This window comes from Streptomyces sp. AA1529 (assembly GCF_000280905.1).
Classification (GTDB): Bacteria; Actinomycetota; Actinomycetes; order Streptomycetales; family Streptomycetaceae; genus Streptomyces.
This window is the reverse complement of sequence record NZ_ALAP01000018.1, coordinates 57,672-115,342: the sequence shown is the minus strand read 5'-3', so window position 1 is coordinate 115,342 and position 57,671 is coordinate 57,672. Positions and strand designations below refer to the sequence as shown.

General features: G+C 72.5%; 45 protein-coding genes and 3 pseudogenes (1 of these 48 only partly in view). 25 read left to right on the top strand and 23 right to left on the bottom strand.

All coding sequences use genetic code 11. From position 1 onward, the window contains the following. Window positions 1-43: 43 nt before the first annotated feature. Window positions 44-355: pseudogene (locus A949_RS32535) on the bottom strand (WhiB family transcriptional regulator); the annotation flags it as partial. Between the two features lie 366 nt (window positions 356-721). Here A949_RS32535 and A949_RS0104875 point away from each other — a divergent pair. The 4 genes from A949_RS0104875 (at window position 722) to A949_RS0104860 (ending at window position 5,148) form a co-directional block, all read left to right on the top strand. Further along, window positions 722-1,333 (top strand): response regulator transcription factor, encoded by a 612-nt coding sequence (locus tag A949_RS0104875; RefSeq protein WP_003948568.1) that lies wholly within the window; start codon window positions 722-724, stop codon window positions 1,331-1,333. 343 nt (window positions 1,334-1,676) lie between these two features. Further along, the gene (locus A949_RS0104870) at window positions 1,677-2,291 is read left to right on the top strand and encodes a sigma-70 family RNA polymerase sigma factor (protein WP_019354888.1); all 615 of its coding nucleotides are present in this window, start codon (window positions 1,677-1,679) and stop codon (window positions 2,289-2,291) included. Window positions 2,292-2,433: 142 nt separating this feature from the next. Further along, complete coding sequence (gene guaB / locus A949_RS0104865; protein WP_019354887.1) at window positions 2,434-3,939, top strand: IMP dehydrogenase; 1,506 nt, start codon at window positions 2,434-2,436, stop codon at window positions 3,937-3,939. A 93-nt stretch (window positions 3,940-4,032) separates the two neighbouring features. Continuing rightward, entirely contained in the window at window positions 4,033-5,148 is a 1,116-nt protein-coding gene (locus A949_RS0104860) for a GuaB3 family IMP dehydrogenase-related protein (RefSeq protein ID WP_019354886.1), read from the top strand. 387 nt (window positions 5,149-5,535) lie between these two features. Here A949_RS0104860 and A949_RS0104855 read toward each other — a convergent pair whose 3' ends face one another. From A949_RS0104855 to A949_RS0104845, 3 genes are all read right to left on the bottom strand, one after another. After that, window positions 5,536-5,787, bottom strand: coding sequence for a type II toxin-antitoxin system RelE family toxin (locus A949_RS0104855; RefSeq protein ID WP_019354885.1), 252 nt, complete (start codon window positions 5,785-5,787; stop codon window positions 5,536-5,538). Next, a complete protein-coding gene (locus tag A949_RS0104850) occupies window positions 5,784-6,038 on the bottom strand; it encodes a type II toxin-antitoxin system Phd/YefM family antitoxin (protein WP_026004349.1) in 255 nt (84 codons plus the stop codon). The genes A949_RS0104855 and A949_RS0104850 overlap by 4 nt, the downstream gene beginning before the upstream one ends. A gap of 295 nt (window positions 6,039-6,333) precedes the next feature. Then, window positions 6,334-7,593, bottom strand: coding sequence for a nucleotide sugar dehydrogenase (locus A949_RS0104845; RefSeq protein WP_019354883.1), 1,260 nt, complete (start codon window positions 7,591-7,593; stop codon window positions 6,334-6,336). A gap of 232 nt (window positions 7,594-7,825) precedes the next feature. Between A949_RS0104845 and A949_RS0104840 the strand changes: the two genes are divergently transcribed. The 4 genes from A949_RS0104840 to A949_RS0104825 all read left to right on the top strand — a co-directional run bounded on the left by A949_RS0104840 (window position 7,826) and on the right by A949_RS0104825 (window position 17,691). Further along, complete coding sequence (locus A949_RS0104840; protein ID WP_026004348.1) at window positions 7,826-9,532, top strand: glycerol-3-phosphate dehydrogenase/oxidase; 1,707 nt, start codon at window positions 7,826-7,828, stop codon at window positions 9,530-9,532. 221 nt (window positions 9,533-9,753) lie between these two features. Beyond that, window positions 9,754-12,048 carry a serine/threonine-protein kinase gene (locus A949_RS0104835; protein WP_019354881.1) on the top strand — a complete coding sequence of 765 codons (2,295 nt, stop codon included), beginning with the start codon at window positions 9,754-9,756 and terminating at the stop codon, window positions 12,046-12,048. 364 nt (window positions 12,049-12,412) lie between these two features. Continuing rightward, complete coding sequence (locus A949_RS0104830) at window positions 12,413-15,835, top strand: protein kinase (protein WP_019354880.1); 3,423 nt, start codon at window positions 12,413-12,415, stop codon at window positions 15,833-15,835. Between the two features lie 95 nt (window positions 15,836-15,930). Then, entirely contained in the window at window positions 15,931-17,691 is a 1,761-nt protein-coding gene (locus tag A949_RS0104825; RefSeq protein WP_026004347.1) for a serine/threonine-protein kinase, read from the top strand. A gap of 33 nt (window positions 17,692-17,724) precedes the next feature. Here the strand turns inward: A949_RS0104825 and A949_RS0104820 are convergent, their stop codons facing one another. Next, window positions 17,725-18,714, bottom strand: a complete 990-nt coding sequence (locus A949_RS0104820; protein WP_019354878.1) for a BtrH N-terminal domain-containing protein — start codon at window positions 18,712-18,714, stop codon at window positions 17,725-17,727. A 414-nt stretch (window positions 18,715-19,128) separates the two neighbouring features. Between A949_RS0104820 and A949_RS0104815 the strand changes: the two genes are divergently transcribed. Both A949_RS0104815 and A949_RS0104810 read left to right on the top strand, forming a co-directional pair. Then, window positions 19,129-20,763 (top strand): succinic semialdehyde dehydrogenase, encoded by a 1,635-nt coding sequence (locus A949_RS0104815; protein ID WP_019354877.1) that lies wholly within the window; start codon window positions 19,129-19,131, stop codon window positions 20,761-20,763. Between the two features lie 173 nt (window positions 20,764-20,936). Continuing rightward, complete coding sequence (locus A949_RS0104810) at window positions 20,937-22,787, top strand: GMC oxidoreductase (protein ID WP_019354876.1); 1,851 nt, start codon at window positions 20,937-20,939, stop codon at window positions 22,785-22,787. Window positions 22,788-23,626: 839 nt separating this feature from the next. Here A949_RS0104810 and A949_RS0104805 read toward each other — a convergent pair. Continuing rightward, a complete protein-coding gene (locus A949_RS0104805; protein WP_019354875.1) occupies window positions 23,627-23,989 on the bottom strand; it encodes a chorismate mutase in 363 nt (120 codons plus the stop codon). A 297-nt stretch (window positions 23,990-24,286) separates the two neighbouring features. Here A949_RS0104805 and guaA point away from each other — a divergent pair, with 297 nt between their 5' ends. Beyond that, on the top strand, window positions 24,287-25,870 hold the full coding sequence (guaA, locus tag A949_RS0104800; RefSeq protein ID WP_019354874.1) for a glutamine-hydrolyzing GMP synthase: 1,584 nt from the start codon (window positions 24,287-24,289) through the stop codon (window positions 25,868-25,870). A 113-nt stretch (window positions 25,871-25,983) separates the two neighbouring features. Then, entirely contained in the window at window positions 25,984-27,378 is a 1,395-nt protein-coding gene (locus tag A949_RS0104795) for a hypothetical protein (protein ID WP_026004346.1), read from the top strand. A 22-nt stretch (window positions 27,379-27,400) separates the two neighbouring features. Here A949_RS0104795 and A949_RS0104790 read toward each other — a convergent pair whose 3' ends face one another. Beyond that, on the bottom strand, window positions 27,401-28,579 hold the full coding sequence (locus tag A949_RS0104790; protein ID WP_019354873.1) for a hypothetical protein: 1,179 nt from the start codon (window positions 28,577-28,579) through the stop codon (window positions 27,401-27,403). 130 nt (window positions 28,580-28,709) lie between these two features. Between A949_RS0104790 and A949_RS0104785 the strand changes: the two genes are divergently transcribed. The 3 genes from A949_RS0104785 (at window position 28,710) to A949_RS0104775 (ending at window position 30,736) form a co-directional block, all read left to right on the top strand. Continuing rightward, window positions 28,710-29,003, top strand: a complete 294-nt coding sequence (locus A949_RS0104785) for a helix-turn-helix transcriptional regulator (RefSeq protein ID WP_019354872.1) — start codon at window positions 28,710-28,712, stop codon at window positions 29,001-29,003. Beyond that, entirely contained in the window at window positions 29,000-29,551 is a 552-nt protein-coding gene (locus A949_RS0104780; protein ID WP_019354871.1) for a hypothetical protein, read from the top strand. The genes A949_RS0104785 and A949_RS0104780 overlap by 4 nt, the downstream gene beginning before the upstream one ends. Before the next feature lie 285 nt (window positions 29,552-29,836). Further along, complete coding sequence (locus A949_RS0104775; RefSeq protein WP_026004345.1) at window positions 29,837-30,736, top strand: polysaccharide deacetylase family protein; 900 nt, start codon at window positions 29,837-29,839, stop codon at window positions 30,734-30,736. 25 nt (window positions 30,737-30,761) lie between these two features. Here the strand turns inward: A949_RS0104775 and A949_RS32530 are convergent, their stop codons facing one another. From A949_RS32530 to A949_RS0104760, 3 genes are all read right to left on the bottom strand, one after another. Next, complete coding sequence (locus A949_RS32530; RefSeq protein ID WP_158687543.1) at window positions 30,762-31,766, bottom strand: hypothetical protein; 1,005 nt, start codon at window positions 31,764-31,766, stop codon at window positions 30,762-30,764. A gap of 197 nt (window positions 31,767-31,963) precedes the next feature. Then, window positions 31,964-32,215: a DUF7848 domain-containing protein gene (locus A949_RS0104765; RefSeq protein WP_019354868.1), complete on the bottom strand. Its 252-nt coding sequence runs from the start codon at window positions 32,213-32,215 to the stop codon at window positions 31,964-31,966. Next, window positions 32,212-32,430, bottom strand: a complete 219-nt coding sequence (locus A949_RS0104760) for a hypothetical protein (protein WP_019354867.1) — start codon at window positions 32,428-32,430, stop codon at window positions 32,212-32,214. Before A949_RS0104760 ends, A949_RS0104765 begins: the two co-directional genes overlap by 4 nt. A gap of 165 nt (window positions 32,431-32,595) precedes the next feature. Here A949_RS0104760 and A949_RS0104755 point away from each other — a divergent pair, with 165 nt between their 5' ends. The 4 genes from A949_RS0104755 to A949_RS35410 all read left to right on the top strand — a co-directional run bounded on the left by A949_RS0104755 (window position 32,596) and on the right by A949_RS35410 (window position 36,301). After that, a complete protein-coding gene (locus A949_RS0104755) occupies window positions 32,596-33,381 on the top strand; it encodes a helix-turn-helix domain-containing protein (RefSeq protein WP_019354866.1) in 786 nt (261 codons plus the stop codon). Further along, the gene (locus tag A949_RS0104750; RefSeq protein WP_020699823.1) at window positions 33,378-33,617 is read left to right on the top strand and encodes a DUF397 domain-containing protein; all 240 of its coding nucleotides are present in this window, start codon (window positions 33,378-33,380) and stop codon (window positions 33,615-33,617) included. The genes A949_RS0104755 and A949_RS0104750 overlap by 4 nt, the downstream gene beginning before the upstream one ends. Before the next feature lie 342 nt (window positions 33,618-33,959). Then, on the top strand, window positions 33,960-34,931 hold the full coding sequence (locus A949_RS0104745; protein ID WP_026004344.1) for a hypothetical protein: 972 nt from the start codon (window positions 33,960-33,962) through the stop codon (window positions 34,929-34,931). Further along, window positions 34,928-36,301: a tetratricopeptide repeat protein gene (locus A949_RS35410; protein ID WP_019354863.1), complete on the top strand. Its 1,374-nt coding sequence runs from the start codon at window positions 34,928-34,930 to the stop codon at window positions 36,299-36,301. The genes A949_RS0104745 and A949_RS35410 overlap by 4 nt, the downstream gene beginning before the upstream one ends. Here the strand turns inward: A949_RS35410 and A949_RS37965 are convergent. Beyond that, window positions 36,253-36,498, bottom strand: a complete 246-nt coding sequence (locus tag A949_RS37965) for a hypothetical protein (protein ID WP_037705878.1) — start codon at window positions 36,496-36,498, stop codon at window positions 36,253-36,255. The genes A949_RS35410 and A949_RS37965 overlap by 49 nt on opposite strands. A 92-nt stretch (window positions 36,499-36,590) precedes the next feature. Continuing rightward, window positions 36,591-36,746 carry a hypothetical protein gene (locus tag A949_RS37960; protein WP_158687542.1) on the bottom strand — a complete coding sequence of 52 codons (156 nt, stop codon included), beginning with the start codon at window positions 36,744-36,746 and terminating at the stop codon, window positions 36,591-36,593. Window positions 36,747-36,961: 215 nt separating this feature from the next. Between A949_RS37960 and A949_RS36130 the strand changes: the two are divergent. Beyond that, window positions 36,962-37,938, top strand: a pseudogene (locus tag A949_RS36130) (tyrosine-type recombinase/integrase). A gap of 173 nt (window positions 37,939-38,111) precedes the next feature. Here A949_RS36130 and A949_RS0104720 read toward each other — a convergent pair. The 5 genes and pseudogenes from A949_RS0104720 to A949_RS0104695 form a co-directional block, all read right to left on the bottom strand. Next, on the bottom strand, window positions 38,112-39,032 hold the full coding sequence (locus tag A949_RS0104720; RefSeq protein WP_019354860.1) for a GTP-binding protein: 921 nt from the start codon (window positions 39,030-39,032) through the stop codon (window positions 38,112-38,114). Between the two features lie 155 nt (window positions 39,033-39,187). Next, a pseudogene (locus tag A949_RS36125) lies at window positions 39,188-42,272 on the bottom strand (Tn3 family transposase). Between the two features lie 170 nt (window positions 42,273-42,442). Then, entirely contained in the window at window positions 42,443-42,829 is a 387-nt protein-coding gene (locus A949_RS0104705; protein WP_019354857.1) for an AAA family ATPase, read from the bottom strand. 278 nt (window positions 42,830-43,107) lie between these two features. After that, window positions 43,108-43,761: a LuxR C-terminal-related transcriptional regulator gene (locus tag A949_RS0104700; RefSeq protein WP_086022635.1), complete on the bottom strand. Its 654-nt coding sequence runs from the start codon at window positions 43,759-43,761 to the stop codon at window positions 43,108-43,110. A gap of 113 nt (window positions 43,762-43,874) precedes the next feature. Then, entirely contained in the window at window positions 43,875-45,224 is a 1,350-nt protein-coding gene (locus A949_RS0104695; RefSeq protein ID WP_019354855.1) for a PspC domain-containing protein, read from the bottom strand. Window positions 45,225-45,375: 151 nt separating this feature from the next. Between A949_RS0104695 and A949_RS0104690 the strand changes: the two genes are divergently transcribed. Together A949_RS0104690 and A949_RS0104685 are read left to right on the top strand one after the other, a co-directional pair. Beyond that, the gene (locus tag A949_RS0104690) at window positions 45,376-47,202 is read left to right on the top strand and encodes a PspC domain-containing protein (RefSeq protein WP_019354854.1); all 1,827 of its coding nucleotides are present in this window, start codon (window positions 45,376-45,378) and stop codon (window positions 47,200-47,202) included. Continuing rightward, window positions 47,199-47,441, top strand: coding sequence for a hypothetical protein (locus A949_RS0104685; RefSeq protein WP_019354853.1), 243 nt, complete (start codon window positions 47,199-47,201; stop codon window positions 47,439-47,441). Before A949_RS0104690 ends, A949_RS0104685 begins: the two co-directional genes overlap by 4 nt. Before the next feature lie 57 nt (window positions 47,442-47,498). On the opposite strand, the gene A949_RS0104680 is transcribed toward A949_RS0104685, so the two are convergent. From A949_RS0104680 to A949_RS38850, 4 genes are all read right to left on the bottom strand, one after another. Then, window positions 47,499-47,972: a hypothetical protein gene (locus A949_RS0104680; RefSeq protein WP_158687541.1), complete on the bottom strand. Its 474-nt coding sequence runs from the start codon at window positions 47,970-47,972 to the stop codon at window positions 47,499-47,501. A gap of 198 nt (window positions 47,973-48,170) precedes the next feature. Beyond that, window positions 48,171-48,653: a DoxX family protein gene (locus A949_RS32500; protein ID WP_019354851.1), complete on the bottom strand. Its 483-nt coding sequence runs from the start codon at window positions 48,651-48,653 to the stop codon at window positions 48,171-48,173. A 271-nt stretch (window positions 48,654-48,924) separates the two neighbouring features. Next, window positions 48,925-50,319 carry a hypothetical protein gene (locus tag A949_RS0104670; RefSeq protein ID WP_237735747.1) on the bottom strand — a complete coding sequence of 465 codons (1,395 nt, stop codon included), beginning with the start codon at window positions 50,317-50,319 and terminating at the stop codon, window positions 48,925-48,927. An 822-nt stretch (window positions 50,320-51,141) separates the two neighbouring features. Continuing rightward, a complete protein-coding gene (locus A949_RS38850; RefSeq protein WP_237735750.1) occupies window positions 51,142-51,375 on the bottom strand; it encodes a class II aldolase/adducin family protein in 234 nt (77 codons plus the stop codon). A 327-nt stretch (window positions 51,376-51,702) separates the two neighbouring features. On the opposite strand from A949_RS38850, the gene A949_RS0104660 reads away from it, so the two are divergent. After that, window positions 51,703-52,404, top strand: coding sequence for a hypothetical protein (locus A949_RS0104660; RefSeq protein WP_019354848.1), 702 nt, complete (start codon window positions 51,703-51,705; stop codon window positions 52,402-52,404). A gap of 200 nt (window positions 52,405-52,604) precedes the next feature. Here the strand turns inward: A949_RS0104660 and A949_RS0104655 are convergent, their stop codons facing one another. Next, window positions 52,605-53,723: a C40 family peptidase gene (locus A949_RS0104655; RefSeq protein ID WP_019354847.1), complete on the bottom strand. Its 1,119-nt coding sequence runs from the start codon at window positions 53,721-53,723 to the stop codon at window positions 52,605-52,607. Window positions 53,724-54,122: 399 nt separating this feature from the next. Here A949_RS0104655 and A949_RS0104650 point away from each other — a divergent pair, with 399 nt between their 5' ends. Together A949_RS0104650 and A949_RS0104645 are read left to right on the top strand one after the other, a co-directional pair. Then, complete coding sequence (locus tag A949_RS0104650) at window positions 54,123-54,476, top strand: hypothetical protein (RefSeq protein WP_019354846.1); 354 nt, start codon at window positions 54,123-54,125, stop codon at window positions 54,474-54,476. Between the two features lie 230 nt (window positions 54,477-54,706). Further along, window positions 54,707-57,286, top strand: a complete 2,580-nt coding sequence (locus A949_RS0104645; protein WP_019354845.1) for an ATP-dependent DNA helicase — start codon at window positions 54,707-54,709, stop codon at window positions 57,284-57,286. 116 nt (window positions 57,287-57,402) lie between these two features. Here A949_RS0104645 and A949_RS35875 read toward each other — a convergent pair whose 3' ends face one another. Continuing rightward, a protein-coding gene (locus A949_RS35875) for a peptidoglycan DD-metalloendopeptidase family protein (RefSeq protein WP_019354844.1) crosses the window boundary here: on the bottom strand, window positions 57,403-57,671 show its end. It continues 1,576 nt past the right edge of the window; only the last 269 of its 1,845 coding nucleotides appear in the window; its start codon lies off the right edge, out of view; its stop codon occupies window positions 57,403-57,405.

Below are 57,671 nucleotides of genomic sequence, written 5' to 3'. Positions count from 1 at the left end.
CCGCCCCGCCCGGAGCTGCTCCACCCGGCGCCGACGGCCGCTGGTCCTGCGCGGGGCCGTGGGTGGTCACCAGCCGGTTCCGGGCCCGGCCCAGCAGCTCCTCGCGCTCGTCCTCGGTGAGCCCGCCCCATACCCCGTAGGGCTCGCGCACCTGGAGAGCGTGCGCCGCGCACTCGGCGCGCACGGGGCAGCGCATGCACACCTCCTTGGCGGACGCCTCCCGCGCACTGCGGGCGGCGCCGCGCTCCCCCTCGGGGTGGAAGAACAGTGAACTGTCCACCCCCCGGCAGGCGGCCAGAAGCTGCCAGTCCCACAGATCCGCGTTGGGTCCAGGAAGGCGGGAGAAGTCTGCCATCGCGTCTCTCCTGAGTGCTGCTGGAGGTGATCTGACACTCGTGCGTAAATATGACTCTTTCGCGAATCTAGCGATCGAACTCGCAAAACGGAAGTAATGCATCTGAATAGGGCACTTCAGGATTAATGGTGCGTCGGTCACCGCAAAGCCGGGATGTTGCTGCTCTGTGTACGGACGCTCACGTAGAGTGCTCAGGACGGCGGCTGGAAGCCGTAACTCTTTCGGGTGACCGTCGTTGAGAGAGCGAAAGCGATTGGTTCGGAACCGGCCCGGGGCGCAGTCCTCCGCGGCCGTCAATCGCGCAGGTGACGATTCTCAAGCAGCCTGGAGGCTCAAGGTGATGCGCATCAGCAGCGGAGGGCGGCCATGACATCCGTCCTCGTATGCGACGACTCCCCGCTCGCCCGAGAGGCCCTGCGCCGCGCGGTCGCGACCGTGCCCGGCGTCGAGCGTGTGACGACGGCGGCCAACGGCGAGGAAGTCCTCCGCCGCTGGGGCGCCGACCGGTCCGACCTGATCCTGATGGACGTCCGGATGCCCGGCCTGGGCGGAGTGGAGACCGTGCGGCGGCTGCTCTCCGCCGACCCCGGCGCCCGCATCATCATGCTGACGGTGGCCGAGGACCTGGACGGCGTGGCGCTGGCCGTCGCGGCCGGCGCCCGCGGGTACCTGCACAAGGACGCCTCCCGCGCCGAGCTGCGCGCGACCGTCACCCAGGCACTGGCCGACCCCACCTGGCGGCTCGCCCCCCGGCGGCTGCGGTCGGCCGAGATGGGCGCGGCGCCGACCCTCACCGCGCGGGAGATCCAGGTGCTGGAGGGCATGAGTCACGGCCGCTCCAACGCGGAGATCGGGCGTGAGCTCTTCCTCTCGGAGGACACCGTCAAGACGCACGCCAGGCGGCTCTTCAAGAAGCTCGGCGCCTCGGACCGCGCGCACGCGGTGGCGCTCGGGTTCCGCTGGGGTCTCGTCCGCTGACCTGGTGCCGGGTGTCCGCCCGGGGCACCTCCCGGCCGCAGGCCGAGCACGTCCCGCCTCGTACGGCAACCGCCCGTCCGTCCGCTCGTCCGCGCCCGGAACCGGTCGCCGGCGGGTGGGACGGCGGCCCCGGCCGGGCCGGTGTTCCCGCGGATTTCCCCCGCGGCTGCCGAGAAATCTCGCGCGTGCCGCATGCTTGTTGTATGGAGTTCCTCGGGGACCTGTCGGTCAGGCGTGAGGGGAGGGCGTGGACATGAGGGCCAGTGCGCCTGCTCATAACGCTTCGGCTCACTTCTACGAGCGCGGTGCGGCGAACCGCGCGGCGTCGGTGCACCATGGACCGATGCGCGACGACGAGAGCGGGCCGCCGCCGGCCGGGGCCGCGGACGCGGCCGAGGTCGCCAAGGTCGGCAAGCTCGTCCAGCGCGCTGTCGAGGGCGACAGCCAGGCCACGCACGATCTGCTCGCCCATGTGCATCCGCTGGCCGTGCGGTACTGCCGCACGCGGTTGACCCGACTGCCCGGTGATGCGCGTCACTTCGTCGACGACCTCGCCCAGGAGGTCTGCATCGCGGTGCTCTGCGCGCTGCCGCGCTACCGGGACACCGGCAAGCCGTTCGAGGCATTCGTCGTGGCCATCGCCCAGCACAAGGTCGCCGATCTGCAGCGGGCCGCGATGCGCGGGCCCGGCTCCACCGCCGTGCCCTCGGACGAGATGCCCGAGCGGCCCGACGACTCCCTCGGCCCCGAGGAGCGGGCGCTGCTCAGCAGCGACGCGGAGTGGGCCAAGAAGCTGCTGGCGAACCTGCCCGAACACCAGCGTGAGCTGGTGCTGCTGCGGGTCGCCGTGGGTCTCACGGCCGAGGAGACCGGGCAACTGCTGGGAATGTCACCCGGAGCCGTCCGGGTCGCCCAGCACCGGGCCCTCAGCCGGCTGCGGGCGCTGGCCGAGCAGTAGTTCCGCCGCACGTGGGCGAGGTGCGCGGGGGCTCTCGCGCACCCGGGCACCCGAGGACCGGAGCTCGTCCACAGGCGGTCCGGTCACCCGTCCGGGCCCGTTAGCATGGACATCCGGCCGGGGCAAGCATGGGAAAGGTGTCATGACTGAGAACGTCGACGGAGTGCCCGCAAAATTCGCCACTCTGGGCCTGACATACGACGACGTACTGCTGCTGCCAGGCGAGTCGGACATGGCACCGCAGGACATCGACACCGCGTCGTACGTCTCGCGCAACGTGCGGGTCAACGTGCCGCTGCTGTCCGCGGCCATGGACAAGGTCACCGAGGGCCGGATGGCCATCGCGATGGCCCGGCAGGGCGGCGTGGGCGTGCTGCACCGCAACCTCTCGATCGAGGACCAGGCCAACCAGGTCGACCAGGTCAAGCGGTCCGAGTCCGGGATGGTCACCGACCCCATCACCATCCGCCCCGACGCCACCCTCCAGGAGGCCGACGCGCTCTGCGGCCGGTTCCGCATCAGCGGCGTCCCGGTCACCGACGCCGCGGGCAAGCTCCTGGGCATCGTCACCAACCGCGACATGGCCTTCGAGCTGGACCGCAGCCGCCAGGTCCGGGATGTCATGACGCCGATGCCGCTGGTCACCGGCGAGGTCGGGATCTCGCGGGACGCCGCGATGGAGCTGCTGCGCCGCCACAAGATCGAGAAGCTGCCACTGGTGGACGGCGGGGGCACGCTCAAGGGCCTGATCACCGTCAAGGACTTCGTCAAGGCCGAGCAGTACCCGAACGCCGCCAAGGACGCCGAGGGCCGGCTGGTCGTCGGCGCCGCCGTGGGTGTCGCGGGCGACGCCTACGACCGGGCCCAGGCGCTGATCGAGGCGGGTGTCGACTTCGTCGTCGTCGACACCGCGCACGGCCATTCGCGCCTCGTCGGCGACATGATCGCCAAGATCAAGTCGAACCATCCGCGGGTCGACGTCGTCGGGGGCAACATCGCCACCCGCGACGGCGCCAAGGCGCTGATCGACGCCGGTGCCGACGGTGTGAAGGTCGGCGTGGGCCCCGGCTCCATCTGCACCACCCGCGTCGTGGCCGGGATCGGCGTCCCGCAGGTCACCGCCATCCACGAGGCCTCGCTGGCCGCGCGCGAGGCCGGCGTCCCGGTGATCGGCGACGGCGGCCTGCAGTACAGCGGCGACATCGCCAAGGCCCTGGTCGCCGGTGCCGACACGGTGATGCTCGGCAGCCTGCTCGCGGGCTGCGAGGAGTCCCCCGGCGAGCTGCTGTTCATCAACGGCAAGCAGTTCAAGTCCTACCGCGGCATGGGCTCGCTCGGCGCGATGCAGACCCGCGGCGACAGCAAGTCCTACTCCAAGGACCGCTACTTCCAGGAGGGCGTCAGCGGCGACGACAAGCTGATCCCCGAGGGCGTCGAGGGCCAGGTCTCCTACCGCGGTCCGCTCGGCGCCGTGGTGCACCAGCTGGTCGGCGGTCTGAAGCAGTCCATGTTCTACGTCGGCGGCCGCACCGTCCCCGAGTTGCAGGACCACGGGCGCTTCGTGCGCATCACCGCGGCCGGACTCAAGGAGAGCCACCCGCACGACGTGCAGATGACGACCGAGGCTCCGAACTACTCCCGGAGCTGACCCCGTCCCCGAGCCCGCGGCCCTCCCGGAGCCGCGGGCTCCGGCGTGTCGGCGATACTGGACCGCGGCACACCAGAGTGAGAGGCAGCAGACGTGACTGAGATCGAGATCGGGCGCGGCAAGCGCGGGCGGCAGGCGTACGCCTTCGACGACATCGCGGTGGTGCCCAGCAGGCGCACCCGCGACCCGAAGGAGGTCTCCATCGCCTGGCAGATCGACGCCTACCGCTTCGAGCTGCCGTTCCTCGCCGCGCCCATGGACTCGGTCGTCTCCCCGCGTACCGCCATCCGCATCGGAGAACTCGGCGGGCTCGGGGTGCTCAACCTCGAGGGCCTGTGGACCCGGTACGAGGACCCCGAGCCGCTGTTGCAGGAGATCGGGGAACTCGACGAGGCGACAGCCAACCGGCGGATGCAGGAGATCTACGCCGAGCCGATCAAGGAGGAGCTGATCGGGCAGCGGATCAAGGAGGTCCGCGACTCGGGCGTGGTGACCGCCGCCGCGCTGTCGCCGCAGCGCACGGCGCAGTTCTCCAAGGCCGTGGTGGACGCGGGCGTGGACCTGTTCGTCATCCGCGGTACCACGGTCTCCGCCGAGCACGTCTCCGGCGCCGCCGAGCCGCTGAACCTCAAGCAGTTCATCTACGAGCTGGACGTGCCGGTCATCGTCGGCGGCTGCGCCACCTACACCGCAGCCCTCCACCTGATGCGCACCGGCGCCGCCGGCGTCCTCGTCGGCTTCGGCGGAGGCGCCGCGCACACCACGCGGAACGTGCTGGGCATCCAGGTGCCGATGGCGAGCGCCGTCGCCGACGTCGCCGCGGCCCGGCGCGACTACCTCGACGAGTCCGGCGGGCGCTATGTGCATGTCATCGCGGACGGTGGCGTCGGCTGGTCCGGCGATCTGCCCAAGGCGGTCGCCTGCGGCGCCGACGCCGTGATGATGGGCTCCCCGCTGGCCCGCGCCTCCGACGCGCCCGGCAAGGGCCACCACTGGGGCATGGAGGCCGTGCACGAGGACGTCCCCCGCGGCCGCCGCGTCGACCTGGGTGCGGTCGGCACCATGGAAGAGGTCCTGCTCGGCCCCTCGCACATCCCCGACGGTTCGATGAACTTCTTCGGCGCACTCCGCCGCGCGATGGCCACCACGGGCTATTCCGACCTCAAGGAGTTCCAGCGCGTAGAGGTAACGGTAGCCCGCTCCCGCTGACCCCTCCGCGGAGCGCGACTCCCTTCGCGGGGTGCGTCTTCGCGGGGTCGGTTCCCCTCCGCGGAGTGCGATGCCCTGTGGGGGCACGCCCCCTGGCTCCTTCGGCTGCCGCCGAGAGGTCCTGTCGGGGGGTGCCTCCGCCCCCCAACGGCACCCCGCTGAGACGTCGTTTGCTTTGGGGCGGTAGGTCGTTGTGCTGGGCATGACGAGTCTTGCTGAGCGCATGGTGCCCGAGGGGTTATGGGAGCTGTTCCGGCGGGTGGTGCCGGAGACGGTGGTCATACGCCCGCAGGGCGGTGGGCGACGGGGCACAGGCCACTCGCGGACGCTGGAGCCCCCTGATCCGGCACCGCCGAGCCACTGTCCGAGGGATCCCTGGAAGGGGAGTCAGCCTGTCCGGCCCAGATGCATCACGACAACGGTGACGGTGCTGTCGGTGATCTCGTACAGGACCCGGTAGAGGCCCACGTACATGCGGCGCAGGTCGGGCGAACCGTATTCGACGGTGCCCTCCGGCCGTGGTTGCCGGGCGAGGAGATCCACCGCGTCCATCAGCTGGCGCAGCCCGTCGGCGTCATCCTTGAGGAAGCGGGCGGCAGCGTTGAGAGCCGCCTCTTCCCAGACGATCGTGTACGTCAACCGCGCTCCAGGCCGAGCCGGGCGCGTACCTCGTCATGCGGGACCAGGACCGTCTGGTCCGCCGCCTGCCGGGCGCGGTACTCGGCCAGCGCGAGTGCGTCCTCCAGGTCGGCGAGCTCCTGCGGATTGACCAGGACAGCGGCGGGCTGGCCGTGATCGGTGATCGTGATGCGCTCCCGCGTATGGGAAGCACGGCGCACCAGCGAACCGAACCGGGCTCTCGCCTCAGTGATCGGCAACATCTCACTCATGTACAGAACTGTACACTTCTCGCCGCTACCGGCAAGACCTGCACGACGATCCCGGACTTGCCCAAGCGCAGTGCACGAGAATCGGGAGTGCCTCAAGGCCCCGCCATCGCGCTGCAGGAATTGGCGGGGTCACGCGCGCAGCGCGGCGCTCCCGGTGCAGCGTGGTGGAGAGGCCCATCGCCACGGTGGAGAGCCGGGGCTGCGTCGTGGCGCACAGGGCGTGGGCGTCCGGTCACGTCCGCCCACGACCATCCGCCCCCGGCAACAACGGCGCTATCCGATCCCACGCCGCATCTCAGAGCCGGTGCGCCGCACCGGTGGGACTCGCTCCGCGAGTGTCCAGGAGGAGCTGCGCCTTCGCGGCGAGCCCCTGCAGGTCGTACCGGCGGTGGTGCTGCAACAGCAGGGTGAGGTCCGCCTCCGCCGCGGCCTCGTACAGCGCGTCGGCGCGGGGCACGGGTTGCCCGGCGACGCGCCATTGCGGCACGTAGGGGTCGTGATAGCTCAGCTGGGCGCCGAGTTCTTTGAGGCGGCCGGCGACTTCGCGCGCGGGGGCGCCTTCCTGGCTGGCGAGGTCGGGTTTGTAGGTGACGCCGAGCAGCAGGATGCGTGCGCCGCGGGCGGATTTTCCGTGTTCGTTGAGGAGGACGGCGGCGCGTTGGGCGACGTAGCGGGGCATGCGTTCGTTGACTTCCTGGGCGAGTTCCACCATGCGCAGCGGGTAGCCCAGCGAGCGGCTGTGGTACGAGAGGTAGTTGGGGTCGACGGGCACGCTGGGGCCGCCGACGCCGGGGCCGGGCCGGAAGGACTGGAAGCCGAAGGGTTTGGTCTCGGCGCACCGCACGACGTCCCACAGGTCGATGCCGAGGTCGTGGCAGAAGACGGCCATCTCGTTCATGAGGGCGATGTTGATGTGCCGGTAGTTGGTCTCCAGGAGTTTGGCGGTCTCGGCCTCGCGCGGCCCGCGGGCGCGGACGACTTTGGTGAGCCGCCCGTAGAACGCGGCGGCGGCTTCGGTGCAGGCGGGGGTGAGCCCGCCGATGACTTTGGGGATGGCGGTGTAGTCGTGGGTGCGGTTGCCGGGGTCGACCCGGGAGGGTGAGCAGGCGAGGTGGAAGTCGCGTCCGGCCCGCAGCCCGGAGCCGTCTTCCAGCAGGGGCCGTACGACGTCCTCCGTGCAGCCGGGGTGGACGCTGGATTCGACGACGACGAGGGTGCGTGGGCGCAGCCGGGCGGCCAGGGTGCGGGCTGCGGTGCGGACGCCGCTCAGGTCGGGGGCGCGGTTGGGGCCGAGTGCGGTGGTCGCGCAGATGACGGCGGTGCGGACGCGTCCGAGGACGGCCGGGTCGCTGCTGGCGGCGAAGCCTTTGGCGAGCATCCGCCGTACCTCGGCGGCGGCGAGCGGCGCGTCTCCGGGCGGGCGGCCGGCGCCGATGTCGGCGACGACGCCGCGGTCGGGGTCGTACCCGATGGTGCTGATTCCGTTCGCTGTCGCTGCCTGGGCGAGCGGCAGCCCCGAATGGGCGAGTCCCAGCACGGCGAGATCTGCGGGCATGACAGCGGTCTTCCCTTCCCCTTGTCGTCCCGGTTCCGTCCCCGGGCAGCACCAGGAGTGGCGAGCGGCGCGAATTAAGGTTAAGAGCCCATATGACAGACAAGTCGGATTGCGCACTCAGCAGGGCCGACGCTCGGCCAAAGTCGCGGGAATGGGGGACCATCGTCAGGGGGACCACGGGGGCGGTGTCCGAGTACTGACGAGCACCAGTCGAGCAGCTTGGGAGGCAGCAGTGAGGACAGCGGCACTGGGACCGGAGCAGCGCGCGAACGCGCTGGCGAGGATGGCCGAGACCGAACTCGATGTGCTGGTGGTCGGTGGCGGCATCGTCGGCGCGGGTACGGCGCTGGACGCGGTCACCCGCGGCCTGTCCACCGGGATCGTGGAGGCCCGCGACTGGGCTTCGGGTACCTCCAGTCGCTCCAGCAAGCTCATCCACGGCGGGTTGCGCTATCTGGAGATGCTGGATTTCGCACTGGTGCGCGAGGCGCTCAAGGAGCGCGGTCTGCTGCTGGAGCGGCTGGCGCCGCATCTGGTCAAGCCGGTTCCGTTCCTCTATCCCTTGCAGCACCGCGGCTGGGAGCGGCTGTACGCGGGCACCGGGGTGGCGATGTACGACGTCATGTCGGTCTCCTCCGGGCACGGTCGTGGGCTGCCGAGGCACCGTCATCTCTCGCGCCGTCATGCGCTCCAGGCGGCTCCCGCGTTGAAGAAGGGCGCGCTGGTGGGTGCGCTGCAGTACTACGACGCGCAGGTGGACGACGCCCGGTTCGTCGCCACGCTGGTGCGCACGGCGGCGGAGTACGGGGCGCGCGCGGCCAATCGTGCGCGGGTGGTCGGCTTCCTGCGGGAGGGTGAACGCGTCGTCGGTGCCCGGATCGAGGACCTGGAGCAGGGCGGCGAGTACGAGGTGCGGGCCCGTCAGGTCGTCAACGCGACCGGGGTGTGGACGGACGACACCCAGGGGCTGATCGCCGAGCGGGGCCAGTTCCACGTCCGCGCCTCCAAGGGCATCCATCTCGTCGTCCCCAAGGACCGCATCAACTCCACGACCGGGCTCATCCTCCGTACGGAGAAGAGCGTGCTGTTCGTCATTCCGTGGGGCCGGCACTGGATCATCGGCACCACGGACACCGGCTGGGACCTGGACAAGGCGCACCCGGCCGCTTCCAGCGCGGACATCGACTACCTGCTCGACCATGTCAACGAGGTGCTGGCGCTGCCGCTGACCCGGGACGACGTGGAGGGCGTCTACGCGGGTCTGCGGCCGCTGCTGGCGGGCGAGTCGGAGGCGACGAGCAAACTGTCCCGCGAGCACACGGTGGCCCATCCGGTGCCGGGGCTCGTCGTCGTCGCGGGCGGCAAGTACACGACCTACCGGGTGATGGCCAAGGACGCGGTGGACGAGGCGGTGCGCGGCCTCGACCACCGGGTCGCCGAGTGCGTCACGGAGGAGGTGCGGCTGGCCGGGGCCGAGGGGTACGCCGCGCTGTGGAACGGACGCGCTCGCCTCGCGCAGCGCGCCGGACTGCATGTGGCCCGGGTGGAGCATCTGCTGGGCCGCTACGGCTCGATGACGGAGGAGGTGCTCGACCTGATCGCGAAGGAGCCCGCGCTGCGCGAGCCGCTGCCCGCGGCCGACGACTATCTCAAGGCGGAGGTCGTCTACGCCTGCACGCACGAGGGCGCCCGTCATCTGGACGATGTGCTGACCCGCCGCACGCGCATCTCCATCGAGACCTTCGACCGGGGCGCACGGAGCGCACAGGAGTGCGCCGAGTTGATGGCGCCGGTGCTGGGCTGGGACTCCGGCCAGGTGGACCGGGAGGTCGAGCACTACCGGAAGCGGGTCGAGGCGGAGCGCGAGTCGCAGTTGCAGCCGGACGACCAGACGGCGGACGCCGCGCGGTTGGGGGCGCCCGACATCGTGCCCGTGTAGGGCGGGGGTTCCGCGGGAGCGCCGGCGCCGGGGACCCGGTCGCGGGTCCCCCGTCGGACCGGTCGTGGCCGCGGCGGCTGTTGGGCGTGTGAACCCCGGTGAGGAGTGGTGGGGCAGTGGTGTAACTGTGCTGCCCCCGTACACGTCTTGTCGGGGTGATGGTTCACAATGAAGGCTCTGCCGGGGGCGGGCTCTCACGCAGAGGGGACACAAGGGGATTCATGAGCGAGGACGCGGGACGGCTGGTAGGCGGGCGCTATCGGCTCGGGGAGGTCCTCGGGCGCGGCGGTATGGGTACTGTCTGGCGCGGCGAGGACGAAGTCCTGGGCCGCCGGGTCGCCGTGAAGGAGCTCCGCTTTCCCTCCAGCGTCGACGAGGAGGAGAAGCAGCGGCTCATCACCCGCACCTTGCGTGAGGCCAAGGCCATCGCGAGGATCCGCAGCGGCAGCGCCGTCACCGTCTTCGACGTCGTCAACGAGGACAGCCGGCCGTGGATCGTGATGGAGCTGGTCGAGGGCCGCTCCCTGGCCGACAAGATCAAGAACGACGGTCCGCTGGACCCGCAGCGCGCGGCCGAGGTCGGCCTCGCCATCCTCGATGTGCTCCGCGCGGCCCATCGCGAGGGCATCCTGCACCGCGACGTGAAGCCCTCCAACGTGCTGCTGGAGGACGGCACCGGCCGTGTGGTGCTCACCGACTTCGGCATCGCCAAGGTCGAGGGCGACCCGTCCGTCACCTCCACCGGCATGCTCGTCGGCGCCCCTTCCTACATCTCTCCCGAGCGGGCGCGCGGCAAGCCCCCGGGCCCGCCCGCCGACCTGTGGTCGCTGGGCGGCCTGCTGTTCGCCGCCGTCGAGGGCCATCCCCCCTACGACAAGGGCTCGGCCATCTCCACCCTGACGGCCGTGATGACCGAACCGGTGCCGTATCCCGAACATGCGGGCGAGCTGAGCGAGGTCATCGCCGGGCTGCTGGTGAAGGAGCCGGAGAAGCGGCTCGACGTGAACGGGGCACGGCTGCTGCTGGAGCCGGTCGCCTCCGGGCACCGCAGCCCCCTGGGCTCGTCCGGCGGGCGGGACGCCGAGAGCCGCGCCGAGCGCACCTCCGTCCTGCCGCCGGTGCCGCCCGCGGCCGTACCGGGCGCGAAGGGTTCCGCATCGGCGGCAGGCCGCCCCGGCGCGGACGGCCCCGCCTACAGTGCCGGGACGACCGGCGGCAGGCGCAAGCGCCGCTCGGAGAGCACCGGTTCGGGCGAGAAGCTGCGGGGCGCGCTGAAGTCGGTCCGCAACGCGGCGGGTGCCGTCGGTGTCGGCTCGGCCGCCGCGGGCGCCACCGGAGCCCCGGAGCGCACCGGCTCGGGCGCCGGGGCCCGGGACGGCGGTCCGGACAGCTCGTCCGCTCCTCCCGCCCGGACGGACTCTCCGCGTGACGCCTCCTCCGGCGCGGCCTCGGCGACGTCTTCGCCGCCCGCGGCACCGCCCCGCCCCTCGGCACCGCCGCCCTCGGGGCCGGGCGGGAACCGGGACCGGAGGAGCGGCGGCGCGTCCGCGGCCGGCGGCGGCGCGGGCGACGGACAGGGCACCGGCACGTCCGATGCCGCGGCGGGCTCCTCCGGTACCGCCACCGGCTCCTCCGCCACCGGCTCCGGTGGTGGTCCGCTGCCGGGTCCGGGCAGCGGCAGCAGGGCGCTGCCGCCGGAGAGCGGGGGCAGCGGTGCGATCAACTCGCTGCGCGATCTGCGGGAGCTGCCCGAGCTGCGCAAGGGCCTCTCACCCCGGACGCTGGCCATCGCGGCGGCTGCGGTGCTGGCCGTCGTCCTGGTCATCGTGCTGATCGTGGTGAACAGTGGTGGCGACAGCGGCGGCAAGGCGTCCGGCTCGGCGGGCAGCAGCGCTGGGAACGGCGGAGGCGGCACCCGCGAGGGCGAGCAGGCCACAGCGGGGAAGGCGGGCCAGGACGGGGACGCCTCCGGCGGTGACGACGGGCAGGGCACCGGCGACGACAAGGGCGCGGGCGAGAAGGACGACAAGAAGGGCGAGGAGGACGGCTCCGGGCTGCCCGACGGTTACGCCGTGGTCAAGGACAGCAGGTTCCACTTCTCCGTCGCCCTGCCCGAGGGGTGGAAGCCCGCCGGGATAGCGGGCAAGAACTCGGGCCGCAAGTACGCCCCGTCCGGTGGCGGTTATCCGCGGATCCAGATCGACCACACCAGCAGCCCCGGCGGCGATGCCGTCGGGGCCTGGCGCGATCTGGAGTCCGCGGTCAAGGGTTCCAGCTCCGGCTACGAGTCGCTCGGCATCAAGAAGGTCGACTGGCGCGACTACCCGACGGTGGCCGACTGGCAGTTCCTGCGCAAGGAGAACGGCAAGAAGGTGCACGCGCTCGACCGCGGCTTCAAGGTCGACGGCAAGAACGGCTACGCGATCCTCATCACCTGCGAGGCCGACGCCTGGGAGGACAAGGCGTGCACGACGCTCCGGAAGGCCGCGTTCGAGACCTTCGAGCCGAGCGCCTGACGCGCCGCACGCTGTCTCAGGTCGCACGCTGTCCCGGGCCGGGTGCCTGAGGACCGTCCGGTGCCGAGGATCCGACGTCCGACCGGCTGCCGAAGGCAATCCGACCGGCTGCCGCAGGCAGGTGTGCTGTGTCCGGAGTATCCGCCCGGCGCACGAATCCATGACACGCGCCCGCTGTGCGCGGGTGGCGCGGACGCCGCACCGGAACGGGTCGGGGGAACCGGCCGGACGGCGGACCGGACCGCTGTCGCGCGGTGACGTAGCCGGTTTCCGGACGTATCGTGAAGGACGCGGACCGTAGCTATCCGCAAGAAGGCCGGAACCGAACGGAATTGGCGGTCTCGCGCGCGGTGGGGAGGGCGTCGTGGAGGAGCACGCGGAGTACACCGGTCGGCTGCTCGCCGACCGCTACCGCCTGCCCCTGCCGCCCGCCGACGCCTACGAACTCGCCGAGTCCCCCGCCTGGGACGTCGCCAGCGGTCAGGAAGTCCTGGTCCGCCAGGTCCCGTTGCCCGAGGTCGTCGAGGCCGAGGTGGTGGACGAGGGCCACGGCGTCCCGGGCCGGGGGCCGGACGGCGGACCGCGCGGCAGCGGTCCGCAGCCGATCCGCGGCCCCGCGGACCCCGCCGTCCGCAGGGCGATGGAGGCCGCCGTCGCCGCGGCGCAGCTTCCGGACCACCCCAGGCTCGACCAGATCTTCGACGTCTTCGTCGAGGACGACGGACTGTGGATAGTGAGCGAGTCGGTACCGGCCCGGTCCCTGGCGGCTCTGCTGGCCGAGCGCCCGCTGGGGGCGCACCGCGCCGCCGAGATCGCCGCCGATCTGCTGGCCGCGCTGCGGATCGTGCACGCGCACGGCTGGGTGCACCGCAACATCACGGCCCGCACGGTGCTCGTCTGCGAGGACGGGCGCGCGGTGCTCACCGGGCTCGCGGTGGGGGCCGCCGAGGAAGCGCTGTGCGGCTACGACCCGCTGCCCCCGCCCCTGCCGGACGATCCCGGCGCCGACCCCGGCGTGGAAACCGGCGTGGAGGCCGGAAGCTCCGCGTCCGTCCCGGTGCACGGTGGGCGCGACGCGCACCGCCCGCGCGGTGAACACGGTGGTCCGCCGGCGCCCGGCCCCCGGCGGGAACCCGCCCCGGGCCCGGCCCCCGCGCCGCAGCCCGCGACCTGGACCGGGGAACGGCTGCCCGAGGGATTCACCGCGCGCGACGGCGCGGGCCCCGCGGCGGACGCGCCCCACACCGAGGAGCGGCGCCGCGGCATCTTCGGCCTGGAGGGGTTCGAGCCGCAGGAGGACGTACGCGGCCCGCAGGACGTGCGCGGTCCGCACGGCGGGGGGCTGCCGGACCGGGCGGGTCCCGCCGACGAGGTCTCCACCCGGGCGGCGCGGCGCGGGGCGATCGCCGCGTACCGCGAAGGAGCGCAGCGCGCGGTGGCCGACACCCGGGACGCTGCGCTGCGTGCCCGCGGCGAGAGCGGGAGCGGGAGCGAGGCCGACCGGCCGATGCCGGGCGCCGACTGGTGGTCCACCCGCCCGGACGGCGGCCCGGCGGACCACGGCCCCGCACACACGCTCGACGACGACGTGCGCTGGCTGCCGTCCGCCGAGGACGAGGTGCATCCCGACGAACTGACCGGTGGCGGGGTGCGCCAGGTCGAGCGCGACGAGATCTACGGTCCGTACGCGTCGGGCCCCTACGGCGTGCCCCCGCCGTTCGGCCGCCCCGCCCCCGGTGGGCAGGATCCGGCGCCGGACGCCGCTTCCGCCCCGTACGCGGAACCCGGCACCGGCACCGTTGTCGGCAACGGCAACGGCAACGGCAACGGCAACGATCCCGACGGCGGTCCCGGCACCGGCCCGAACGGCGACTCCGCCACCGGCCCGCACCGTGGTCGCCGGTCCGGGGGCGGCTCGGGTCCCACGGCCCTGCCCGGTCCCCGGCCGGCCGGTACCCGCAGTGTTCCGGCGCCGTGGACCGCGGGGCCGTCGGTGCGGGACCAGAGCGCTGCCCCCGGCGGGTACGCAGCCGACGGGGCCGGGCCCGGCCCGGCGGTGGAGCGGCCCGCCGCTCCGGACGAGACCCCCTGGGAGAGCGGGGAGGTATACCACCCGGACCCGGAAGAGGTGCCCTGGGACGGCGACGCGGGGTATCCGGCTCCGGACGAGGCGCCGTGGGGCGGCGCGGAGGCGGTCGACGGCCGCTACCGCGGACCGGCGACCGCGCTGGCGGCGGAGCGGGCCCGGCACGCCCGGACGACGGTGGTCGGGCCGGTCACCGAGCGCTGGGCACCGGAGCAGGCGGGGCCGGTGTACGAGAACTGGCGGCTGGCGCCACCGGTGGGCCCGGCCGCCGACCTGTGGGCGCTGGGTGTGCTGCTCTTCCGCTGCGTCCAGGGTCATGCGCCCTACCCGGAGGACAGCGCGGCCGAGCTGGTGCAGATGGTGTGCGCGGAGCCGCCCGCGTTCGCGGAGGACTGCGGACCGCTGCGTCCGGTGGTCGAGTCGCTGATGCGCCAGGACCCGACCGAGCGGCCGGACTTCGAGGAGCTGCGCGGCTGGCTGCGTTCCATCATCCGCTCGGCGCCCGAGCCGGATGTGGGCCTGCGGACCGTCACGGCGCCGCTGAGCCTGGATCCGGGGGCGCCCGCCGATCCGCACCGGCTGCCGATCGTGCGGCGCCGCGGCGAACTGGTGCGCAGGCGGTGGCGGAAGCGGACCGGGGGAGCGGCGCGGCGCGGGCGCGGGCCGGAACCGCCGCCGCCTCCCGAGCAGCACCCGGCACCGCACCACGTGCAGGCGCCGCACGAGCAGGCATTGCACCACGCGCAGGTACCGCACCATGAGCAGGTACCGCACCACGCGCAGGCGCCGCTCCCTGCCGAGCGTGCGGAGCCGGTGGGGCACCGGCGGTCGCGGCGCGACCGGGTCCCGGACCGCGGCCCGGAGGGCGACCCGGGAGGCAGCACCCCGGACCCGGGTCCGGACCGGAACCCGGGTCCGGACCGGAACCCGGGTCCGGACCGGAGGCGCGGCAGCGGCCCGCGGCGGCTCGGGGTGCTCGTGCTGACGCTGATACTGCTCGGCATGGCGGCGGCGGTGGCGTTCGTCGCGTGGTTCCTGCCCGGTGGCGAGCAGGGGGAGGACAACCAGCGGGGCTCGGTCGTGGTGCCGGAGGAGCGCAAGCCGGGTCCCTCACCGGGGCGGACGCGGGATGGCGGGTCCGACGACGGAGCCGGCAAGAGCGACAGGGGCGGCAAGGACGGCCAGGACGGCAAGGACGACAGGGGCGCGGGGAGTTCCGCGCCCGCCACCGGGCCCGAGGCGCCCGACGGGTACCGGATCAGCCGCGATCCGGCCGGGTTCCGGATCGCCGTGCCGCAGGAGTGGGACCGACGGTCCGCGAACGGGCGCGGGCAGGTGCGCTACAACGGCGGCGAGGTCGAGATGGTCGTCGTCAACGGCCGGGACACCACCGGAAAGTTCGGCAAGGATCCGATGGCCTACCAGAGCGAGGACGAGCCGGAGCTGTCGGCGTACCGGGCCGCGGACTGGGCGAGCACCGGCGGGCTGCGGCGCATCGATGTCGGGGACCGGGCGATGGCCGAAGGCACCTTCTCCTGGCGGGAGCCCGGCGGGCGCCAGGTGTACGCGCGCAACCGGGCGATGATCGTCGACGGCCGCTACCATCTGCTGCTCGTGCTCGGTTCCAAGGGCCACAAGGCGGAGGTCGACCGGCACTTCGAGGCCGTCGTCGACACCTACCGCCCGACCGCCGCGCGCTGAGCCGGCCCGTCCCCGGCCTCGGCCCCGCGGAGGCCCCCGTCACAGGTCTGTGAACAAAGTGGCGATCGCGCTGCCCAGCAGGGTAATGGTGGGGCATGACGAACGAGGGGGACGGGTTGGACGAGTCGACCAGTTATGGGCTGCAGCCGCCCGAGGGAGCACGGGAGGGGCAGCGCCCCGGGGTGCCCCCGCAGTCGGCGCCGCCCGCCTCGCCCCCGGCGCCCGGTGCGCCGTCCGGGTCGTCCGCGTCCGCCTCGCCCTCCGATGGACCCCGGGCGGGGCAGCAACCCCCCGCGTCCGGCGCGTACGAGCCGACGGAGGTCGCCGCGGCCCCGTCGGCCGAGCACGGCGCGGAGCCGGGGACCGGGCGGCTGATCGGCGGCAGGTACCGGCTGACGGCCCGCCTGGGGCACGGCGGCATGGGCACGGTGTGGCGGGCGCACGACGAGGTCGTGGACCGGGATGTGGCGGTCAAGGAGCCGCGACTGCCCGACCACCTCTCCGCCCGGGAACGCGAGACGATGTACGCCCGGATGCGCCGGGAGGCGCGCACGGCCGCGCGGATCGACCATCCTTCGGTGGTGACCATCCACGACGTCGTGGTGGAGAACGAGCAGCCGTGGATCGTCATGGAACTGGTCCAGGGGCGTTCGCTGGCCGATGTGCTGAACGACGGCACCATCGGGGTGCGCGAGGCTGCCCGGATCGGGCTCGCCGTCGCCGGGGCGCTGGAGGCGGCGCACGCGACGGGCGTGCTGCACCGTGACGTGAAGCCGGACAATGTGCTGCTGGGCCGGTACGACCGGGTGGTGCTCACCGACTTCGGGATCGCCGCGGTCCAGGGGGAGCAGGGGCTCACCGAGACCGGCGCGTTCGTCGGCTCGCCGGAGTTCGTGGCGCCCGAGCGGGTGCTGGGGCAGCGGCCGGGACCGGAGTCGGACCTGTGGTCGCTCGGGGTCGTGCTGTACGCGGCGGTCGAGGGGGTCTCGCCCTTCCGCCGCTCCAACAGCCCGGCGACCCTGCAGGCCGTGCTCTCGGCCGAACCGCAGCGCCCGGCACGCGCGTTGAGCGATTCCGGGGCCTTCGGGATGCTGCTCACCCGGCTGCTGAGCCGGGAGCCGGGGCTGCGCCCGGACGCCGCGGAGATCCGGCAGACGCTCGCGGACGTGGCGCGTCCGCCCCAGCAGGCCCTGCGGCCGCAGGCCGGTGCTCCCGGCGGCGGCAGCGCCTTCGGCCGGGTGCTGCGCGGATTCGGCGGCAAGCTGCGCACCAGCCGACCGTGGCAGTTCGGTACCGGCGGTGCGGTGGTTGCGGCGGCTGCCGCAACCACCTTGTTCTTCGCGCTCACCGGCGACCGGGCGCCGGACGGCTGGACGACGCGGAACGAGGAAGCGCGGGTGAGCGCCCGACTGGCGGTGCCCGAGGACTACGAGCGCAGTGCGGACGACGGCGCCGTGACCTACACCGATCCCGGCGGCGTCGTCTCCATGAAGCTGACCCGCAGCAGCAAGGACATCGAGGAGAACTCCCTCAAGGAGGCCAACTCCTGGAAGACCTTCTACGAGGACGGGGCGAAGGAGGACTACTCGAGCACGATGGAGGACGTGCGCTCCCGGGTCACCGAGGCGAAGCAGCAGGGGCAGGAGGCGGCCGAGGTCTCCACCACCTTCCGGCCGAAACCCGACATCGGGGAGCCCGAGGAGGCGAAGAAGTTCCGGCACGAGCTGGTCTACGTCAACAGCAAGGGCGTCCGCTGGCTGCTGACCGTGAACATGCCCGCCGAGGGCAAGTCGCGCAAGGACGGCGAGACCGTCTACGAGGAGGCGAAGAAGTCCCTCAAGATCAACGATCTGTGAGGGGCCGCATCGCACCTCCACGGTCCTGCCGCGTCACTCCCGCAGCCGGCGCAGCGCCTCCATGGCCTCGCGTTCGAGGCGGGCGAGTTCGCGCAGGAGGGCACCTGCCCGGAGCAGGTGCTGCTCGTCGCCCGACGTACCGGCCTTGGTGATCAGCCGCGCGGCCTCGGTCCATCCGGTGGCCGCCTCGGCGTACAGCCGGTGGCCGGTGCGCAGGTGCTCGCTGTCGAGGAGTGCGCCGCATTCGGCGAGGAAGTCCCGGTAGAGGTTGCGGAACAGGGCGCCGCCGGTACCGGCCTGCTCCATCAGGCGGGCGGCCTGCGGCAGGTCGCGCTGCGGGTCGTCGGTGCGCCGCAGCCAGCCGCCGATCAGCTTCCCGGCCTTCTCGATGCCGCGGTGCCCCAGGTTGGCGATGGGCGGTTCGAGGAAGGCGTCGGCGCAGGCGGTGACGGCGGGCACGATCCGGCTGCGCGGGGAGGGCCGGTCCTGCGGGGCGGTGAGGGTGAAGGAGCGGTGCTTGGCTGCCATCGGGCCGCGCGCGGCGCGGGCCTCGGCGAGGCTGGTGAGGCTGGTGGACACCGTGCCGCCCTGCTGGTCGGTGTCCACCAGGTGGGCGTTCTGCTCGTCGTAGCCGTACAGGGCGACGACATGCCCGCCGAAGTGCACCTTCGAGGTGAAGTAGTCCAGGTGGTAGCTGTCGAGCTGCAGCCCGACGGGGTGCCCGGCGTCGATGCCGGCCGCCGCGTCCGCCCACGCCTTGCGGGGTGAGGTGGTCTCGCGGACCAGCAGCTCGAGGCCGAGTGCGGCCGCCAGGTTCCGGGTGAGTTCGAACGGCTTGACCCGTCCGCCGAGGAAGGGGAAGTCCATGTTCTTGCTGTCCCAGTAGATGAAGGACAGCCCGGAGCCGAGCCCGAAGAGCATGGGTTCGGACAGGTCGATCCCCTGGTGCCGCAGCAGCACGCCCAGTGCGGTCGTCTCGCAGTGCTGCGTACCGCGGGCCTCGACCCCTCGTACTGTGCTCATGCCGTGCTCCCCGTGTAATTGCTCCGGACCGGGGCGCGGAGCCCCGGTGGCCGGGGGCTCGATGGCGTGCGGTCCGTCCCCGTACGCCGCCCCGGTGGACTCTTGCACGGCGGACGGCTGTCCGGGGTGCCTTTCCCGGTTCGGCCGGGGTTCCGGGTCGGAACCCCGGCCGAACCGGAACCGAGGGGCCCCTCCCCGGCTCCCCGCCGAGCCCGCCGCGGTCCGGAGCCGAGGGGGAGCCCGCCCCGGCCCCGGGCCGAGCCCGCTTCGGCCTGGAACCGGGCCCTCTCCGGTCCGGAACCGGGCTCCTCCCGGCCGCTCCCGCTGGTTCTGCCAGCAATCGCTGGCAGATTCCGTGAAAAGGGGTTACCGCTGGGTATACGTGGCCGCGCCCGTGGTCGTACGCTCACTCGCATGACGGACTCGCAGGACAGCACCCGCACCGCGCCCCGCACCGAGCACTCCGCCGGCAACCCGGTGGCCCCGGCACCCGACCGGGCCCGGACGGCCGCCGATGTCGTCACCCCCGACCGCGTCGCGGCGCTGGCCCGCGGCGTGGTGGGCAGCGGGACGACCCGCAGCCGTTCCCCGTTCACCGGCGAGGTGCTGGCCGAGCTGCCCGAGTCCACCCCCGAGGACGTCGCGGCCGCCTTCGAGACGGCCCGTGCGGCGCAGCGCGCCTGGGCGGCCACCCCGGTGCGGCAGCGCGCCGCGGTGCTGCTGCGGTTCCACGACCTCGTACTGGCCCGCCAGTCGGAGGTGCTGGACCTCGTGCAGCTGGAGACCGGCAAGGCCCGGCTGCACGCCCACGAGGAGGTCCAGGCCGTCGCCGTCGCGGCCCGGCACTACGGCCGCAAGGCCCCCGCCTACCTGCGGCCCAAGCGGCACACCGGCGCGATCCCCGCGCTGACCAAGGTCACCGAGCTGCGCCACCCACGCGGGGTGGTCGGCCAGATCGCCCCGTGGAACTACCCCTTCGAACTCTCCGTCGGCGATGTGCTCCCGGCCTTCGCGGCGGGCAACGCGGTGGTGACCAAGCCCGACACCCAGACCGCGCTGACCGCGCTGTGGGCGCGCGACCTGCTCGTCGAGGCCGGGCTGCCCGCCGACGTCTGGCAGATCGTCCTGGGCGAGGGCCCGGTCGTCGGGCCCGAGGTCGTGGACCGCGGCGACTACGTCTCCTTCACCGGCTCCACCCGTACCGGGCGCGAGGTGGCCGGGCGTGCCGCAGCCCGCCTGGTGGGCTGCTCGCTGGAGCTGGGCGGCAAGAACGCGATGCTGGTCCTGGCGGACGCCGACCTGGACAAGGCCGCCGAGGGCGCGGTGCGCGGCGCGTTCTCCTCGGCCGGGCAGCTGTGCATCTCCATCGAGCGCCTGTACGTCCACGAGTCGGTGGCCGACGCCTTCCTGGAGCGCTTCGTGGCCCGCGTCCGCGCCATGCGGCTGGGTGCGTCGCTGGCCTACGGCGCCGACATGGGCTCGCTCGTCTCCGAACGGCAGTTGCAGAACGTGCAGCAGCACGTGGCGGACGCCGTCGAGAAGGGCGCCGCGGTACTGGCGGGAGGCCGGGCCCGTCCGGACATCGGCCCGCTGTTCTACGAGCCCACGGTGCTGGACGGCGTGGAGCCGCAGATGGCGGTCTGCGGCGAGGAGACCTTCGGCCCCGTCGTCTCCGTCTACCGCTTCTCCGACACCGACGAGGCGGTCGGCCTGGCCAACGCCACGCCCTACGGCCTCAACTCCAGCGTGTGGTCGGGCAGCGGGCGCCGGGGCCGGGAGGTCGCGGCCCGGCTGCGCACCGGCACCGTCAACGTCAACGAGGGCTATGCCTCCGCCTACGGCAGCGCCCAGGCCCCCATGGGCGGCATGGGCGACTCCGGGCTCGGCCGCCGGCACGGCTCGGAGGGCATCCTGAAGTACACCGAGTCGCAGACGGTGGCGCACCAGCGGGTGCTGCCCATGGCGCCGTCCCTCGGCATGAGCGACGAGGCGTACGCCGCGTTCATGTCCCGTTCCCTCAAGGCCCTCAAGACGCTCCGCTTCCGCTGAGGCCCCGCGGCCCGCACGTCGGGCCGTGCGGGCGGGGGCCGCCCGCCGCCGGTCGGCCCCGCCCCTCGCCGCCGTCCGCACCTTCCGTCCGCTCCGTCTTCCGCCCGCTCCGTCCGATTCCGTCTGCTCCGTCCGACTCCGTCCGCTCCGCCACCGCAGAACCGGAGGTACCCGTGTCCCTGCCCCCACGTGCCCAGCAGCGGGCGGGCACAGACCCGTTCGACTACGACGTCCTGGTCGTCGGCTCCGGCTTCGGCGGTGCGGTCTCCGCGTTGCGACTGACCGAGAAGGGCTACCGGGTCGGCGTCCTGGAGGCCGGCCGGCGCTTCACCCGCGACGAGCTGCCGAAGAACTCCTGGGACCTGAAGAACTTCCTGTGGGCACCCTCGCTCGGCCTCTACGGCATCCAGCGCATCCATCTGCTCGCAAATGTCATGATCCTGGCAGGTGCCGGGGTGGGCGGCGGTTCCCTGAACTACGCCAACACCCTCTACGTGCCGCCCGCGCAGTTCTTCGAGGACCGCCAGTGGGGCCACATCACCGACTGGCAGGACGAGCTGGCGTCCCACTACGACCAGGCCAAGCGGATGCTCGGCGTCCGGCTCAACCCGACCACCACCCCCTCGGACGTCCATCTCAAGGCCGCCGCGGACCGCCTCGGCTACGGCGACACCTTCCATCTCGCACCCGTCGGCGTCTTCTTCGGCGACGGCCAGGACGCCGACGGCACGGCCCGCACCGCCGCCGGCGAAACCGTCCCCGACCCCTACTTCGGCGGCGCCGGCCCGGACCGCAACGCCTGTGTGGAGTGCGGGGAGTGCATGACCGGCTGCCGCCGCGGCGCCAAGAACACCCTCAACGAGAACTACCTCCACCTCGCCGAGCGCGCCGGAGCCGAGATCCGCCCGCTGACCACCGTCGTCGGCCTCCGCGAGCGCACCCCGGGCACCGACGCGGACGGCTACGAGGTACTGACCGTCCGCACCGACAAGCGGCGCGGCGGCAAGCCGCGCATCCTCCGCGCCCGGCGGGTGGTGCTGGCAGCCGGTACGTACGGCACCCAGAAACTGCTGCACCAGGTGAAGGACGCCGGAACCCTGCCCCGGCTCTCGCCCCGGCTGGGCGAGCTGACGCGCACCAACTCCGAGGCGCTGGTGGGCGCGCAGACGGTGCCCCGCCGCTACCGCAAGAAGTGGGGCCGGGACGCCGCGCCCGACTTCACCAAGGGCGTCGCCATCACCTCCTCCGTGCATCCGGACGCCCACACCCACATCGAGCCGGTGCGCTACGGCAAGGGCTCCAACTCCATGAGCGCCCTGACCACCCTCCAGGTGCGGCAGAACACAGTGCTGCCGGGCGCGCTCGCGCACATCCTGACCTGCCTGCGGCACCCGGCGCTCTTCCTGCGCTCGCTCTCCGCACGCAACTGGTCCGAGCGGATCATCATCGGGCTCGTCATGCAGACGCTCGACAACTCGCTGACCACCTACCGCAAGGACAAGGGCCTCGGCAAAGGCATGCTCACCGCGCGGCAGGGACACGGAGCGCCGAACCCCGTGCACATCCCGGAGGGCGCCGAGGCGGCGACCGCGCTCGCCGAGGAGATCAACGGCTTCGCCGGGACCAACGTCGGTGAGCTGATGGGCACCCCGCTGACCGCGCACTTCCTGGGCGGCTGCCCCATCGGCGACAGCGCCGAGCACGGTGTCATCGACCCCTACCACCGGCTGTACGGGCATCCGGGCATCTCGGTCGTGGACGGCTCCGCCGTCTCCGCCAACCTCGGGGTCAATCCGTCCCTCACCATCACCGCGCAGGCCGAGCGTGCCATGTCGTTCTGGCCGAACAGCGGCGAGGAGGACCCGCGCCCCGCACAGGACGCCGGATACCGGCGGCTGGCGCCCGTGGCCCCGGCGCGGCCCGCGGTACCGGAGACCGCGTTCGGCGCGCTGCGGCTGCCGGTGCTCCCGGTGCCTCCGGTCCCCGCGCGGGACGGCTCCGCCACCGGTACGGAACACGACTGAAGCCGGCGGCCCGCCGGGACCGTCGCGTCGCCGTTCCGTCCGCGGCATCGGGCGGCACGGCGCCGCGGCTCGGGTGACGCGGCTCGGGTGGCACGGCGACGCGGCTCGGGTGACGAGGCTCGGGTGGCACGGCGACACGGCCCCGGTGGCACGGCGGAGGGCCCCGGGCGCCGGCCGGGTGGGTGGCGGCAGCCGCGGGGCCCTCGGTCAGCACCGGCGTCAGGGCAGCGCCCGTGCTGAGGGCGGCACCGGGGGGAGGGTGCCGCCTTTGTTGGTCGAACCAATGGCGGAGTTCCGCCATGGTTCACCAAACGGCCGTGTGGTCAGGTGGTCCTGCGCACCGGACGTCTGCATCGTGCTGGATCCGCCGCACCCTGCGCAACCGTTGCGACAGTGCGGGATTCCAGCGTTCCCGCGAAGATTCCGTGCGGGCGGCCCGCACGGACCGGCGCCCCGGCGGCCGGCCCGCGGGGTCCTGCGGAAAGCCGCGGAGCGGCCGGTCCAGAGCGTCCCCGGGACCGGCCGCTGTCGTGACCGGGCTGCTGTCCCCTGCCGTCCGGTCACAGCACCGGAGCGAGGTCCCACGACACCCGGCGTCTCCCCTCGCGGGGAGGACGGGCGTCTCATCGCTCCGGTGACGCCGCCCCGCTCGCCGCCGGGCGCCCGGCGGAGATCAGGGACACCGGGTCCAACGAAGGCCCCCCGGGGCGGTCACGCGCCGTACGGGTGAGGGCCGGACGCGCATTGAGACGGGACGCGCACCGGGACGGGCCGCGCCTCGGGACGGGACGCGCGTGCCCAGCGGGCGCGTGCCGTGGCGCCGGACGCGCTCGGCGTCGTCAGTGCCCCCGGCACAGCCGCAGCAGGGTCCGGGCCAGCTCCCGCCCCGGTGCCCCGAGCTCGGTGCTGTAGTGGTCGAGGATCTGCATCTCGCGGGCCAGGTGCACCCGGCGACCGCCCGAGTCGATCCGCACCCGCTGGATGTTCTCGGAGACCTCCATACGGTCGCGGACGAGCGCGACGATGCGGGCGTCGAGTGCGTCGATGCGGGCCCGCTCGGCGTCGACGACCGCTTCCGGTGCCGGGTCGGCCTGCGTGCCGGTGCTGGTGCTGCTGCTGGGGACGGTGCTGCTGCTGGGGACGGTGCTGCTGCTGGGGACGGTGCTGGTGGTGGGGACGGTGCTGGTGGTGGCGGCGCTCATGCGCGGTTCGCTCCTCGGGTCGCGGAGCCCGCGGACGGCGGCCCGGGAAGGCGGGCACACACACCGGCGCCCCGGGCCTGACCGGCCCGGGGCGCCTGGGGAAGTTCGTGTGTCGCTTCTCTCACACAGAACGGCCATGGCAGCCGGCCGGGCCGGTGCCATAGGTAAACCACTGCGCGTTCTGCATACGGCCAGTATGCCACCGGTTCCGGGACACCCGGCGGCGGGGCCGGGCACCCGGGGGCACCGCTATCATCGGAACCGAACCCCCGCTTCACGCCGAAAGGCATCAGCTTCGTGGCTTCCAACCCGTCCGAGAGCACTCCGGACACCGTTCTCGTCGTCGACTTCGGCGCGCAGTACGCCCAGCTCATCGCGCGCCGGGTGCGCGAGGCGCGGGTCTACAGCGAGATCGTGCCGTCGACCATGCCGGCCGCCGAGATGCTCGCCAAGAACCCGAAGGCGATCATCCTCTCCGGCGGCCCGTCGTCCGTGTACGCGGAGGGCGCGCCCGCCATCGACCGCGAGATCTTCGCGGCGGGCGTCCCGGTCCTGGGCATCTGCTACGGCTTCCAGCTGATGGCGACGACGCTGGGCGGCACGGTCGACAACACCGGCAGCCGCGAGTACGGCCGCACCCAGCTCTCCGTCGCCAAGGCGTCCTCGACACTCTTCGAGGGCACCCCCGAGGAGCAGCAGGTGTGGATGTCGCACGGCGACGCCTGCTCGGCGGCGCCGGAGGGCTTCACCGTCACGGCGTCCACGGACCTGGTGCCGGTGGCGGCGTTCGAGGACGACGAGCGGAAGCTGTACGGCCTCCAGCACCACCCGGAGGTGATGCACTCCACGTTCGGGCAGCAGGAGCTGGAGCACTTCCTCTACCGGGGTGCGGGCCTGTCCCCGTCCTGGACGACGGAGAGCATCGTCGACGAGCAGGTCGCCGCGATCCGGGAGCAGGTCGGCGGCAAGCGCGCCATCTGCGGACTGTCCGGCGGGGTCGACTCGGCGGTGGCCGCGGCGCTCGTGCAGCGTGCCGTGGGCGATCAGCTCACCTGCGTGTACGTCGATCACGGCCTGATGCGCAAGGGCGAGACGGAGCAGGTCGAGAAGGACTTCGTGGCGGCGACCGGGGTCCAGCTCAAGGTCGTGGACGCGGCCGACCGCTTCATCGACGCGCTGGCGGGCGTCTCCGACCCGGAGCAGAAGCGCAAGATCATCGGCCGGGAGTTCATCCGGGTCTTCGAGCAGGCGCAGGCGGAGATCGTCGCCGAGGCCCCGAGTGACGAGCCGGTGGCGTTCCTGGTGCAGGGCACCCTCTACCCGGACGTGGTGGAGTCCGGCGGCGGCACCGGCGCGGCCAACATCAAGTCGCACCACAACGTGGGCGGCCTCCCCGAGGACCTCGAGTTCGAGCTGGTGGAGCCGCTGCGCAAGCTGTTCAAGGACGAGGTGCGGATGGTCGGGCAGGAGCTCGGACTGCCGGACGAGATCGTCCAGCGCCAGCCGTTCCCCGGCCCGGGGCTGGGCATCCGGATCGTCGGCGAGGTCACCCGCGAGCGGCTCGACCTGCTGCGCGAGGCGGACGCCATCGCCCGCGAGGAGTTGACCGCCGCGGGGCTGGACCGCGACATCTGGCAGTGCCCGGTGGTGCTGCTCGCGGACGTCCGCAGCGTCGGCGTGCAGGGCGACGCGCGCACCTACGGCCATCCGGTGGTGCTGCGCCCGGTCTCCTCGGAGGACGCGATGACCGCCGACTGGTCCCGGCTGCCCTACGACGTGCTGGGTCGCATCTCGACGCGGATCACCAACGAGGTCTCCGAGGTCAACCGGGTCACGCTGGACGTCACCAGCAAGCCCCCGGGGACCATCGAGTGGGAGTGAGCCCCGGCTGAACTCCCCTGCGAGCGCCCCGCGCTGTGCCCCGTGCTCCCTCGCGGAGCCCGGGGCACACGTGTGTTCGGGCGACGGGGTGCGGGGTGGGATACGGTGCCGGGATGTCGGAGGAGGAGCAGCGGGGCGAGCGCGAGCCGGGGGCGACACCGGAGCAGTCCGAGGCGACACCGGAGCCCGAACGCGCGCCGGATTCCCGGGTCGAGGCCGAATCCGAGACGGGCCCCGCGCCCCGGCCCGGGCGCGAGTCCGGGTCCGCGTCCGAGTCCGAGTCCGCCGTGTCCGGGCCCAAGGCCGAGCCCGAGCCCGAGACTGAGCCCAAGGCCGAGCCCGAGACCGAGGACGAGCGGCGTGCGCGGTGGCTCCTGGCCCGGGAGGCCGACGACCGGCGGCGCCGCCGCACCAGGATCGCGGCGTGGTGCGGCGTGGGCGTGCTGGTCCTCGGCGGTGCGGGGTGGATCGCCGAGCCGTTCGTCCAGGACCGGATGATCACCTCGGACGCCTGCGACGGCGCACTGCCGGACGGCACCATGGCCACGCTGCGCGCCGGTGCGGGTGACGCGGAGGCGCATCTGGCCGAGTCCGAGGCCGAGACCGACACCGGGCTGGGCCGCTACACCTGCGAGGTGGCCAACGACGCGGGCGGCCGGGTTCTGGAAGTCCGTGTCTACAGCCGCCGCGACGACGTCGACCGCAACCTGGTACGGGATTTCCAGAGCAACGGGGCGCATCCCGCCTCCGCGTTGCCGGGCGGACTGCCGGGGTTCGAGGCCCGGTTCGGCGGAGTGGCGCTGGTGCCCGAGTGCCCCGGGCTGGGCAAGGACGCCGCCGGGCTGCCCCGGCGGCTCTTCGTGGACGTGCTGGGCGGACACGGCGCCGAGCCGCATCAGTTGGTCCGTGCGGGAGCAGCCGTCGCGAACAAGGCTGCCGAAAAGCTCGGCTGCGACCGCGACCCGCTCACCGTCCCGGCGAAGGACATCGAGGAGTCCGAGCCCGAAGGGGTGCCGTCCGCACGCGCGGCGGGCACCACGTGCGCCGCGCTCGCCCGCGGCCCCTTCAGCGGCGCCGGGTGGACCGTGGATCTCCGGATCCCCGAGGGGCCGGCTCCGCTGACGAGCTGCAAGGTGCGGCCCTCCGGCGAGGACGAGGACGGTGATCCGTACCCGCCGGTGGCCAGGCTCTACGGTCTGTACGGCCCCGAGGTGAAGCGGGTGATGTCCGCCGAGGCGGGCCACAGCGGTGTGCGTACGGACAAGACGCGGATGCGGCCGTGGCTGAACGATGTCACCGCGTGGGCCACCGCGCGGTGTGACGGACGGCCGGCGGGCTTCAAGCTCCGTGTCAGCCGGGAGGACGAGGGTTCCGACAAGCCGGACGAGCAGGTGCTGAGCCGCCGCCGGTTGGGCCGGGAGACGATGCGCGCCATGCTGGTCTCGTTCGCCGAGAAGGAGAGCGCCGCGCGCGGCTGCACCGGGCTGCGGCTTCCGTCCGCGGACTGAGCCCCCCCGGCCTGCCCCGGGCCTACAGGAGGTTCAGAGAACTGGCGTACCGGGTGTCCATCCGGATCCGGATCCGCTCCGCCAGCCCCTCCGGAATGCCACGCTCGCGCGCCCACGCGTCGAACACCGCGAAGAGCTGGACCCTGCCGTCCATCAGCCGCTCGGCGGCCTGCTTGCCCTGGCCCGCGGAGGCGTCGGGACTGCGCTGCGCCAGGGCGGCGGTCGAGGAGCGGGTGCGTACCCGGTGGTCGGCAGGGTGGTAGAGGCCGCGGGTGTGCCGCAGCACCGCACGGTCGAACTGCGCGAGGGAGGGCGCGAGTCCGTCCCGGACGGCGACCGTACGGGATCCCATCAGCTCGGCGACGAAGGTGGCGCTCTGCTCCAGCTCCATCTCCGCGGACAGTGCTCCCGACTCCGGTTTGCCGCCGGGTTCCCGCGCCGTGTCGGTCAGCCGCTCCAGGTACCAGGCGAAGCGGGCGCGTTCGGCGTCGTACAGCGTGGCGAACGCCCGCGGTGAGGCGGCCGCCCGCCGCACGACCTTCTGCGCCCTCTCGAACTCCGGGAAGACGACGTGGACGTCGTGCCCCGAGGGGAACGGCGTGGCCCAGTTGCCGCTGCCGTCGGAGTACTCGGCCTCCTCGTCGGTGGCGGTGGGCGCTTTCCAGTCCAGCGGTGCCCCGCGCACCAGTGACCTGCTGGTGTCGTGGATGTACGAGGCGAACATCCGGGCCAGGTAGGGGTTGAGCCCGAGCGGGAAGTCCGGCTGGTAGCGCTCGTTCCCCCTGCTCAGCAGCAGTACGGCGGCGTGGGCGACGCGGGCCGCCCGCTCGGTGTGCGGGCGGGCGGGCTCGTGCTGGTCGGCGGTGGTGCGGCCGGTGGTCGCCGCGACGAGCGCGCGTCCGGCGAGCTGGGTGCCGTCCGCGCCCTCGCACAGCGGGGAACCGGTGGTGCGCAGCAGCCGCTTGAGCGGTCCGGTGCGGGTGACGCCCTCACCAGGGTCCAGTTCCTGCGCGGCGCGTTCCGGATCGCGGGCCTGTGCACGGGCGGAGTCCGGTGCCTGGCGGCACTCCTCCGAGCCGTCCTCGCCGAGCAGCAGCGCGGGGACGAGCACGGCGAGCAGCGCGAGGGTGAGCACGCCTGCGCCGGCGAGCAGCACCGTGCGCCGGGATGCGGCGCCGCGTATGCGGTCGAGGAAGGACATCGGGCGAGAGTACCCGGGCGGTGCCGGGGCGGGTGGGGTGCGTGCGGGCAGCGCACCGCCGGGCCGCGAAGCGGTCGTCCGCGTCGCTGCGATGTTGTGCTCCTGCTGTCAGATGTAGTACTTCTTATACATGAGCGAGCACGTGCACAACAGGCTGGCGGTCGTGCGGGCGGAACGGAAGGTGTCCCGGCAGGCGCTGGCCGAAGCAGTGGGCGCGCACTATCAGACGATCGGCTACATCGAGCGGGGCCAGTACAACCCCAGTCTCGATCTGGCGCTGCGCATCGCGGCGTACTTCCGGCTGCCGGTGGAGGCCCTGTTCTCCCTGGAGCCGTTTCGTCCGCTCACGGACGAGGTGTACGGCGCGGGCGGCGGCCGGGACGGGGCCGACGCGACCGCACACACGGGGAGGAGCACCGGATGACCACCGGTACACACGGCACGCGCTATGACAGGTGGCTGCTGCGGACGATGAACGACGCGCGCACCAAGCGCTTCCACGCCTCTCGAGGAGCGAGGCACCGCATCGTTGCGGCCCATGTGGCCACGACGGCCCTGGGGTTGACCGGGATGGTGGGCTGCTTCGCGTCGGCGGCCCTGTGGCCGGTGGTGGCGCTGCTGGTGTCGCTGCTGGTCTGGGTCCCGCTCACCGGTCTGCTGAACTCCATGACTCGTGGGTTGTTGGAGCTGCGTGTCCGGTTCCTGGACGAGCGGCAGGTGGCCGAGCGGGGGACGGCGCATCTGTGGGCGTACCGGATCAACTCCTGGCTGCTGACAGCCGCGTTGCTGGGCTTCTACGTCCTGTGGGTCGCGGGCACCTCGATGGCCGACCTCGCGGGTCCGCTCGCCGCCACCGGGCTGATCGCCTACGCGGTGCACCGGCTGCTGCCGCTGTGGATCGCGGCGCTGCGGGTGCGGGACGAGCCGCAGGACGACGGCGAGGAGGAGTGGCCGGCGCCGCGATCGGCCTGACCCGGCCGGCTCCGCCCTGACCCGGGTCCGGCCCGGCCCGGCCCGGCCAGACCCGATCCGACCCGATCCGGCCCGGCCCGATCCGACCGGGCCGGACTCCGGCGCGGCCCGGGCCTGACGCCGGCCGGGCGGCTCGGCCGAGTGGCCGCACCGTCGGCCCGGCCGGGGTCCGCTGGGCGGAAGCCGGGGTTCGTATCGCGGGAGCGGTGCGCCGTTCGCGTGGACTCCGGGGCCGGCCGCGCGCGGCTCCCGCGCGGCGGCGTCCGACGCTGCTAACCAAATATCATGCGATCCGATAGTCATATTGTTTCGCGCAGGACTCTGCTCTGCGTCGGCGTCGGTGTCGGAACCGCGGCGCTCGCGGGTGTCGGTGCGGGCGTGCTCACCCACGAGGACACCGGAGGCGGGCACGCGAAGGCGGGAGCCGGATCCCCGAAGGGATCCGCTCCCGATCCCGGCGGTCCGGCCCCCTCCGCGCCGAGTGGCGCCGACGCGCAGCCGAGTCCCGCCGCGCACGACAGCTACCGGCTGCGTCCCCTCGCCGGTGAGACCTCGATGGGCGAACCGAAGCCCCACGCACCCGTCCGCACCCACGCCGAGATGTTCCTGCCCGCCGGGCAGGGACGGCGCGTCATCGCGCTGACGTTCGACGACGGCCCGCACCCCGTCCACACCCCGGCGCTGCTGGAGGTGCTGCGGCGGCACGGGGTGCAGGCCACCTTCTTCGTCGTCGGCGAGAACGCCGCCGCCTTCCCCGACCTGCTGCACGCCATCACCGCCGACGGCCACGTGGTGGGCAACCACTCCTGGAACCACAAGCAGCTCACCCGGCTGGACACCGGCCACGTCCGGGACGAACTGGGCCGCACCAGCGACCTGATCGACCGCGTCCTGGGCGCCCCGCCCCGCTGGTGCCGCGCCCCCTACGGGGACTGGCACCCTCCCTCACTGCGCGTCTGCTCCGATCTGGGCATGGAGCCGATGGGCTGGTCCGTGGACACCCAGGACTGGGCCCGGCCGGGCGTGGCGCACATCGTCCGCGCCGTCACCCGGGACGCGGCCCCCGGCGTCATCGTCCTCCAGCACGACGGCGGCGGCCCCCGGCAGCAGACCGTCGCCGCCGTCGACCGCTACCTGCCCGTCCTCCAGGAACGCGGCTACACGTGCGTACGGCCCCAGGCGTGAGGTTCGGTCAGGCGGCCGGTCGCCTTCAGGTGCTCGTCGACGGTACGGCGAGGGCCCTGCGGGCGGCGCGGAACGCCGTCAGGCCGGGTCCGGGCGAAGGTGCCGCCGCTGCCGTCACCGTTGCTGCGTCGGTTCGGCAGGCGGGGCACCGCTTCTCGTCGCCGACCGGGGCGAACAGCAGCGGCTGGGTGTGCGGGCCCGCGCACTCCCGCATACCGGACACGCGGGGGAGCGGCGTCGAACCCGGGTCCGGAGGGACCGCCGCGATGGCCGGGGCCGGTTCGGGGAGCGCGTGCTCCAGCCGCCAGCGGAGGGCGCCGAGCGGGGAGTGGGCGTGTTCCAGTCCCGCTGTCAGCGCGGTACGGGTGTCGTCCGTGCCGATCCCGCGCTCCAGCCAGCGCGCCGCGAGGGGTGCCCACTTTCGCGCCTTGCGCGGCGGCAGCGCGAGGTGCGGCCCCGAGCGGGCGAGGGACAGCAGCAGCGCTTCGGCCGCGCGGTGGTGGGACGCGGCGCCGATCCGGTGCCCGGCGTGAGACGAGGTGGGTGCCGGTGGGTGGGAGGTGTTCCCCACGGGTGTTTCAAGGGGTTGAGGGGCGGCGGACCGACGGGTCGGCCCACCGGCGGCCGGTGCGGTGCCCGCCGGTCGGACGGCGGGCCGGGAGGCTGGTCGGGCGACCGGTCGGGCGACGGCACGAACGCCCCTCGCACTCGCGGCGTGCTCCCGCGCCTCGTCCGGGGAGAGCGGCACGTTGGTGAGGAGCTGCACGGTCTGCCAGCGGCCGTCCGCGCTCTGCCGACGCCACTCGAACAGGTACCGCTCCGCGCGTAGTTGACGCTTGGCGTGCTGGAAGGTGACCTTCCCGATCCCGGCGCGCTCGGCCGTCCGCCACAGCGGTTCGTCGGCGCCTTCGGGAAGCGAGAGCTGCCAGGCCAGGAGCCGTACCGCAGGCGCGGACAGGCGGGGGTGGCGGATGATGTCGTTCGGCAACTGGGAGAAGAAGCGCGCGGGCGCGCTAACATGCCTGTGCATCCCAGGGTCCCTCTCAGACCTTGGCGGTGAAGGCCCTCGGCCGGTGCGCTAACACCGTCGGGGGCCGCCTCATGTGTGGCACATGAGGTGAGCTGACACGCGGCAGAGTACACGGACTGTGGGTAGTTGGCGACGGACGGTTGCGGAGCGTAAGTCCCGTCCCTGAGCTGTCCGTTGAGCCGCTTCGGCCGCCCGACTCACCAGCCGCGCATCCAGCACCGCCAGGGCCGGGTGACCAGTTCCCGGTACGTGTGATGGGAAGGGTTGCGCCCGGAGTGGCGCAGCGCCCATGCGTGCCCCTCGGTGTAGTCGATGCTCGCGGCGGACTGCTCGTCGCAGACCGCACACTGCATCGCGTACATGATCGGCTCGGCGTCCGGCTCCTGGTCGGGCACGAACACCCAGTTCTCGTACCGGATGACGGACCGGGGCCGGTGACCGCCGCTCACGGCAGCCTGCTCTGCCAGTTGAGATCGGTCACCCGGGCGCGCAGCTCCTCACTGACCCGCGCCGGGCGCACCGCGTCCGGGGGCACCTCCCACTCGCATCCGCCGCCGGGCGGCCGCAACTGCACGTACGGCCCTTCGCGGCCCATCACTTGGCCGACCCGGCCCGTCCGTACATCGACCGCGAAGACCCCCGCCGGGGGAATCTCGCTCTCCATGGGGCAAAGCCTGCTGGTCACAGGCTACGGTGCGAAGTAACGGAACAGGTACGGACGGTGAGTGTGCCCGGGGTGTCCTCTCGGCCATCGGGCGTACTGGCTCAGGAGGTGAGCCGGTTGGCGGGCAATGGCGGCAACAGGAACGGCAACGGCGACGAACGCCCCATGGCGTGGCGCTACGCCGGGGACCAGATGAAACGCTGGCGCGAGGCAGCCGGCATCTCCCGGCAGGCCCTCGCGGACGAGGCCGGCTACGGCTACGACGCCATCAAGGGCATGGAACGTGGCGTACGCAAGGCGCAGGCCCATGTGCTGCGGATCGCCGACGAGATGTCCGGGGCACAGGGCAAGTTGGCCGCTGCGGTGGAGTTCCTCCGGCCCGAGCCGTTTCCGTCGTACTCGCATGACTTCATGCACGCGGAGAGCGACGCGGTGGCACTCTGCTGCTATGAGACTCAGTTCGTACCCGGGCTACTGCAAACCACAGGGTACGTCCGCGCTCTGCTGGCCGCCCACTGTCCTCCGTTGGACGACGAGACGATCGAGGAACGGATCAAGGGACGATTGGAGCGACAGGCCCTGCTGTCACGACAGACCAAGGCATTCAGCTTCGTGATGGAAGAAGCTGCGCTGCACCGGCAGGTTGGTGACATCGACTCATGGCGTGACCAGCTCCTGCGCCTGGTCGAGACAGGACGGCCGCGTCATGTGAACATTCAGGTCCTACCAACTGACCGAGGCGTTCACGCTGGACTCCGAGGTCCCTTCACACTCCTGAAGACCCCGGACCACGAGTACCTTGCCTACGAGGAGGGTCAGGAGATGGGCGTGCTCTATTCGCAGCCAGAGAAGGTAGGCAACTTCATCCAGCGGCATGAAATGATCCTGCGGCAGGCTCTCAACCCGGACGAGTCGGCGCGGTTCATCAGCAGGTTGGCGGAGGAGCTATGAGCACTGAACTGGCATGGTTCAAGTCCAGTTACAGCAACGACGACGGCGGTGCCTGCGTCGAGGTCGCCGTCTCCTGGCGCAAGTCCAGCTACAGCAACACCGACGGCGGCAACTGCGTCGAGGTGGCCGCCTGCCCGCACACCGTCCATGTCCGGGACTCCAAGAACCCCACCGGCCCCCAGCTCGCCGTCCCGCCCGCCGCCTGGTCGGCCTTCCTCGCCCGCACCCGCCCCTGACCCCGGCGGATCACCGGAGCGGCCCGCAGTCCAGCGGCACCGGCGGCGGGTGCGGCACCGCCGGACCGGCCTGACTCCTGGTGGCCGGCACGGCGAGTGCGCTGCTCGCCTCGTCGGCATCGGACGGAGTTCGTGGCCGTACGCATTTTCTTGACCTGACAATGCGCGGCCTGACCCGCCCATGCAGGGGAAGGGCGGGGTTCACTGCAAAGCCCCTGCCTACCGGCGGGTACGGCAGTACCGTGAGAGGTGTCCTAACGCGGCACGGGGGTGCAGCAGTTGCCTTCCCGCGAGCGCCGGGATTCGTGGTGTCGGGTCGAGAGAAGCAGCAAAGGGCGCTTGGTGAGCAGCTCAGGAAGAACTCAACTGCTTTTTGTTCATGGTATCGGCGGCTTACGAGATGCGGAGCGGGAACGCCGCACCTGGCTGGAGGCTCTGGCGGATGGTGCGCGTAAGGCCGGACATGCGGATGCTGTTTCCGGTTTGACGCAGGGATGGCTGAGTGAAGCCCGGTTTGTGGACTACAGCGATCTGTTCTCGGACCGTGAGGCGCAGGGGGGTGCGGAAAATGACTTCCCTGCCGAACAGGTGCAATCCCTGGTTGCGTTGGTCCGGGACATGGTCGATGAACTCGCCCGAGAGGCGGAGCGCGAAGGGGACCGGCAGACTCTGAGAGTCGCCGACGATGCACGGGACCAGTTGCAGCGGACGGGTGGCCAGTCACAGGGACTGTTGGGGCCGGTAAGGGTTCTGGCCAATGCGCTGACGACGATTCTGCAGGCTCCGGGACTGCGCCGGGCTGCCCAGTGGGCCAACGGCTGGTCTCTACTGGGACATCTGGCGCAGGTCAGCCGCTATCTGAATCGTGCTGAGTGCGACAGCCGCGGTCGGACACTGGACGCGAGAATTCGGGAGCGGCTGTTGCGGCAGACGGACCCTGGGCGGCCGCTGGTGGTCGTGGCGCATTCGCTGGGAACGGTGGTGTCGTTCGAAGCGCTGCACGAGTACACGGGGTCTGTGGAATTGCTGGTGACGCTGGGCTCGCCGCTGGCGACGGGGGCGGCCGTGAGGCAGCGCATACGCCCGGTTCCCGCGCGAACTCCGGAGGTTGTCGCCCGTTGGCTGAACTTCTGGGACCGGGACGACATCGTCGTGGCCCGCCCCCGGTTGCAGCAGTGGATGTTGCCGAACACTTCCCGAGTCGTGCCGACCACGGACCGGGTGGACTCTGACGGCATATGGGTGCACACGGCCACGAAGTATCTGCGGCAACCGGCCGTGGCCGGGCCCATCGCCGAGGTGCTGAAGCGGTGACGGGCAGCGGGGTGCGGCACGTCCTGGTCATCGGGGCGCAGTGCCGGTCGATGGGGAGGCTGTCCCGGCTGGAGGAGGCCGCAAGGGACCTGCACAGTGTCCTGACGGATCCGGAGGTCGGAGGGTGTCGAGCCCGCTACGGGCACCATCCCTCCCTGCTGGTGGGGGAGGAACTGGAGCCGGAGGACGTACGCAGGGCGGTGCACGAGGTCACGCGAAGGGCCACCGCGGACGGCGCTGCGATGGTGGTGGCCCTGCTCGGGCACGGATTCACCACCCCTCAACAGACCGACCTCTATTACATGGTCGGTTCCTCGACGACTCAGAGCACGCTGTCCGCTGTCCACGTTGGATCACTGCTGGCTGATGCGGCGGATGAGGTCGGCGTGGACGGAGTGATAGCCCTCATCGACACCTGCCACGCGGGGGGTGCCGTACCGAACGCCAGTCGCCTCGCGGGTGGAGTCCGTTCGGGCCGGGCACGGTTGGCCGTGCTCACTGCTGCGGCAGCCGATCAGGAAGCTCGCGACATGCGGCTGACCGCTGCCCTCACAGAAGTACTGCGGGAAGGAATCTCCTCGGCCGGCAGCGCCATCTACGTGGACCAGACACTTTGCGAGGCGTTACGCGAGAGGATCAGTGGTCAGGCTGTCGGGCGGGCCGATTACGACAACGACCCGTACGCTTCGGAAGGCCTGTGGCTCGCCCGGAACACCTACCGCATCATGGGGGCCGCCGGATACTACCTTCCCGTCCTCCCCGATCTCCCCGACCTCCCGGAGCGGCGGGATTTGCAGCCCGCCGTTCAGGTCTTCCCCGGAGCCGGGTACGCGACCAACCCGTACCAGCAGGCTGCCGAGAGAGCGGAAATTGAGCAGCATATGTCTGCACGACGTCACGAGCAGGCATTGCGGTCTCTGAACCGTATGATCGATGTGAATCCCCACGACGCCTGGGCCCTGGCTCAGCGGGGATCCCTGAACCGGCTCACCGGAAACTACGAACAGGCGCTCAGGGATTTGAACGGTGCACTCCAGGCCGACCGCAGCAATACGTGGGCCTTGGCGGAACTCGGTGCCGTGAATCGCGTCACGGGCCGTTACGGGCAGGCGCTCAGCGATCTCCAACGCGTGCTCGAAGTCGACCCGGACAACGCCTTTGCTCTCGCCGAGCGAGGCGCCGCGTATCTGGCGACCTGGCGCTATGAGGAGGCCGCCAGGGATTTGAACCGCGCCCTTGAGATCAACCCCTACAACACTTTCGCCCGCGACCTGCGCGACCAGATACCGGACTCCCAATTGGGCAGGCGATTGACCCTGGCCTACGAAGTGCTCAAGTTCGTCGACGAACAGCGGCGCAGGAACGCCTGACGCATGGCGTCGGGCCAGTCCTGGTGGCCCCGGAGTGCCAGAAGCACGACCGCCGCACCGGCACCATCCAGGACGATCTGCGTGTACTCGTCCTCCGTCACCTCGCCCTCGGCGAAGACGTAGATCTCCCGGTGCCGCTTGGCGCCCTGCTGCTTCCGCTTCCGATGTGCGTTGTCCCCGCCCCGCTGCCTCGCCATCAGGGGTTTCCGGCCTTCCTCGCCCGCACCCACCGCTGACCCCGGCGGATCACCGGGGCGCTCGGAGAACCGACAGCGCCGGCGCGGACTGCTCAGGTGAAGCAGCCGAGCTGGTGGTCCAGCGTCCAAGGCGCCTTGCGTTCGACGACCATCCGCAGCGTCGCCGAGAACCGCTCCGCGCAGAGCCTTCGCGCGTGGCCGTTGGCGATCCGGGTCACGTGGTTGCCGGTCTCCAGCACCGCTGTCACGGGCAGAATGGGGGTTGAGGAACATCCATGCCAGATCGTGCGCTAAGCCCTGATCGCTGCTGGTGGGCACCTGACGGAACCTCGGCGCCGGGCCCGCCATGAAGTTGTTCCACAGATAACGCCCTAATATCCGTGCTACTGGGCTGCGTCACCTGCGGCGGAGCCCCGGAGCCGCTGCGCGAAGCGACCCCGTTATCTGTGGCAGAGGAGATCCGGTGCCTGCGGTCCTGCTGCTGCCGACCGGGAAGGCGCTGACCGTCCGGACGGCGGCCGACGCCTTCCTCGACTCGCTCACCAACCCGAATACCGTGCGGAACTACGGCATCGCCCTCGGGAAGACCGCCGAGCACCTCGGCGAGGGCCGCCCGCTCGCGGCCGTCGGGGACGACGAGGTCGGTGGGGCGCTGGAGCTGTTGTGGGGCAGCTCGGCGGTGAACACCTGGAACGCCCGCCGCGGGGCGGTGCTGTCCTGGACGAGCTGGTGCACGGAGCGCGGGTACGACGGGCCGGCGGTCCCGGCCTGGGCGAAGCGGATTGCGCCGCCGGACTCCGACACCCCGGTGCGCTCAAAGCTGGCGATCGACCGGCTGATCGCGCCCGCCGCGACGTCCACCTACGGGAGAAGACGCTGTGGCGGATGCTCTACGAGACGTGCGCCCGCTCTGAGGAGATCCTGGACGTCAACATCGAGGAGCTGGACTTGGCCGGACGCCGCTGCCCAGTGAAGGCCAAGGGCGCCCAGCCGAAGGTACGCCGGCGCGGCGCCACCCGCGCGGACTACGTGCTGGAGACGGTGTTCTGGGACGCAGGCACCGCCCGGCTGCTGCCCCGCCTGTTGAAGGGCCGAACCTGCGGGCCGGTGTTTGTCACCCACCGCCGCCCCGGCCCCGGAAAGATCCTCTCCGCCCGGGACGTCTGCCCGGACACCGGCCTGGCTCGGCTCTCCTACGGCCAGGCCCGCGCGTTGCTCGACCAGCACACTGCGCATGCTGGCACGGGCACCGGCTGGGACCTGCACGAGTACCGCCACTCCTCCTTGACCCACCTCGGCGAGCGGGGCGCATCCGAGCTGATGCTGATGGCCAAGTCCCGGCACAAGAAGGTGGAGAACGTCCGCCGGTATTTCAAGCCATCGGCGGAGGCCATCGCGGACGTGACCGCCCTCCTCGCGCCGGGCGATGCCAGGCGCTGACGGGCGGACGCCGGTCTTCTCCCGGGGCGGGTGCAGTCCGCGATGGGTAGCAACCCGCCGCGGGAGTCGGCAACCCGGCAGCGGTGTGCGCCCTGGCCTGCCCAACTGCCTCACCGCCGTCCGCGCCCTGGAGGCTTCGCGCCGGACGGGGAAGACGGGGAGGCCGACGGTTCCTAGTCGAGTGCCTTGGCGACAACACCGATACCGATGGTCCGGCCGTCCTCGCGGATCTGGAACCGGGTGCCCTGAGCCATGGCGACGGGGCGCGACAAGGTGATCGTCATCTGGAAGTTGTCGCCGGGCATAGCCGATGAGAGGCCCTGGGGCAGCTCACCCGTTCCGGCGCCGTCGCCCGCAGGGAAGGCCAACTGCAGGGAAGGGTCGGCGGGAAGAGGCGTGGTGCGCCCGCCTTCCTCGGCGGAGAGCAGGTAGACCTCGCCGATGAACCGGGAAGCCACCGCCGGCTGGGGACGGGACTGCGCGGCGCGGTCGGGAACCTCGGTGTCGAGGGCCTCCACGAGTTTCCTGACGGCGCTGATGCCCATCTCGTTGTGGTCAACGCCCTCAGATGCCTGCCGGGCCGAGCCTACGATGACGGTGCACCGGTCACCGGGGTAGTCGTAGGTGGCCAGCAGGTCCCGGACCTCCAGCTCGACCGCGTCGACAAGCTCCCCGTCATCGACCAGGTCGGCCTTATTGAGGAAGACCAGGATGTGCGGGATGCCGGTCTGATGGGCGAACAGGACGTGCTCGCTGCTCTGGGGCATCGGCCCGTCTGCCGCCGAGACCACCAGGATGGCGGCGTCGTAGGGGTCGCGCTGAAGCATGGCTTTGGTGAGGTCACCGTGGCTGGGGAAGTCCGTCAGAGCGTAGCGGCGCTTGTTGCTGTCGCACTCGACGACGGCGGCTTCGAAAGGAACGGGTTCCTTCTGCGCTGCGGCGGTGTCGACCGTGGAGAAGTCCACCGCTTCGCCACCGTACACCTCCGCACATACGCGGCTGATGGCCGTCGCCAGCATTGTCTTGCCGTGGTCGACATGGCCGAGCACCACCACGTTCACCGATGCGTCAACGTTGTCCGAACGGTCGGTCACTGCGCCTCCTCACCTGGGGACTTCCGGTCGCGGGCTTCAACCTCAAGCCTTCGTCGCGTTCTGTGATGATACCGGGACTTTAAGTTGCGGCACTGTGCCCGGCGCGCCTTCGTACGGCTCTGGGCAGCGTCGAGGCGGTTCCCGGAGCCACGGGCTCACACATCCGTGCTCACGCCTCGGCCCTCCGGGTCGCGCAGGGGCCGCAGGCCGCCGGGCATCTCGGGCAGCAGGAAGCTGTACCTGCCGAGCATGTTGACATGGTGCCGTACGAACGGCGAAAGGCGGGCGACGTCCTCGTCACGGACGTTGAAGCCCTCGCTGCGGAGCCGGTCGAGGGCGGCGTCCATGTAGCGGGTGTTGAACAGCACCAGGGCGTTGAGGACCAGGCCGAGCGCGCCGATCTGGTCCTCCATTCCCTCCTGGTAGTGCTGGTAGAGCTGACCGGCGCGGCCGTGGAAGATCTTCCGGGCGAGCGCGTGGCGGCCCTCCTGGAGGTTGGCCTGGGCCTTGATCTGGCGGCGGTAGGACGGTTCGTCGGCCAGGCGCAGGATGTGCAGGGTCTTGGCGATCCGGCCGTAGTGCGCGATGGCGTCACCGAGCACGGTGGGGCGGCCGTCGCGCGAGAGCATGCGGATCACGTCGTAGGCCCGCACCGCGCCGGTGTGGATCGAGCCGACGATCCGCAGCACGTCTTCCCAGTTCCGCTCGATGCGCTCCAGGTCGACCCGGCCGCGGGCGGCGTCGTTGAAGGCCCCGTAGTCGGCGGCGCGGTCGATGCGCCACAGCTTCTGGTCGGGCAGGTCCGCCAGCTGCGGCGCGTAGGCGAACCCGGCCAGCGTGAGCAGGCCGAACACGATGTCGGAGTACGAGGCGGTGTCGGTGACCACCATCTCCGGGCGCCGACCGCCGTCGCGGTCGTAGAGGACGTCCAGCACGTACAAGGAGTCACGCGGGGTGCCGGCCACGACCTTCCCGCCGAGCCCGGCGGCCTGGTCGTTGATCAGGTTCAGCCACGTCGCCCCGGACCGGCGCCCGCCGCCGCCGGTGGAGGCGCCGAAGTACTTCGGGTTCGGCCTGGCGTACACGCTGGGCACCGGCACGACGAAGCGCATGCCGTCGACCGAGGCGACCAGGCCGCCGCCCCACGCCTGGGCGAGCGGGATCGACGCCTGGGCGTCGATCAGCGCCGAGTTGGCCTGCCGGTAGGTCTCCATCCGCAGGTACGTCTGGTCCACGTGCGACAGCCGCCCGTACCGCAGGGCGTCCGCGCCACCGACCACCGGGGTGAAGCCGACGTTGCAGCCGTGCGCGACCAGCAGCGCCGCGATCGTCACCGGCAGGTCCCTCAGTCGGGCCTCGCCGCCGGTCACCGAGGTGAACGCCTGGTCGGCGCCGGTCCAGGAGAACACCTCCAGCAGCACCTCCGGCAGGTCCACCCGGGGCAGCATCGCGTTCACCGCCGCCCGCAGCGCCACCAGCGACGCCCCTTCGGCCTCCGGCTCCAGCGCCGCGAAGTGCAGCCGCCCGGCGGCGTCGGCGCTGATCTGCGCGTTCGCAGGCAGCCGGGCGGCGACGTCCCGGAAGGTGCCGTCCAGCAGCGCGGCCCGGGCGGCCAAGTGCTCGGCGGTCGGCCGGCAGGCCGAGCGAGGCCAGCACGGTGGGCCTGGCCTGCTCCCACGCCTCCCCTGCCAGCAGCTTCGCCCGCGGGTCGCTCCACTTCGAGGAGTTCACGGCGAAGACCTCCTTGCGCCGCAGCAGCCGGTGCACCTGCTCCAGCACGCAGAAGCTGTACGCCTTCCAGTCCACCTCGCCCGGCTCCAGGTGCGGCGCCGAGAGCACCAGGCGCTTCCACGACCCGGCCAGCAGGCTGGTGTCGATCTCCGCCACCGCCACCTTCTTGCGGCCCATCAGCTCCGGCAGCGACAGGAACGCCCGCAGCACCGGCGCGCCCTCGGCGGTCGCGTCGAAGTCCACCACTTCCACCAGCAGCTTCAAGAACGGCCGCACCGTGGAGAACCGGCTTACCAGCATCCGCCGCCACGCCTCGTCCGCGTCCGAGTCCAGCGGCGGCGCCAGATCGACCATCGCGGCCACCGCCGCGGCGAGCTCCTTGCGCGGCACCACCGCCTCGATCGCCTCCCACATCGCCGCCAGCGTGGCCACCTTCGGCGCGGTGATCTCCCCGGTGGAGGTGTCCACCTGCTCGGCGGTCTCCTCCAGCACCACCTGCAGCGCGGCGGCGAGCTTCGCGCCGGCCCGCTCCACCTTCGGCAGGGTCTTCAACTTCTCCTTCGCGCTCTCCCGCTCCGCCCGCGCCAGCAGCCTGATGGCCACCAGCACGTCCAGCAGGTCCAGCGCGTCGTCCACCGCCCTGGTCGTCAGGTGCACCGCGGTGGCCAGCAAGGTGGCCAGGCGCCGCGCGTCCCCGTGCCGGCGCAACAGCGACGCCTTCCCGTCCACCCCGTACCGGGACAGCTCCGCCAGCCGGCGCGGCGGCACCCCGGCCACGTCCACCTCGCCCATCCCCAGCCGGGCGATCTCCTGGGCCCGCTCCAGCGCGGCCTTCATCTGCGGCCCCGACACCCGCACCGGCCCGCGCCGCAGCCGGTCCAGCTCCGAGACCCGCGCCCCGGCCGGCACCGTCAGCAGCTCGTCCAACGCCGACCGCTGCCCAGGCGTCAGCAGGCCGTGCAGCGTCTCCCACAGCCGCTGGTTCGCCGCCTCCCGCACCGACGCCACCAGCCGGGCGAACCGGCTCACCCCCGGCAGCAGCACCGGCCGCTCGCGCAGCCACCCCACCGCCGCGTCGAACAGCGCCTTCGGCCCCTCCCCGGTCGTCCAGGCCCGCGCGTCCAGCCACACCACCAGCTCGTCCCGGACCTCGGCGAAGTCCCGCCAGCCGCCGTCCCGCTGGATGTCCCCGGCATGCGAGCGGGCCGTGCCGTCCCGCTCGCCGTACTCCGCCAGCACCGAGGCGTCCTCGATCCCCAGCTGCTCGGCCAGGTACTCCGCCACCTCGCGCGGCACCTGCCGCGGGTCCGGCATGAACCGCCCCAGGAAGCGCACCGTCGTCAGCTGCACCGCGAAGCCCAGCCGGTTGTGCGCCCGCCGCTTCGCCTGCACCTTCTCCCGGTCTGCGTCGTCCAGGAAGAAGAACCGTTCCAACTCCGCTTGTGCTGGGGCGCCGTAGAACGCCCCGTACCGGGACGCCTGCTCATCCGTCAGAAACTCGACCGCCACAACGGCCCTCCGAAGATCGACAACATCGACCCGCGAAGGTTGGAGCCCACGATCAGCCCAGGTCAACGGCCCCCGGAGACTAGCCCGGCCTTAGCGCACGATCTGGCATGGATGTTCCTCAACCCCCAGAATGAGGTCGCTGGTCTCGCGCCGGCGGACCAGCTCCACGCTCACTGCTTCCCGGTCCTGGTGGCGTAGCCGTCCACGTCGGTCAGTCGTTGCAGTCGGCTGCTGCCGCTGTCGCGGTCCCGGTCGCAGACGACGACTCCTGGATGCTCGCTGCCGGCAAGGGCGGAGAGAAGGGCCGGGCTGTGGGTCGTCGCGAGTGTCTGCGTTCCGGCGCGTGCGGATGCTTCGCGGAGGAGTTCCAGCAGCAGCGACGCCTGCGAAGGGTGCAGTCCGTTCTCCGATTCCTCGACCACCAGCGTCAGCGAGGGCTCGGTGCCCGGCTCCTTGCCGATGTCCACACCGTGCCGGCCGGTCAGCAGGGCGGTGGCGACGGCGAGGAACCGGAGCATGCCGTCGCTCAGTTCGCGTGCGGGGATCGGCCCGCCCATCCCGGATCTCCTCGCCTTCGGCGAGCCGGGAGAGCACGTCGAGCCCGTCCAGCGCGTTGGACTTCCCACTGCTGTTGCGCCCGATGAGGAGAGTCAGCGGCTCCAGGGGCAGGACGGCGTCGCGGACATCTTGAACTCCGTCAGACGCACTTCCGTGAGGGGAGCCGACGGTTCGTCGTGCGGCTGTCCCGCTGCCTCGGGCAGGGCGGTCTCCCCTCCTGAAACGCCTCCGGAAACGCTGATCGCAGCCTATACGCGGGACGCGGCGTCCCCGGGGTTCACACCAGCCGTCGTGCCGTCGCCCAGCGGGTCAGCTCGTGGCGGTTGGAGAGCTGGAGCTTGCGCAGCACCGCCGAGACGTGGGACTCGACCGTCTTGACGGAGATGAACAGCTGCTTGGCGACCTCCTTGTAGGCGTAGCCGCGGGCGATGAGGCGCAGGACCTCGCGTTCGCGCTGGGTGAGCCGGTCCATGTCCTCGTCGACCGGCGGCGCGTCGGTGGAGGCGAAGGCGTCCAGGACGAAACCGGCCAGCCGCGGGGAGAAGACCGCGTCGCCGTCCGAGACGCGGAAGATCGCACCGACCAGATCGTCGCCGGTGATCGTCTTGGTGACGTAGCCGCGCGCGCCGCCGCGGATGACGCCGATGACGTCCTCGGCGGCGTCCGAGACCGACAGCGCCAGGAAACGCACCGGCTGCTCGGCATCGCCCATCAGCGGGGCGCTGCGGCGCAGCACCTCGACCCCGCCGCCGCCCGGGAGGTGGACGTCGAGGAGGACGACGTCGGGGCGGGTCGCCTCGATGACGGTCATCGCCTGGTCGACGTCGCCCGCCTCGCCGACCACGTCCACCCCCGTCTCGTCGGTGCGGCCGATCTCCGCCTGCACGCCCGCGCGGAACATCCGGTGGTCGTCCACCAGGACGACCCGCACCCGGCGGCCCCCGTCCGCGGCGCCCCCGTCACCGGGGCCGCTGCCGCCGTCGCCCTGCTGCGCGCTGCCCGTCGCCTCGTTGCCCGTCGACCCGCTGCCCGTCGCCTCGTTGGTCACGACTCCGCCGCCCTCTCCATCTCCAGCTCGACCTCTGTCCCCTCGCCCGGTGCGGTGCGCAGCCGCGCCGTGCCGCCGTTGCGCCGCATCCGGCCGACGATGGACTCGCGTACGCCCATCCTGTCCTCCGGCACGGCGTCCGGGTCGAAGCCCGGCCCGCGGTCCCGCACGGAGATGAAGACCGTACGGCCCTCCACCTCGGCGAAGACCTGCACGGCGCCGCCCTCGCCACCGTACTTGGCGGCGTTGACCATCGCCTCGCGCGCGGCTTGGAGCTGGGCGCCCAGCGCCTCGTCCAGCGGGCAGTCGCCGACACAGACCACCTCCACGGGCACCCCGTGGTGGTCCTCGACCTCGGCGGCCGCGGCCTTGACCCCCTCGGCGAGCGTCTTCGGCTCGTCCTCCTCCTCGGCCGCGGCACCCGACCCGTCGGCGGACCGGTACAGCCACGCGCGCAGCTCCCGCTCCTGGGCGCGGGCGAGCCGGGCCACCTCGCGCGGCTTCTCGGCGTTGCGCTGGATCAGGGTCAGGGTGTGCAGGACCGAGTCGTGGACGTGCGCGGCCACCTCGGCCCGCTCCTGCGCCCGGATGCGCATCAGCCGTTCCTCGGACAGGTCCTGCATCATCCGTACCAGGTAGGGGCCCGCCATCAGGGCGATGCCGACCAGTACCGCGAGCGCGGCCTGGAGCACCGCCCCCAGATGACTGACCGAGCCCTGTACGACGACGATGCCGGTCACGCCGACGGCCACCAGCGCGACCCCCGCAGCGCTGCGGGCGATCGGCAGCAGCCTGGTGCGGCGGCCGACCTCCGCCCAGTGCGCCCGGCGGGAGTTGTCGGCCTGCCGCCACACCAGCGCGACGCCCGCACCGATCAGCACGACCGGCCACAGATAGGTGTTGGCCGCGCCGAACTGGAGGTTGTCCGCCATCACCACCACGGTGGTGATCAGCGCCAGCACGGCGAAGATCTGCCCCTTCTCCGGCTTGCGGAGGAAGCGGCGGCGCAGCCCGTCGCGGTCCGTGACGACCTCCGACAGCCCGCCCGCGCCGAGGCGGTGTCCGCTGCCGACCCCGCCGGTGCCCAGCGGCACCACGAACCAGAACGCCGCGTACAGCAGCACCCCGAGGCCGTTGGCCACGCTGAGCGCTATGAAGACGATCCGCACCCACGAGACGGGCAGTCCCAGGTGCCCCGCGAGACCGCGGGCCACGCCGCCCAGCATCCGGCCCTCCGCGCTGCGGTAGAGCTTGCGCAGCGGCGGTTCTTCGGTCGGCGGCTCCGAGGACGCGGGTCGGGGTCCCTGCGGGGCCGCCTCGGAGGCGGGCGAGGCGGGCGCTGTCATGCACCGATCGTCACATGGGCCGCGCGGCCGGACATCAGGGTTTCGCCCTGAGCCGTCCCGGACACCGCCCCGGGTTCCGGTTCCGGATCTCAGGGAGGTGTCCGGGTAGGCCCCCGATGCCCGCCGGTGCGCGGGGCGCGACCATAGGGCCATGAGCGAGGAGGAGCAGCACCCGGCGGAGCCCGCCGCCGGTGCCGGCCGGGAGGGCCGCGAGCCCGTGTCCGGTGCGGACCGGGAGGGGCGTGCGTCCGCTTCCGGTACGGACCCGGAGGGTCCGGAGGCGGGCGAAGGCGCGCAGCCCGGCCCGGGCCAGGGGAGCGCGCAGCCGGGCGCGGGCCAGGGGAGCGCGGGGACGGGTGCGGGCCAGGGGAGCGCGGGGACGGGTGCGGGCCGCGGGAGCGCGGAGGCGGGCACCGCTTCCTGGGGGGCGCACAATCCGGTGCCCGAGCCGCGCTCGGGCAGGCTGCGGCGCAGCCGTACGCACAAGGTCGCGGGTGGTGTGTGCGGCGGACTCGGCCGGTACTTCGACCTCGATCCGGTGATCTTCCGGGTGCCGCTGGTGGTGCTGTCCGTCGTCGGGGGACTGGGATTCGTCTTCTACGGGTTCGCCTGGCTGCTGATCCCCGCCGAGGGGGAGACCCAGAACGAGGGGCGGCGGCTGCTGTCCGGCCGGGTGGAGGGCAGCTCGCTCTCGGCGATCCTGGTCGCGCTCGTCGGCTGCGGACTCTTCCTCGCCTCGATCGGCAACCGCAGCGTGCCCTTCTCGCTGCTGCTGGTGGGCGCGGTGGCGGGTGCGGCGTACTGGTCGCAGCACCGCAGGCAGGCCGAGGCCGCCGGAGCCGAGGGGGCGCAGATCGATCCGGCGACGGCGCACGCAGTCGCCGACGCGCCGCCGGAGGCGCAGGCACCGCCGGTCGCGGTACCCGCCTCCTGGTGGCGGGAGCCGCTCACCAAGGAGGCCGGTGCCACCAAGGGCACCGGTCCCGCGCCGTGGCAGCCGGGCGGGGCGACCGGCTACCTGTGGGGCCCCGAGGGTGCCCTCCCCGCCGCGACGCCGCCCGCCTCCTACGGGAGCCCCTGGGGACCGCCCAGGGTGCCGGCCCGAGGCGCCGGCACCGGCGGGATGCCGCCCGCACGCCGGGGCGGCCGCGGATCACTGGGCGGGTTCACCCTGCTCCTCGCGCTGCTGGCGGGCGGGATCGGCACCGCAGCGGCGTGGGAGACCCATCCGCTCGGCACGACCCTCGTCGTCGGGCTGAGCTGCGCGCTGGCGGTCTTCGGCCTCGGCCTGGCGCTCAGCGCGTTCGTCGGCCGCACCGGGCCGGGCACCCTCGTCTGCGTCGTGCTGACGGCGGGGCTGCTGGCGGGCGCCTCGGCGCTGCCGGACGACATCGCCACGCACGTCCGCGAGACACACTGGATGCCCACCTCCGTCGCCGAGGTCCGGCCGCGCTACGAGCTCGGCTCCGGCACCGGGGAACTGGATCTGAGCGGCACGGGCCTGAAGGCGGGCCAGACGCTGCGGACCGGGGCGCGGGTCGGCGCGGGTGAGATCAAGGTCGTTGTACCGGCGAACGCGGTGGTCGAGGTGCGCGCGGACGTCGGCATGGGGGAGATGAGCTTCCCCCGCGCACTGGACGCCGACGGAGAGGTCGTCCACGACCGGGCCAGCGGCCTGGGGACGAACCGGAAACTGACCCTGCGCCCGTTCGACGACGCGAAGCCGGAGGGCACGATCGTGGTGGAGCTGAGCGCCGGTGCGGGCCGCGTCGAGATCGTCCGGGCGCTGCCCTCGGGCGAGCGGACCGACACCGGGACATCGTCCGGCGGCGGAACCCGGCAGAGCGCCGCCCGCGCCGAGCCCGGTGTCCGCCCCCACGCCGGGGCGCTCGAAGCCGAGGCAGGCGCCGGCCCGGATCCCGGCGGGGCACGGCAGTTCGGAGGCGCGTACACGTCCATGGGGGGAGGGACCCGATGAGACACCGGTTCGAACCGTCCCGGCTGCTGCTCGGGCTGGCCATGATCGCCGTCGCGGTGCTCTACCTGCTGGACGCCGCGGGAGAGGTGAACATCCCGTTCTGGCTGCTGCTGGTGGTCGTGCCCGGCGCGCTGGTGCTGGCGGGACTCACCGCGCTGGCGACGTTCCTGGCCCGCCGCTCGGTCGCCCGCCGCCGGGAGCAGCGCGAGCCCGGCGGATACGGCGCACGGGGCGCGTGACGGGGCGCGGCGCCCGCCCCGGGACGCACGTGCATCCGGCGGAAGCCGCCGCGGTCACTACCCGACGCCCGGCAGGTCCTCCGGGGCGCTGGGCAGCTTCGCGGGAGCCTCGGTCATCTTGGCGAAGATGCTGGGCTCATCCAGTTCGCTGCCCCACTTCACGCGGAAGTCGGTGTCCGTCACGTTCTCGATGACCCCCTCTTCCTGCCCCTCGGGGGTGTTGGCGCACTGGAACACCAGGTTCGTCGTGTCCTCGTTGTGCTCGACCAGTCCGTCACACAGCCCGTCGGGTCCGTCCTCCCAACGCATCAGGATGCGGTCGCCGACGATGACCATCGTGTAGTCCTCCACCTCGGAACGGCTCCCCCACACGCCGGACAGGTCCTTCCCGTGGGCCGGGTCCTTGGCGGAGTGTGCGCTCTCCGCGCCGCCGGACGACTCCTTGTCGTCGCCGTCGCCGCACCCGCCCAGCAGCAGCGCGAACACGATCGCCGCGCCCGCGCCCACCGCACCCCGTACCGTCCTGCGCACGTCCCCACCTCCGTAGCGTGTCGCCCCAGGCGCACCTGACGTTCCCGGCGCCTCGGGAGGCGACAATCTAACAGCGTGCCCTGCTCAACTTCCCTGCGATCAGGCTGCGTTCGGGTAACAGTGCGCCAAGGCGTGGCCACCGTTCAGGGGCGTCTGCCGCCGTGAGCCGAAGACGTACCGGCAGCCGAAGGGCTGCCGTCAGCCGAAGATCTGCTGCCCCTTGCGGCGCTTGCGCACCGCCAGCAGCGAGTCGAGCGAGAACATCGGTGCCCCCGCCATCAGCAGCGGCAGCCACGCCATCAGATACGGCAGATCGTTGCCGTAATAGTACGGCTCGCTGGACCAGCTCACCGTCAACCACAGGCAGAAGGAGAGCAGCGCACCGCCCGCCGCCGCCACGCGGGCCCACAGGCCGCACAGGGTGCCCAGGCCGATGGCCACCTCCCCGACGGCGATGGCCGTACCGAACCCCTGCGGGCTCTGCTGGGCCAGCTCGACCATCCAGCCGGCCGCCGCGGAGTCGTGCACGGCCGTCAGCGTCGCGGCGAACGAACCGGGACCGGAACCGGTGAGGAAGTCGGGGTCGGTCAGCTTGTCGATGCCCGCGTAGAGGAACGTGATGCCGAGGAAGAGCCGCAGCGGGAGCAGCGCATGACGGGCCGCGAGACCGCGCGCGCCCAACGGCCCTCCCGCGACCGGTCCCGGATAGCCGCTGACGGCCCTGGGGCCCTCGTCCGCCCGGCCACCTGCCGGACCCGGCCCACGGCCACCTGTCGGCCCACGGCCACCCGTTGGCCCCTGGCCACCCGCCGGCCCCGTCACAGACATGCGTCGCTCCCGCCTCTCGCAGCCGTGTTCGCGTGCGGAGGCGATTCTTCACCCACGGCCTACCCGGCTGGCAAGTGCCCCGCGACCCCTCCGGGAGACCCGCCGTGCGGCGCCGCAGGAACGGTCACTCGACCACGTCGATCGGATAGCGGTTGGTCTCCGCGCCCGCCGCCGTGACCACCTGGACCTCCACCCGGCCCGGTTCGACCTCGGCCGGAACGGGGACGTTCAGCACGGTGTCCGCCGGGCCCGCGAAACCCCCGGGCACCGGGATCAGCGGAGCGTGCACGTGGACGGTGCCGATCCGGACCACCACCCGGGCCAGCCGGTCCGGTGCGGTCGCACCCGGCGGGACGAAGCCCGCCCCCCTGATCTCGATGTCGTCGCCGGTGCGGATGGGCGAGTGCAGGTCCCCCATCTCCCGGGCCCGCACCACCGAGAGCACCACCGGGCGGCCGCCCTCCGCGTACTTCCCGGCCAGATACGTCGCAGCCGAGACGACGACCAGCAGCGCCAGCCCCCAGGGCAGGTCGGGCAGCCGGTCGGGCTGGCGGGACAGCCGGACCGCGGCGAAGACCACCGCGACCCCGTTGATGAGCACGTACTGCACGTCCGAGAACGCGCCCCGGCCCGCGTCGTCGGTCAGCAGATCGGCGGCGTGCGGCCGGTCGGCACGCACCTTCTGCAGCCGCCTGCCCTGCACCCGAACCGTCACCGTGCGGCGCACCACGACCGCGACCGCGCAGGTGAGCGCCAGTACGGTGACCACCCCGGCGCCGCGGGAGAGATCCAGCCCGGTCAGCAGCGCCCGGCGATCCCCCGGGGTGGGGGCCGCCGCCAGCTCGACAGCCAGCACCAGCACGGCGAAGACGGCCAGCAGCACCCACCCGGCGGCCACCGTCCGGGAGGTGGACAGCCGGTTGTCCTCACCGATGACCGGCGCCAGCACCCCGCCCCGCGAACGGTGCAGCCAGGCGGCGACGGACAGCCCCACCGCCGAGACACCGGCCGCCACCAGCCCCGCGGTGCGGCCCGTGGACCAGCCGCCCGCCAGCGCGGTCAGCAGCTGCACCAGCAGCAGCAACCCGGCGGCGGCCCAGACGGTGCCCACGGTGCGCCGCCACAGCCGCGCCACCCACGCCTCGCCCTCCTCGCGGCTCCGGTCGGCGAGCGCCCGCGCCGCTCCGGTCAGCTCGTCGGACACCCACTGGCGGGAAGCCCCCGCCGAGTGCGCCAGCCCGACCGGGACACCCAGGCCCGCCGCCAGTTCGTCCCGGCGCCGCACGAAGGCGGCCACCGCCTTGCGGTAGCTCTGGCGGGCGCTGTGCGGACAGTCGTCGCACTGGCAGGTCGACCGGCCGCCGTTCTCGCCGCCACCGCTGCTGCTTCCGGTGCCGACGCTGCCGCCGGTTCCACCGCTGTCGCCGTCGGAGGGACGGGAGGGGGCGAACGGTGGGGTCGAGGGGCGCGGCGGAGGCGGGGGAGCCGAAGGAGCTGCTGCGGTTGATGCGGGTGACATGGGCGATGTGGGTGACGGGGGTGACGGGGGTGACGCGGGCGAGGTGCGCGAGGGGGTCGGCATCGGTGGAACCCTTGCGGTCGTTCCCTCCGGGGCGCGCGGGGTGCGCGGGGCGCGGTGGGAGGGGGGCGTTGCGGAGCGTGCGCCGGGCACGCGGCCGGCGCCGGGGGCAGGAGCGGAGGCCTCTCGCGCCGCGCCGGTGGTCCCGGTCGTTCCTGCGGTTCCGGCCGCTGCTGTGGTCCCGGCCGGTTTTGCGGCTCCGGTCGTTCCTGTGGCCCCGGCCGGTTTGGCGGTGCCGGTCGTTTCTGTGGCCCCGGCCTGTTTGGCGGTGCCGGCCGGTTTGGCCTTCCCTGTGGACCCGGCCTTCCCGGCTGTTCCTGTGGCAGCGGATGCTCCCGGTGCGGCGCCCGCCGCGGGAGCGGTACTCGCGGCGGAGCCGGTGGCGCCCGAGGTGGAGCCGGTATCGGAGGGCCGGCCCGTGCCGCCGGCGGCACTCGTGTCCGGTGTCCCGACGTCGTGCCCGTCGTCGTCGCCCGGGCCCTCCGGGCCGTCCTGCGCCGTGTCCACGGCCACTGTGCAACCCCGCCTCTCAACTTCCGTGGGTTGGAAGGGGATTGTGCCTTACATGAGCCGATGTCAGCTCAGCAGGTCCGGTTCGTCCCGGGTGATCCTCGCATGGAGAGGTTGATGGTCGTGCCATGCGGCAGGCTCGCTCCCGGGCTGTTCGCGGGCCGCCACGGCGTTCCGGTGCTCGACGGGCACCGGTTTTCCCGCTGCCTTCGCGGCGAGTTGTATCCCGCAGGCGCGCTCCAGCTGGAGGAGTCACCAGGCCGCCGCGTCCGCCGGGTCCCCGACCGCCGACAAGCCGTGATTGCGCAGGATGACGGCCTTGTGCGGGCCCGGGGCCGCGGCGATCCGTGCGCCGTCCCCGTCGACCACGGCCACGCCGGTCCACCGGGCCAGGAGCGCGTGATCCTCGTGGAAGGCGCACGCTTCCCGGGCGAGTGGGCCGAGTGGTTCCCGGAGCGCCGCGGACGCTCGCCCCGTACGCCGTATGACTGTGCGCGACGGTCACCACAACGGGTCGCGGGCCCTGCACCTGAGAGTGAACCGCGAACGCCGCCTGATTGACGTCGCGGCGTCTCTCCCGCACCGCCCGGGCGCGAGCGCGCCGCAGAGGGCCTCGACGGTGTCGCGCGGGCGTGTCCGTCCTCGCGGCGATGCGGAAACCCGTCCCGTCCCGTCCCGTCGCTCGACGGCGCTTCGGTCACGTGGGATGGCATCCCCCGGCGACCGGTCCCGCGAGCAGGCAGTCCCGTACCTATCCCCCAATGCGGCAACTTGCCTACGATGGAGGGACTTTGCGGAAGGGGGCGACGGGAGTTGTTCCTGTTCACCTTGATCGTGCTCGCCACCCTCTGCATCGTCCTGCGCGAACTGTTCGTGGTGGTGCGCGACAGGCGGCACAGGGGACGGCTCCCTCCGCCGTCCATCACCCCGGCGCAGGCCGCGACGTACCAGAACCAGGTCTTCCGGGAGATCTGCCGAAGATCCACCGGGCCCGGCTGGCGGGGCATCCGCATGGCGGACTACTTCGCGGACCAGGGATGGAATCGCGCCGATGCCATGCTCATTCTCGCGGAACCACTCAAGCACCGGCTGATCAAGACATACGGGTGGAAGTCCGGCACCTACGGCCCGACGCAGGCGGGATGGGACGAGTACCGGAAGAACTTCATGTGGGCAGGAGGAAGCGAAGCGGTGCATATCTCGGCCCATTCCGGTGGCTTCGTCGTGGCGAACGTCGGCAGTCCGCACGCTGTGGCTCAAGGCGGCCACGGCAACACCGCCGGCGTGCACGACGTCTCACACCGGCAGCTGATCGACGCGCTGAGAGCGGACGCCCGCAGCGCGGATCCCGAGGAAGCCGTGCGGGCACAGGAGTACGCCGACGATCTGGCGGAGGCGGTCCAGGCGGAGAATCCCCAGCGGACGGATCGGGTTCTCGCCCGGATCAACGCCCTCCTCAGTTCCGCGCGTTCGGCCTTCGCGCTGACCAGCGACCTGCTGCCACCCGGTAGCTGAACGCGGATCGGGAGCGCTGTGTCGGCCGGTGTCGGCCGGTGTTGGCCGGTATCGATCGGTATCGAACGTGTCGGATGCGCCGACCGGTTTCGGCTGCACGGACGCCATGGGGTCGGTGATCCTGCGCGGAACCGGCCCCCAGGGCTGCTTCCCGGCGGCCGGGAAGCAGGTGGGGCGGGAGCACGGGTTTGCCGGGGCGGTCACGCGGGGCGCACCGCTCCGGCGTACGGCATCTGATCGATCGGAGCCACGCGCACCGCCGTACCGGGCCGGGGGGCGTGGATCATGCGGCCGCCGCCGACATACAGCCCGACGTGGCTGACGCTGTCGTAGAAGAACACCAGGTCACCGGGGGTGAGCTCGCCCCGCGGCACCCGCCTGCCGGCGTGGATCTGGCTGTATGTGGTGCGCGGCAGCGAGACGCCGGCGGCCCGCCAGGCGGCCTGCGTCAGACCGGAGCAGTCGTATCCGGACGGGCCCGTGCCGCCCCACACATACGGTTTGCCCAGCGCGCCGCGGGCGAACGCGACCGCCCGCGCGGCGCGGCCGACCGGTGCGGGACCGGGCGTCTCCTCCGGCGCCGGATGGACCGCCGGGCCGCCGCCGCGGGCCGCATCCCCCTGCCGGGACGGCCGGTGCGGCCGGGTGCGGGCCGTGCGGTTCCTCTCCTCGAGCACGGCTGCGCGCTGCTCGGCGGTGAGCTCGTCGAGCAGCCGCTGCGCCTGCTGGAGCTTGGTGCGGACCGTGCGCTTGTGGCGGCGGGTGCGCTCGGCCGCCTCCGCCAGCTCCGCGGAGACGCCCGCCGCCTCCTCCCGCACCTGGGCGAGCTGCCGCCTGCGGTGCGCGGCGCGCCGCACGGCCGCCGCCTGCCGGTCCCCGGCGCGCTCGGTGGCCGCGGCGCGCTCCAGATAGTCCTCGGGGGCGGCGGTGAGCACGAGGCGCAGGGCGGGATCGACGCCACTGCCGTCGCGGTACTGCGCCGCCGCGTAGGAGCCGAGCGCCCGTCGGGAAGTGTTCAGCTTCCGCTGTCGGCGGGCCGCCTCGTCCCCCAGCTCCTCCAGCCTGGTCCGCGCGTTCCGCGCCTTCTCCTGGGCGCCGTTGTACGCCTCGGTCGCCCGCTCGGCCTCCCGGTGCAGCCGGTCGACCTTCGCCTTGACGCGGGCCGTGCCCGGCTGCGGGGTCCGCGGCTGCGCCGAGGCGGGCCCCTGGAGGGAGGCGGCTCCCGCGGCGCCCGCGAGGACGAGGGTGAGAGCGGTGCGGACCGCGGGCACGGTGAACGCGGCGAAGGGGCGGGGGGTGGGCTTGCGGTGCGAGGCCATGGCGGCCGTCACTTCCTCACTGGTGCTGACGGATCCTGCGGGCGCGGCTGCGCACGTCCGCGGTGCGGTGCGGCGGTGCCGGACGCGTTCCCGCGGGCGGTGCCGGGCGCATCGCACCTGTTCCTCCCGCGGGGGTGGCCGCGCCGATTGCTGTCGCTGGGGTGGCCGCGCCGACCGGCGGGGCGCGGCCACGTGACGAGGACGCTATGCGGAAGGGAACCGAAGTGGCACGGGGATGACCGCAAGTGAGCCGTTTCGCCCACTTGCTGTCCGGACCGTGTCCCCTGTCGGCTTGAAGCCGGGGGCCTGTGCGCGGTCCTGACCGGCCGGGGGCGAGTGCCTGCGAGCAAGCCGGGGGCATGCTAAAGGCCCCGAAAACACCCGGATACGCTCGCGGCCATGGACGTACTGATCAATATCTTCGTCGGCCTGCACATCATCGGCATAGCCGCGCTCCTGGGCGGCTTCCTCGCCCAGCTGAAGGCGATCGGCAGCGGCGAGGCCCGGATCAGCCCCAGCATGCTGCACGGGGCGCTGACCATGCTGATCACCGGCGTGGCGCTGGTCGGGCTCCACCAGGCCGACGGCGGCACGGTGAACAACGTCAAGATCGGTCTCAAGCTGGCGCTGCTCGTGGTGATCCTCGGCGTCACCTACGTCAAGCGCGACGAGGAGCGGCTGAGCGCCCCGCTCTTCGGCTCGGTCGGGCTGCTGACGACGGCGAACATCTTCATCGCCGTGCTCTGGGTCTGAGCACGCACTCACCGGCGGGTGCGGCGGGTGCGGCGGGTCTGGCGGGTCCGGAGGGTGCGGCGGGTGCGGCGGCCCGGTGGTCCGGCGGCATGAAGGCTGTCTGCGGCGCCGCATCGGCCGTACGGAGCGGGTCGAGCAAAATACACAAAAAGGGCAGTGGAGGGTGTGGGTGACCCTGGTTCTCCACAGGGCTCCGGAGTGTCGGCGCGGCGGCCTAGACTCGGACGACGATGAGCAGCCTTTTCGACGACAGCTTCCTGGCGGACCTCGACGGCGCGGCACCCGAGGCGGGCGCGGCGCCGCCGCCCGACCCCGAGGAGGACGCGGGCCCGGCCCCCGCCGAGGAGATCCCGGACGATCTCTTCGCGGGCACCTTCGCGGGCGGCGCCCGCGGAGCCGCCCCGCGTGACGCCCACCACCGCGACGGCGCCCCCCGGACGGTCATCGACCCCGCCGCGCTGCTGGAGGGGATGAACGAGCAGCAGCGGGATGCGGTGCTGCACGCGGGCTCCCCGCTGCTCATCGTCGCCGGAGCGGGTTCGGGCAAGACGCGGGTGCTCACCCACCGCATCGCCCACCTGCTGGGTGCCCGCAACGTGCACCCCGGGCAGATCCTCGCCATCACCTTCACCAACAAGGCGGCCGGCGAGATGAAGGAGCGCGTCGCCGAGCTGGTGGGGCCGCGTGCGCAGTCCATGTGGGTCTCCACCTTCCACAGCGCGTGCGTGCGCATCCTGCGCCGCGAGAGCAAGAAGCTGGGCTTCACCTCCTCGTTCTCGATCTACGACGCGGCCGACTCCAAGCGCCTGATGGCCCTGGTCTGCCGCGACCTGGATCTGGACCCCAAGCGCTTCCCGCCCAAGGCGTTCAGCGCCAAGGTCTCCAACCTCAAGAACGAGCTGGTCGACGAGGAGGACTTCGCGGGCCGGGCCGCCGACGGATTCGAGAAGACCCTCGCCGAGGCGTACACGATGTACCAGGCGCGGCTGCGCGAGGCCAACGCGCTGGACTTCGACGACCTGATCATGACCACGGTCCATCTGCTCCAGGCCTTCCCCGACGTGGCCGAGCACTACCGGCGCCGCTTCCGGCACGTCCTGGTCGACGAGTACCAGGACACCAACCACGCCCAGTACCAGCTGGTGCGCGAGCTGGTCGGCCCGGCCGAGGAGCAGGCCGAGCTGTGCGTCGTGGGCGACGCCGACCAGTCCATCTACGCCTTCCGCGGGGCCACCATCCGCAACATCCTCCAGTTCGAGGAGGACTACCCGGACGCGACCACGATCCTGCTGGAGCAGAACTACCGCTCCACCCAGACGATCCTCAGCGCCGCCAACGCCGTCATCGAGCGGAACGCGGACCGCCGCCCCAAGAACCTCTGGACCCGGGCGGGCTCCGGCCCGCGCATCACCGGCTACGTCGCCGACACCGAACACGACGAGGCCCAGTTCGTCGCCGAGGAGATCGACCGGCTCAGCGACGGGGAGGCCGACGGCCCCGGAACGGCGGGGAGCTCCGGCACCGACAGCACCGACAGCGGGGGCCGCACCGACAGCGGCGACGACGGCGCGGCCCGGGTCCGCCCCGGCGACATCGCCGTCTTCTACCGCACCAACGCCCAGTCCCGCGTCTTCGAAGAAGTCTTCATCCGGGTGGGCCTGCCCTACAAGGTCGTCGGCGGAGTCCGCTTCTACGAGCGCCGCGAGGTCCGCGACATACTGGCGTATCTGCGGGTGCTGGCCAACCCGGAGGACGCGGTGCCGCTGCGCCGCATCCTCAACGTGCCCAAGCGGGGCATCGGCGACCGCGCCGAGGCCATGATCGAGGCGCTGGCGCTGCGCGAGAAGATCACGTTCCCGCAGGCGCTCGCCCGGGTCGAGGAGGCGTACGGCATGGCCGCGCGCTCCCTCAACGCCGTCAAACGGTTCAACACGCTGATGGAGGAGCTGCGCACCATCGTGGAGTCCGGCGCCGGTCCGGCCACGGTGCTGGAGGCGGTGCTGGAGCAGACGGGTTACCTCGTGGAGCTCCAGGCCTCCACCGACCCGCAGGACGAGACCCGCATCGAGAACCTCCAGGAACTCGCCGCCGTCGCGCTGGAGTTCGAGCAGGAGCGGGGTGAGGACGAGTCGCCGGGCACCCTCGCCGACTTCCTGGAGCGGGTCGCCCTGGTCGCCGACTCCGACCAGATCCCGGAGGAGGGCGACGACGACGGCGTCGTGACGCTCATGACCCTCCACACGGCCAAGGGCCTCGAGTTCCCCGTGGTCTTCCTGACCGGCATGGAGGACGGCGTCTTCCCGCACATGCGGGCACTCGGCCAGGCCAAGGAACTGGAGGAGGAGCGCCGGCTCGCCTACGTCGGCATCACCCGCGCCCAGGAACGGCTGTACCTCACCCGCGCCGGAATGCGCAGCGCATGGGGCCAGCCCTCCTACAACCCGCCCTCCCGCTTCCTGGAGGAGATCCCCGCCGAGTACCTCGACTGGAAGCGCACCGGCAGCGGGGGCGGCGGCCTGGGCGTCGGCGGGACGGGTGCGGCGACGGGCGCCGGGATCGGGGTGACCCTCTCCTCCACCAGGGGAGCCGCCGCACGGCGAGGCGGTCCCTCGGGGTTCGCGACCCGGCGGGCCGGCGACCGTCCGGTGGTCTCCCTCCAGATCGGCGACCGCGTCACCCACGACAGCTTCGGGCTGGGCACGGTGCAGTCGGTCAAGGGCAGCGGGGACAACGCCGAGGCCACGATCGACTTCGGCGGCGAGAAGCCCAAACGGCTGCTGCTGCGCTACGCGCCGGTGGAGAAGCTGTAGGGCGAGGGCCCCGACGCGTCGCGCCCGGACCGCACGGTCCGGGCGCCGCCGGGTCGCGTCCGGGGGTCACGCCCCGGAGGCCGGGGTTGGTTCTCAGCTGATCCGGGGTCCGGTGCTCAGCTGATGCTGAGGCCCTTGCTCTGCAGCCACGGGATCGGGTCCACCGCGGAACCGCCACCGGGACGGACCTCGAAGTGCAGATGCGGACCCGTGGAGTTGCCGGAGTTGCCGGAGTAGGCGATCACATCGCCCGCCTTGACCGAGCCGGAGCGGAGCTTGTTGCTGCTCAGATGGCAGTACCAGGTCTGGGTGCCGTCCTTCGCGGTCACGATGGCCATGTTCCCGTACGCCACACTGTGCTTCGTGGAGACGGTGCCGTCGGTCG

Bases quoted from the DNA above. Each gene is read 5' to 3' on its own strand.
- A949_RS0104875 (WP_003948568.1), top strand. From the start codon at position 722: ATGACATCCGTCCTCGTATGCGACGACTCCCCGCTCGCCCGAGAGGCC.
- A949_RS0104870 (WP_019354888.1), top strand. From the start codon at position 1,677: ATGCGCGACGACGAGAGCGGGCCGCCGCCGGCCGGGGCCGCGGACGCG.
- guaB (WP_019354887.1), top strand. From the start codon at position 2,434: ATGACTGAGAACGTCGACGGAGTGCCCGCAAAATTCGCCACTCTGGGC.
- A949_RS0104850 (WP_026004349.1), bottom strand. From the start codon at position 6,038: ATGAGTGAGATGTTGCCGATCACTGAGGCGAGAGCCCGGTTCGGTTCG.
- A949_RS0104845 (WP_019354883.1), bottom strand. From the start codon at position 7,593: ATGCCCGCAGATCTCGCCGTGCTGGGACTCGCCCATTCGGGGCTGCCG.
- A949_RS0104835 (WP_019354881.1), top strand. From the start codon at position 9,754: ATGAGCGAGGACGCGGGACGGCTGGTAGGCGGGCGCTATCGGCTCGGG.
- A949_RS0104825 (WP_026004347.1), top strand. From the start codon at position 15,931: ATGACGAACGAGGGGGACGGGTTGGACGAGTCGACCAGTTATGGGCTG.
- A949_RS0104820 (WP_019354878.1), bottom strand. From the start codon at position 18,714: ATGAGCACAGTACGAGGGGTCGAGGCCCGCGGTACGCAGCACTGCGAG.
- A949_RS0104815 (WP_019354877.1), top strand. From the start codon at position 19,129: ATGACGGACTCGCAGGACAGCACCCGCACCGCGCCCCGCACCGAGCAC.
- A949_RS0104805 (WP_019354875.1), bottom strand. From the start codon at position 23,989: ATGAGCGCCGCCACCACCAGCACCGTCCCCACCACCAGCACCGTCCCC.
- A949_RS0104795 (WP_026004346.1), top strand. From the start codon at position 25,984: ATGTCGGAGGAGGAGCAGCGGGGCGAGCGCGAGCCGGGGGCGACACCG.
- A949_RS0104790 (WP_019354873.1), bottom strand. From the start codon at position 28,579: ATGTCCTTCCTCGACCGCATACGCGGCGCCGCATCCCGGCGCACGGTG.
- A949_RS0104785 (WP_019354872.1), top strand. From the start codon at position 28,710: ATGAGCGAGCACGTGCACAACAGGCTGGCGGTCGTGCGGGCGGAACGG.
- A949_RS0104780 (WP_019354871.1), top strand. From the start codon at position 29,000: ATGACCACCGGTACACACGGCACGCGCTATGACAGGTGGCTGCTGCGG.
- A949_RS0104775 (WP_026004345.1), top strand. From the start codon at position 29,837: ATGCGATCCGATAGTCATATTGTTTCGCGCAGGACTCTGCTCTGCGTC.
- A949_RS32530 (WP_158687543.1), bottom strand. From the start codon at position 31,766: ATGCACAGGCATGTTAGCGCGCCCGCGCGCTTCTTCTCCCAGTTGCCG.
- A949_RS0104760 (WP_019354867.1), bottom strand. From the start codon at position 32,430: ATGGAGAGCGAGATTCCCCCGGCGGGGGTCTTCGCGGTCGATGTACGG.
- A949_RS0104755 (WP_019354866.1), top strand. From the start codon at position 32,596: ATGGCGTGGCGCTACGCCGGGGACCAGATGAAACGCTGGCGCGAGGCA.
- A949_RS0104750 (WP_020699823.1), top strand. From the start codon at position 33,378: ATGAGCACTGAACTGGCATGGTTCAAGTCCAGTTACAGCAACGACGAC.
- A949_RS37965 (WP_037705878.1), bottom strand. From the start codon at position 36,498: ATGGCGAGGCAGCGGGGCGGGGACAACGCACATCGGAAGCGGAAGCAG.
- A949_RS0104705 (WP_019354857.1), bottom strand. From the start codon at position 42,829: ATGGGCGGGCCGATCCCCGCACGCGAACTGAGCGACGGCATGCTCCGG.
- A949_RS0104695 (WP_019354855.1), bottom strand. From the start codon at position 45,224: ATGACAGCGCCCGCCTCGCCCGCCTCCGAGGCGGCCCCGCAGGGACCC.
- A949_RS0104690 (WP_019354854.1), top strand. From the start codon at position 45,376: ATGAGCGAGGAGGAGCAGCACCCGGCGGAGCCCGCCGCCGGTGCCGGC.
- A949_RS0104685 (WP_019354853.1), top strand. From the start codon at position 47,199: ATGAGACACCGGTTCGAACCGTCCCGGCTGCTGCTCGGGCTGGCCATG.
- A949_RS0104670 (WP_237735747.1), bottom strand. From the start codon at position 50,319: ATGTCACCCGCATCAACCGCAGCAGCTCCTTCGGCTCCCCCGCCTCCG.
- A949_RS0104655 (WP_019354847.1), bottom strand. From the start codon at position 53,723: ATGGCCTCGCACCGCAAGCCCACCCCCCGCCCCTTCGCCGCGTTCACC.
- A949_RS0104650 (WP_019354846.1), top strand. From the start codon at position 54,123: ATGGACGTACTGATCAATATCTTCGTCGGCCTGCACATCATCGGCATA.
- A949_RS0104645 (WP_019354845.1), top strand. From the start codon at position 54,707: ATGAGCAGCCTTTTCGACGACAGCTTCCTGGCGGACCTCGACGGCGCG.